The sequence below is a fragment of the Aeromonas sp. CA23 genome (assembly GCF_002587065.1).
Classification (GTDB): domain Bacteria; phylum Pseudomonadota; class Gammaproteobacteria; order Enterobacterales; family Aeromonadaceae; genus Aeromonas; species Aeromonas bestiarum.
The window spans coordinates 2,267,887-2,324,397 of record NZ_CP023818.1 but is presented as its reverse complement, the minus strand read 5'-3'; the positions used below and the strand labels follow the sequence as shown (position 1 = coordinate 2,324,397).

54 protein-coding genes (2 of these 54 cut by a window edge) are annotated in these 56,511 nt (G+C 62.0%); 35 read left to right on the top strand and 19 right to left on the bottom strand.

What is annotated here, in order from left to right; all coding sequences use genetic code 11:
* The 4 genes from oxyR to CK910_RS11020 all read right to left on the bottom strand — a co-directional run.
* Window positions 1-828: the 5' portion of a DNA-binding transcriptional regulator OxyR gene (oxyR, locus tag CK910_RS11035; RefSeq protein ID WP_172955293.1), read on the bottom strand. Its footprint begins 69 nt before the window's first position; 828 of the gene's 897 nt are visible here — the first part of the coding sequence; the start codon lies at window positions 826-828; its stop codon lies off the left edge, out of view.
* A gap of 161 nt (window positions 829-989) precedes the next feature.
* Window positions 990-2,630, bottom strand: coding sequence for a methyl-accepting chemotaxis protein (locus CK910_RS11030; RefSeq protein WP_098982970.1), 1,641 nt, complete (start codon window positions 2,628-2,630; stop codon window positions 990-992).
* Between the two features lie 225 nt (window positions 2,631-2,855).
* A complete protein-coding gene (locus CK910_RS11025) occupies window positions 2,856-3,491 on the bottom strand; it encodes a DsbA family protein (RefSeq protein WP_098982969.1) in 636 nt (211 codons plus the stop codon).
* An 82-nt stretch (window positions 3,492-3,573) separates the two neighbouring features.
* Complete coding sequence (locus tag CK910_RS11020) at window positions 3,574-4,434, bottom strand: Vmh family MBL fold metallo-hydrolase (RefSeq protein WP_043555148.1); 861 nt, start codon at window positions 4,432-4,434, stop codon at window positions 3,574-3,576.
* 127 nt (window positions 4,435-4,561) lie between these two features.
* Between CK910_RS11020 and CK910_RS11015 the strand changes: the two genes are divergently transcribed.
* Window positions 4,562-5,461 (top strand): LysR family transcriptional regulator, encoded by a 900-nt coding sequence (locus CK910_RS11015; RefSeq protein WP_043135682.1) that lies wholly within the window; start codon window positions 4,562-4,564, stop codon window positions 5,459-5,461.
* Window positions 5,462-5,527: 66 nt separating this feature from the next.
* Here the strand turns inward: CK910_RS11015 and CK910_RS11010 are convergent, their stop codons facing one another.
* On the bottom strand, window positions 5,528-6,304 hold the full coding sequence (locus CK910_RS11010; RefSeq protein WP_098982967.1) for a BPSS1780 family membrane protein: 777 nt from the start codon (window positions 6,302-6,304) through the stop codon (window positions 5,528-5,530).
* Between the two features lie 177 nt (window positions 6,305-6,481).
* Here CK910_RS11010 and CK910_RS11005 point away from each other — a divergent pair, with 177 nt between their 5' ends.
* The gene (locus CK910_RS11005) at window positions 6,482-7,327 is read left to right on the top strand and encodes a hypothetical protein (RefSeq protein ID WP_098982966.1); all 846 of its coding nucleotides are present in this window, start codon (window positions 6,482-6,484) and stop codon (window positions 7,325-7,327) included.
* A gap of 47 nt (window positions 7,328-7,374) precedes the next feature.
* Window positions 7,375-8,199 carry a M23 family metallopeptidase gene (locus CK910_RS11000; RefSeq protein ID WP_098982964.1) on the top strand — a complete coding sequence of 275 codons (825 nt, stop codon included), beginning with the start codon at window positions 7,375-7,377 and terminating at the stop codon, window positions 8,197-8,199.
* A gap of 99 nt (window positions 8,200-8,298) precedes the next feature.
* On the opposite strand, the gene CK910_RS10995 is transcribed toward CK910_RS11000, so the two are convergent.
* Entirely contained in the window at window positions 8,299-9,633 is a 1,335-nt protein-coding gene (locus CK910_RS10995; RefSeq protein WP_043555137.1) for an MATE family efflux transporter, read from the bottom strand.
* A 155-nt stretch (window positions 9,634-9,788) separates the two neighbouring features.
* Between CK910_RS10995 and mscM the strand changes: the two genes are divergently transcribed.
* From mscM to frdD, 7 genes are all read left to right on the top strand, one after another.
* Entirely contained in the window at window positions 9,789-13,070 is a 3,282-nt protein-coding gene (gene mscM, locus CK910_RS10990; protein ID WP_098982961.1) for a miniconductance mechanosensitive channel MscM, read from the top strand.
* Window positions 13,071-13,094: 24 nt separating this feature from the next.
* Window positions 13,095-13,781, top strand: a complete 687-nt coding sequence (locus CK910_RS10985) for a glycerophosphodiester phosphodiesterase (RefSeq protein ID WP_098982960.1) — start codon at window positions 13,095-13,097, stop codon at window positions 13,779-13,781.
* A gap of 156 nt (window positions 13,782-13,937) precedes the next feature.
* Complete coding sequence (locus CK910_RS10980; protein WP_098982958.1) at window positions 13,938-15,815, top strand: methyl-accepting chemotaxis protein; 1,878 nt, start codon at window positions 13,938-13,940, stop codon at window positions 15,813-15,815.
* A gap of 517 nt (window positions 15,816-16,332) precedes the next feature.
* Window positions 16,333-18,117: a fumarate reductase (quinol) flavoprotein subunit gene (frdA, locus tag CK910_RS10975; RefSeq protein ID WP_043555131.1), complete on the top strand. Its 1,785-nt coding sequence runs from the start codon at window positions 16,333-16,335 to the stop codon at window positions 18,115-18,117.
* Entirely contained in the window at window positions 18,110-18,844 is a 735-nt protein-coding gene (locus tag CK910_RS10970) for a succinate dehydrogenase/fumarate reductase iron-sulfur subunit (RefSeq protein ID WP_042867664.1), read from the top strand. Before frdA ends, CK910_RS10970 begins: the two co-directional genes overlap by 8 nt.
* A gap of 16 nt (window positions 18,845-18,860) precedes the next feature.
* Entirely contained in the window at window positions 18,861-19,259 is a 399-nt protein-coding gene (locus tag CK910_RS10965) for a fumarate reductase subunit C (protein WP_021138209.1), read from the top strand.
* A gap of 11 nt (window positions 19,260-19,270) precedes the next feature.
* A complete protein-coding gene (frdD, locus tag CK910_RS10960; protein WP_042867662.1) occupies window positions 19,271-19,627 on the top strand; it encodes a fumarate reductase subunit FrdD in 357 nt (118 codons plus the stop codon).
* 53 nt (window positions 19,628-19,680) lie between these two features.
* Here frdD and CK910_RS10955 read toward each other — a convergent pair whose 3' ends face one another.
* The 3 genes from CK910_RS10955 to CK910_RS10945 all read right to left on the bottom strand — a co-directional run bounded on the left by CK910_RS10955 (window position 19,681) and on the right by CK910_RS10945 (window position 22,521).
* A complete protein-coding gene (locus tag CK910_RS10955) occupies window positions 19,681-20,457 on the bottom strand; it encodes a substrate-binding periplasmic protein (RefSeq protein ID WP_098982956.1) in 777 nt (258 codons plus the stop codon).
* Window positions 20,458-20,514: 57 nt separating this feature from the next.
* On the bottom strand, window positions 20,515-21,738 hold the full coding sequence (locus CK910_RS10950) for a winged helix-turn-helix domain-containing protein (protein WP_098982954.1): 1,224 nt from the start codon (window positions 21,736-21,738) through the stop codon (window positions 20,515-20,517).
* A gap of 144 nt (window positions 21,739-21,882) precedes the next feature.
* Entirely contained in the window at window positions 21,883-22,521 is a 639-nt protein-coding gene (locus tag CK910_RS10945) for a class I SAM-dependent methyltransferase (protein WP_098982952.1), read from the bottom strand.
* Window positions 22,522-22,738: 217 nt separating this feature from the next.
* On the opposite strand from CK910_RS10945, the gene CK910_RS10940 reads away from it, so the two are divergent.
* From CK910_RS10940 to CK910_RS10910, 7 genes are all read left to right on the top strand, one after another.
* Window positions 22,739-23,383, top strand: coding sequence for a thermostable hemolysin (locus CK910_RS10940; protein WP_098982950.1), 645 nt, complete (start codon window positions 22,739-22,741; stop codon window positions 23,381-23,383).
* A complete protein-coding gene (locus CK910_RS10935; protein ID WP_098982947.1) occupies window positions 23,380-24,846 on the top strand; it encodes an AMP-dependent synthetase/ligase in 1,467 nt (488 codons plus the stop codon). Before CK910_RS10940 ends, CK910_RS10935 begins: the two co-directional genes overlap by 4 nt.
* Window positions 24,843-25,502 (top strand): TenA family transcriptional regulator, encoded by a 660-nt coding sequence (locus CK910_RS10930; protein ID WP_098982945.1) that lies wholly within the window; start codon window positions 24,843-24,845, stop codon window positions 25,500-25,502. The genes CK910_RS10935 and CK910_RS10930 overlap by 4 nt, the downstream gene beginning before the upstream one ends.
* Window positions 25,499-26,344 carry an SDR family oxidoreductase gene (locus CK910_RS10925; protein WP_098982943.1) on the top strand — a complete coding sequence of 282 codons (846 nt, stop codon included), beginning with the start codon at window positions 25,499-25,501 and terminating at the stop codon, window positions 26,342-26,344. The genes CK910_RS10930 and CK910_RS10925 overlap by 4 nt, the downstream gene beginning before the upstream one ends.
* A 1-nt stretch (window position 26,345) precedes the next feature.
* Window positions 26,346-26,984 (top strand): tetratricopeptide repeat protein, encoded by a 639-nt coding sequence (locus CK910_RS10920; RefSeq protein ID WP_098982940.1) that lies wholly within the window; start codon window positions 26,346-26,348, stop codon window positions 26,982-26,984.
* 83 nt (window positions 26,985-27,067) lie between these two features.
* Window positions 27,068-27,757 (top strand): response regulator, encoded by a 690-nt coding sequence (locus CK910_RS10915; RefSeq protein ID WP_043555117.1) that lies wholly within the window; start codon window positions 27,068-27,070, stop codon window positions 27,755-27,757.
* Window positions 27,754-29,196 (top strand): ATP-binding protein, encoded by a 1,443-nt coding sequence (locus CK910_RS10910; protein ID WP_098982937.1) that lies wholly within the window; start codon window positions 27,754-27,756, stop codon window positions 29,194-29,196. Before CK910_RS10915 ends, CK910_RS10910 begins: the two co-directional genes overlap by 4 nt.
* 78 nt (window positions 29,197-29,274) lie before the next feature.
* On the opposite strand, the gene rloA3 is transcribed toward CK910_RS10910, so the two are convergent.
* Complete coding sequence (rloA3, locus tag CK910_RS10905) at window positions 29,275-29,781, bottom strand: retropepsin-like aspartic peptidase RloA3 (RefSeq protein WP_098982935.1); 507 nt, start codon at window positions 29,779-29,781, stop codon at window positions 29,275-29,277.
* 393 nt (window positions 29,782-30,174) lie between these two features.
* Between rloA3 and CK910_RS10900 the strand changes: the two genes are divergently transcribed.
* The 5 genes from CK910_RS10900 to CK910_RS10880 all read left to right on the top strand — a co-directional run bounded on the left by CK910_RS10900 (window position 30,175) and on the right by CK910_RS10880 (window position 35,166).
* Window positions 30,175-31,218, top strand: a complete 1,044-nt coding sequence (locus tag CK910_RS10900; RefSeq protein WP_042867634.1) for a GMP reductase — start codon at window positions 30,175-30,177, stop codon at window positions 31,216-31,218.
* Between the two features lie 114 nt (window positions 31,219-31,332).
* Window positions 31,333-32,586 carry an elongation factor P maturation arginine rhamnosyltransferase EarP gene (gene earP / locus CK910_RS10895; protein WP_098982932.1) on the top strand — a complete coding sequence of 418 codons (1,254 nt, stop codon included), beginning with the start codon at window positions 31,333-31,335 and terminating at the stop codon, window positions 32,584-32,586.
* A 45-nt stretch (window positions 32,587-32,631) separates the two neighbouring features.
* A complete protein-coding gene (gene efp / locus CK910_RS10890; RefSeq protein ID WP_042867629.1) occupies window positions 32,632-33,198 on the top strand; it encodes an elongation factor P in 567 nt (188 codons plus the stop codon).
* Between the two features lie 119 nt (window positions 33,199-33,317).
* Window positions 33,318-34,082 (top strand): DUF3530 family protein, encoded by a 765-nt coding sequence (locus tag CK910_RS10885; RefSeq protein ID WP_098982930.1) that lies wholly within the window; start codon window positions 33,318-33,320, stop codon window positions 34,080-34,082.
* Window positions 34,083-34,209: 127 nt separating this feature from the next.
* Window positions 34,210-35,166: a D-2-hydroxyacid dehydrogenase gene (locus tag CK910_RS10880; RefSeq protein WP_042867625.1), complete on the top strand. Its 957-nt coding sequence runs from the start codon at window positions 34,210-34,212 to the stop codon at window positions 35,164-35,166.
* Between the two features lie 80 nt (window positions 35,167-35,246).
* On the opposite strand, the gene CK910_RS10875 is transcribed toward CK910_RS10880, so the two are convergent.
* The gene (locus CK910_RS10875; RefSeq protein ID WP_098982927.1) at window positions 35,247-35,717 is read right to left on the bottom strand and encodes a YMGG-like glycine zipper-containing protein; all 471 of its coding nucleotides are present in this window, start codon (window positions 35,715-35,717) and stop codon (window positions 35,247-35,249) included.
* Window positions 35,718-35,965: 248 nt separating this feature from the next.
* Window positions 35,966-37,510: a sensor domain-containing diguanylate cyclase gene (locus CK910_RS10870; protein WP_098982924.1), complete on the bottom strand. Its 1,545-nt coding sequence runs from the start codon at window positions 37,508-37,510 to the stop codon at window positions 35,966-35,968.
* A gap of 288 nt (window positions 37,511-37,798) precedes the next feature.
* On the opposite strand from CK910_RS10870, the gene CK910_RS10865 reads away from it, so the two are divergent.
* Entirely contained in the window at window positions 37,799-38,401 is a 603-nt protein-coding gene (locus CK910_RS10865; protein ID WP_098982922.1) for a nitroreductase family protein, read from the top strand.
* A 63-nt stretch (window positions 38,402-38,464) separates the two neighbouring features.
* Here CK910_RS10865 and CK910_RS10860 read toward each other — a convergent pair whose 3' ends face one another.
* Window positions 38,465-39,118 (bottom strand): HAD-IA family hydrolase, encoded by a 654-nt coding sequence (locus CK910_RS10860; protein ID WP_098982920.1) that lies wholly within the window; start codon window positions 39,116-39,118, stop codon window positions 38,465-38,467.
* The gene (locus CK910_RS10855; protein WP_098982917.1) at window positions 39,115-39,360 is read right to left on the bottom strand and encodes a hypothetical protein; all 246 of its coding nucleotides are present in this window, start codon (window positions 39,358-39,360) and stop codon (window positions 39,115-39,117) included. The genes CK910_RS10860 and CK910_RS10855 overlap by 4 nt, the downstream gene beginning before the upstream one ends.
* 114 nt (window positions 39,361-39,474) lie before the next feature.
* Here CK910_RS10855 and CK910_RS10850 point away from each other — a divergent pair, with 114 nt between their 5' ends.
* Window positions 39,475-40,383, top strand: coding sequence for a LysR family transcriptional regulator (locus CK910_RS10850; RefSeq protein ID WP_098982915.1), 909 nt, complete (start codon window positions 39,475-39,477; stop codon window positions 40,381-40,383).
* Between the two features lie 28 nt (window positions 40,384-40,411).
* On the opposite strand, the gene CK910_RS10845 is transcribed toward CK910_RS10850, so the two are convergent.
* The 4 genes from CK910_RS10845 to CK910_RS10830 all read right to left on the bottom strand — a co-directional run bounded on the left by CK910_RS10845 (window position 40,412) and on the right by CK910_RS10830 (window position 44,116).
* Window positions 40,412-41,368 carry a sensor domain-containing diguanylate cyclase gene (locus CK910_RS10845; RefSeq protein ID WP_098982912.1) on the bottom strand — a complete coding sequence of 319 codons (957 nt, stop codon included), beginning with the start codon at window positions 41,366-41,368 and terminating at the stop codon, window positions 40,412-40,414.
* 214 nt (window positions 41,369-41,582) lie between these two features.
* Window positions 41,583-42,233 carry a cold-shock protein gene (locus CK910_RS10840; protein WP_098985061.1) on the bottom strand — a complete coding sequence of 217 codons (651 nt, stop codon included), beginning with the start codon at window positions 42,231-42,233 and terminating at the stop codon, window positions 41,583-41,585.
* Window positions 42,234-42,352: 119 nt separating this feature from the next.
* Window positions 42,353-42,919 (bottom strand): cysteine hydrolase family protein, encoded by a 567-nt coding sequence (locus tag CK910_RS10835; RefSeq protein WP_098985060.1) that lies wholly within the window; start codon window positions 42,917-42,919, stop codon window positions 42,353-42,355.
* A gap of 33 nt (window positions 42,920-42,952) precedes the next feature.
* Window positions 42,953-44,116 (bottom strand): FAD-dependent monooxygenase, encoded by a 1,164-nt coding sequence (locus CK910_RS10830; RefSeq protein ID WP_098982909.1) that lies wholly within the window; start codon window positions 44,114-44,116, stop codon window positions 42,953-42,955.
* 267 nt (window positions 44,117-44,383) lie between these two features.
* On the opposite strand from CK910_RS10830, the gene miaB reads away from it, so the two are divergent.
* From miaB to lnt, 5 genes are all read left to right on the top strand, one after another.
* Window positions 44,384-45,817 carry a tRNA (N6-isopentenyl adenosine(37)-C2)-methylthiotransferase MiaB gene (gene miaB / locus CK910_RS10825; RefSeq protein ID WP_098982907.1) on the top strand — a complete coding sequence of 478 codons (1,434 nt, stop codon included), beginning with the start codon at window positions 44,384-44,386 and terminating at the stop codon, window positions 45,815-45,817.
* Window positions 45,818-45,873: 56 nt separating this feature from the next.
* Entirely contained in the window at window positions 45,874-46,914 is a 1,041-nt protein-coding gene (locus tag CK910_RS10820; RefSeq protein WP_043555096.1) for a PhoH family protein, read from the top strand.
* On the top strand, window positions 46,911-47,375 hold the full coding sequence (gene ybeY / locus CK910_RS10815) for an rRNA maturation RNase YbeY (RefSeq protein WP_098982904.1): 465 nt from the start codon (window positions 46,911-46,913) through the stop codon (window positions 47,373-47,375). The genes CK910_RS10820 and ybeY overlap by 4 nt, the downstream gene beginning before the upstream one ends.
* 95 nt (window positions 47,376-47,470) lie before the next feature.
* The gene (corC, locus tag CK910_RS10810; protein WP_042034712.1) at window positions 47,471-48,355 is read left to right on the top strand and encodes a CNNM family magnesium/cobalt transport protein CorC; all 885 of its coding nucleotides are present in this window, start codon (window positions 47,471-47,473) and stop codon (window positions 48,353-48,355) included.
* 285 nt (window positions 48,356-48,640) lie between these two features.
* Complete coding sequence (gene lnt, locus CK910_RS10805; RefSeq protein WP_157774610.1) at window positions 48,641-50,137, top strand: apolipoprotein N-acyltransferase; 1,497 nt, start codon at window positions 48,641-48,643, stop codon at window positions 50,135-50,137.
* A gap of 75 nt (window positions 50,138-50,212) precedes the next feature.
* Here lnt and CK910_RS10800 read toward each other — a convergent pair whose 3' ends face one another.
* Complete coding sequence (locus CK910_RS10800; protein WP_043135733.1) at window positions 50,213-50,695, bottom strand: zinc ribbon-containing protein; 483 nt, start codon at window positions 50,693-50,695, stop codon at window positions 50,213-50,215.
* 145 nt (window positions 50,696-50,840) lie between these two features.
* Here CK910_RS10800 and leuS point away from each other — a divergent pair, with 145 nt between their 5' ends.
* From leuS to rlmH, 6 genes are all read left to right on the top strand, one after another.
* A complete protein-coding gene (gene leuS / locus CK910_RS10795) occupies window positions 50,841-53,420 on the top strand; it encodes a leucine--tRNA ligase (protein ID WP_098982901.1) in 2,580 nt (859 codons plus the stop codon).
* A gap of 116 nt (window positions 53,421-53,536) precedes the next feature.
* Window positions 53,537-54,019, top strand: a complete 483-nt coding sequence (locus CK910_RS10790) for an LPS-assembly lipoprotein LptE (RefSeq protein WP_042867584.1) — start codon at window positions 53,537-53,539, stop codon at window positions 54,017-54,019.
* Window positions 54,020-54,032: 13 nt separating this feature from the next.
* Window positions 54,033-55,067, top strand: a complete 1,035-nt coding sequence (holA, locus tag CK910_RS10785) for a DNA polymerase III subunit delta (protein WP_098982898.1) — start codon at window positions 54,033-54,035, stop codon at window positions 55,065-55,067.
* A gap of 76 nt (window positions 55,068-55,143) precedes the next feature.
* Entirely contained in the window at window positions 55,144-55,788 is a 645-nt protein-coding gene (nadD, locus tag CK910_RS10780) for a nicotinate-nucleotide adenylyltransferase (protein ID WP_098982895.1), read from the top strand.
* A 173-nt stretch (window positions 55,789-55,961) separates the two neighbouring features.
* Window positions 55,962-56,303 (top strand): ribosome silencing factor, encoded by a 342-nt coding sequence (gene rsfS, locus CK910_RS10775; RefSeq protein WP_043135742.1) that lies wholly within the window; start codon window positions 55,962-55,964, stop codon window positions 56,301-56,303.
* Between the two features lie 22 nt (window positions 56,304-56,325).
* Window positions 56,326-56,511 carry the beginning of a 23S rRNA (pseudouridine(1915)-N(3))-methyltransferase RlmH gene (rlmH, locus tag CK910_RS10770; protein WP_042034723.1) on the top strand. It continues 282 nt past the right edge of the window, so the window shows 186 of its 468 coding nt (coding positions 1-186); it begins with the start codon at window positions 56,326-56,328; the stop codon falls past the right edge of the window.

The following is a 56,511-nucleotide window of genomic DNA, read 5'->3' as shown; positions in this document are numbered from 1 at the left end:
CGAGTAGTGGCGATAGAGCAACGAGATGGCACGGCCCGGCACCGGGTCGATCACGGGGCGATAACTGACCCCCCCTTCCTCCGCATTGGCAGGCACGGCCAGTTTGGGCACCAGCGTCATGCCGCTGCCCGCGGCGACCATGTTACGCAACGTCTCCAGGCTGGTGCCCTTGAAGCGCTGATCCTCACCAATACCCGCGGCGAAGCAGAACCCCATCGCCTGATCCCGCAGACAGTGGCCATCGGCCAGCATCAGCAGTTTCTTGCCCTTGAGATTGCTGAGCGGTACCGACTTGGCCCTGGCTTCCGGGTGATGCTGCGGTACCGCCAGCCACATGGGCTCCTGATAGAGGGGAATCGAGCCAAACCCTTCCATCCCCTCAAGTTCGGCGAGGATGAGACAATCCAGCTCCCCTTCCTCCAGCCGCTTGAGCAGCACCTGGGTCTGCTCCTCATAGAGATAGAACTCCAGCTTGGGAAAATGCTCGCGCAGATCCTGGATGATGTGGGGCAGCAGATAGGGGCCGACGGTGGGAATGAAACCGATATGGATCTCTCCGGACATGGGTTCGGCGAAGTGCTGGCCTATGCTCTTGAGCTCACGCACCTCTTTTAGCACCTTGCGGGCCTGATGGGCCATGGCGTCACCTGCCGGGGTAAACAGCACCTTGCGGGAGGTGCGCTCGATCAGGATCCCCCCCAGCTCGTCCTCCAGCTTGCGCAGTTGGCCGCTCAGGGTCGGCTGGCTGACGAAGCAGCGCTCCGCCGCCTTGCGAAAGTGCTTCTCCTCTTCCAATGCCACCAAATACTCGAGATCGCGAAGGTTCATACATCCAGAATCCTGCCAACCAATTGGGCCATTAGCATGCCCAAGAAAGACAGGAGGGACAAGGGATGGTGACTGAATGGAAAAAGAGGGGTGGATAGAAAAACAAAACGGGCCCGGATCCAGGATCCGGGCCCGCTCAAGCAGCGAGTGTCAAACCGTCATTACACCCGGAAGCGACGTACCATCTCCTGCAGCTGGGTCGCTAGGTGGTTGAGGTCGTTGCAGGCCTGAGCCATCTGGGTCGCGCCAGCCGCCACCTCTTCCGAGGCATGGCTGATGTTGACCACGTTGCGGTTGAGCTCTTCGCTCACCGCCCCCTGCTCTTCGGTCGCGGTCGCGATCTGTATGTTCATGTGGGAGATGCTCTCCACAGAGCCACTGATCTCGGAAATGGACGCTCCCGCCTCCCGTGCCGTACTCACAGTGGAGTTCATCATGTCCTGGCTCTGCTGCATGGTAGTGCCGGCCTGTTCGGCCCGCTGCTGCAGTTCGGCAATGATGGTGTTGATCTGGGAGGTGGAGTCCTGAGTCCGTTTCGCCAGGGTACGCACCTCATCGGCCACCACGGCGAAACCACGACCCTGTTCACCGGCCCGGGCCGCCTCGATGGCGGCGTTGAGAGCCAGCAGGTTGGTCTGCTCTGCGATCCCGCGGATCACTTCGAGCACCATGCCGATGTTGCGGCTGTCATCGCCGAGCTGGCGGATCACCACGGCCGTGCTCTCGATGGCACCGGCCACCTGCTCGATGCGCTTGATGGAGTCGTTGACGGTGCGAGCCCCCAGCTCGGCCGTGCTGCTGGCGGCACTGGCGGCACTGGCGGCATCACTGGTGTTGCGGGACACCTCCTGTACCGTGGCCTGCATCTCGTTCATGGCGGTCGCCAGCTGGTTCAGCTCATGCTGCTGGCTGTTCATATTGTTGGCAGACTGACGGGCTACTGCGCTGATCTCTTCCGCCGCCGAGCTGAGCTGTACAACTGAGCCGGACACCTCGCTGACCAGGTTGCGCAAGTTTTTCTGCATCTCGCCAAAGCCTTTGGCCAGCTGGCCCAGTTCGTCGTTGTTGAACTGTCTCAAGTCGAGGTGCGTCGCCAGATCGCCGGCAGAGACCTTGCGAGTCTGCTCCAGCAGGGCCATGACGGGATTACGGATCTGGCCGGTCAGCAACCAGGCCACGACGACGACGAACGCCAGCGTCATCACTCCCACCAGGATGCTCATATTGCGCGAGTTGCTGTAAAGCTCGGCGACCGATTTGACCATGCCGTCGGCAATTTCGTTGTTGATCTCGCGCAGACGATAAGATTTGGAACCCACCTCCTCCAGGGCGACACGGGTCTCGTTTTTACGCAAACCCTTTACCCTTTCGAGGTCACCATTGGCGAAAGCCGTCACCAGCTCCTCATGCACGGAGAAGTATTTGGCACCTGCAGCAATCAACTGCTCGTAGGTCTGCCGCTCTTCATCCGTGCTGAATGGCAGCGAGCCATATTTTTGCGCCGCCGCATCAAACTCCTGCTTCGCCTTGTTAAAGGTGGCAGTGCGATCACTGACCTCCTGGGCATCCTTGTTCAGGCCGCCGATGACCTGAGCCAGCTCGGAGCGACGAGCATCGAGAATCGCCACATGCATCTGGCTGGCATAGCGGGTCGATGGCAACAAATTCCCGGAGATGGTTTCAGTATCACCGTAGAGACGTGACAGCTGAGCGATGGAAAACCACGCCAACCCCAGAACCAGCAAGGCCAATACGGCAAAGCCGGCACTCAACTTCTGACCTATAGACATATTTTTGAACATGATTGGTATCCTTGGCGGCTAGACGCAAACCCGTGGAGCCGAACTCCCGAGCCATCACCCATAGAGCATAGCGCGATGATCGCAAGCGGATGATTTTCAAACTATCCGCTAGTCAATATATCGTCATGCCCACGGATAGCATGAGGATCAAGCGGGTAGGAAAAATCTGTCCCTCTCAGCCTGGGTTTGCTCATCATCCCGCCCACCAATCGACAAGACGGGGTTTCAGCGTCCCATCACCGCCTGGATCTGGCGGGCAAAGGCCGCCGGCTCGCCCAGGAAGGAAGAGGCGGACAGCGGCGTCACCTTGTCCCCTTGCACCAATCCCAGGGTCGGGTAGCCCTGCCCACCGAGGCGGCGCATCCAGCCCTGGCTGGCTGCCAGATGGCCGGCCAGATCCACGTTCTGATAAGCATCTGCAAATGCCGCAGCATCGATGCCCTGCTCCGCAGCCAGGCTGCTCAGGTGCTCGAGGGAACCGATCCAGATGCCATCGCGATAGTGGGATTGCTGGATGCGGTGCAGCAGGGTCAGACCATTGCCGCCCAACGTCGACATCGCCAATATGGCGCGGATGGGTTGCTCCGAGTCGAGCAGCAGGCCATCGCGCAGCAGCAAGTCGTTGAAATAACCCTCACCGAAGGGCTGGCCAGTCAGGGCTTGGATCCGCTCGTCATGAGGGCGGACGTAGTCACGCAGGGCCTGACCCATGGGCTGACGACGCTCGCCCAGCCAGAGGCCGCCGGCATGCAGCTCTATGTGAAGACCGGGGATCCCGGCCGCCGCTTGCAGCAAGGGGGCAGCGCCATAGCACCAGCCGCAGAGGGGGTCGTATACATAATGCAGGCTTGTCTCGTTCATGTGATTCATTCTCGATTGTTTGGCTAAAAAAACCGGGCCCAAGGGCCCGGTAAAAAAACACAGGGAAGCAGGCGTCAGGCAATTACCACTTCATTTCACCGGTGTTGACCTTGGCACCTATGGCCAGACCATCATCGACCGGCAGGGACGGGAAGGCTTTCTTCAGGCCTTCAATCAGCTCGCCGGAGTTTTTGGACTTGGCCAGCTCCTGCTCGAAGCGCTGGACATAGTCACGGGTGAAGGTCACGGCTTCGGTACCCTTGGGCGCAGTCCCCAGGAAGTGGCCTGGCACGACACGCTCGGGTTTCATGGCCAGCAGCTCGTTGAGGGTCTTCACCCAGTGAGCGCGGGCTTCCTTGGTCTGGCTGTCCGCCATCCAGACGTGCACGCCGCTGTAGACGGGCACACCACCCAATGCTGTCTTGATGGACGGCGCCCACAGGTAAGCGGTCGGCGTGTTCATCTCCTTGATCTCGATCTTCTCGCCTTCGAGGGTCAGGTAAGAGGCAGTCATCACTTCCGGTACCGTCAGGGCTTTGGGTGCACCTGCGCCCAGGATGGGTCCCCAATAGGTCAGCTTGTCATCCTTGGTCTTGTTGATGTGGTCGACCACATGCTGGTCCGCCAGGACTTTGACTTTCGGAAACGCCTTCATGATGGGCTCCAGACCGAAGTAGAAGTCGGGATCACCCGCGCTGATATAGACGGTGGTCAGCTGCTTGCCGCTTTGCTTGATCATGTCGACCAGTGCCTGGCCATTTTTCACATCAAACTGGGCATCGATAAGAATGGCCTCTTTGTCGCCGGCCACCAGGGAAGAGGAGACAGGGAAGATGGCCTTCTCGCCCGGGTTGTAGACGGTCACTGTCAGGGGGGCTGCCATGGCGGCGCCACTCAGCAGGGTGGTGGCCAGGGTCAGGTTGCGGATCAGGGTGTTGTTCATCGGGTATTCCTCATCAAGTCATCAGGGGTTCATCAGATGGACACAGTTTATTGGATCATTAACGGTACAAATACAGCATAATAAGCACATCACTGTTGCATTAATCGAGCATATAGAGAACCTGCACATGGATCGACTGACCGCATTACGGGTCTTTGTCAGCGTAGTCGAACAGGGCAGCCTGAGCGGCGCCGGGGAGAAGCTGGAGATGTCGCGCGCCATGGTGACGCGCTACCTGGCTGAACTGGAGCAGTGGATGGGGGCCCGTCTGCTGCATCGCACCACCCGGCGTTTGAGCCTGACAGGCCCGGGGGAAGAGGCGTTGAACCGCGCCAGGGCCATGCTGGCACTGGGGGAGGAGATGGAGCAGATCGCCATCCGCGGCGATGAGGCCCCCAAGGGGCAACTGCGCATCACCAGCAGTTACTCCCTCTCAGAGGCCCTGCTGGTGGGAGCCGCCAACGACTATCTGGCCCAGTATGCCGGCACCGCCATCGACATCCTGCTGCTGGACCGCACCGTCAACCTGGTGGAGGAGCGGATCGATCTGGCCATTCGCATCACCAATGATCTGGATCCCAACCTGGTGGCCCGCCGGCTCGGCACCTGCCACTCAGTGGTCTGTGCCAGCCCGGCCTATCTGGCCAGACACCCGACGCCGCACAAGGTGCAGGATCTCGCCCTGCACAACTGCCTGACCTACACCTATTTCGGCAAGAGCCTGTGGGAGTTTCAGGGACCCGCCGGACCTGAATCCGTGCCGGTCAGCGGCAATCTCAGTGCCAACATATCCAACCTGCTGCTGGAGGCGACCCTGGGTGGTGCCGGTATCAGCATGCAGCCCCGCTACTCGGTGCAATCCCAGTTGGAGAGTGGCGCCCTGGTGCCACTGCTCGAGGCATGGCAACCCAAGCGCCTCGGGGTCTACGGTGTCTATGGCACCCGCAAGCAGATGTCGCCCCTGCTGCGCAGCTTCCTCGATTTCCTGGTGGTGCGCATGGCGGCCGATCCCATGTGGCAGGAGTAACGCCACCATGCAAAAGGGGCCCGCAGGCCCCTTCTTGTTCATGACATCCGATTACCCGCATCCGGATCAGGCTTCGAAGCCGGTCAGCGGAGCCTCGGACGGCGCCTCCTGCGACACATCCAGATAGATGTCCCGATACGCCACATAGATGGAGTAATTGAGTGCCGGTATCACCACCAGCAGGCCGATCAACATCAGGGCGGCGCCAAACAGCATCAACCCGGCGGCGATCAGCCCCCACCAGAAGAAGGGCCACATGTTGGTCAGGCAACCTTTGAAGCTGAGCTTGGCGGCCTGCAATATACCGACATCGTGGAAATAGATGAGGGCGGGCGCGAAGGTGATGGCCATCAACACCGGGATCAGCAGTGCCAGCCCCAGCAGCAGGCAGAGCAGCAGCCCCTGCGCCTGCGCCACGCTCACCACCATGGACTCGGGATCCTGGGTCAGCAGGGAGGTCAACCCCCACATGGAGAGAAGCCCGAGGCAGATGAGCCCGATCAGAATGAACAGGGCCAGCACCAGCAGGCCACCCAGCATCAGCGGGGTCAGCTTGTTGCGAAACCCGGCGAAGAAGTCGGCAAACTTGAGCTGATTGCCCTCGTAGCCATGCTGGGCCACCACCACCCAGCCCGCGCCCCACACCATGTAGAGCAGCTGGGAGATGAGGCCGCCCGCCGGCAGGCGTTCCAGCAGCAGGCCGACCGCGAACCAGATAAGGACCATGGCGACACTGACGCCCATGCCCTTGTTGAAAATATCGAAGCCGGATCGCACCCAGACCCAGCCACGCCCGATGGGGTGACGGGCGGGCTCGGCGCGCAGGGGGGACAATCCATTCATAACGTTTCCTCAGATGATGACGGGCTGGCTGCCGATTCTAGAGCCATGGGCCGGCTGACTCAATGGCGGACGATCGCCGGTTGCGGCTTCGCACGTCAGGGCTGCTTGTATCAGGCGTTACGGTTATCATAAGAGACCCCCGCACCAGGGGCATTCACTTATTCAAGAGAATCCAAGATGCGTACACTTCATCTGGCGCCGATCCTGCTGGCCTCCCTGCTGCTCAACCTCTGGCAATGGCAGGATCAACCCGCCCCCCCAGCGCCCCAGCCGCAACCCGACGCCGCTGACGGCCCAGCCCTGGCCCAGTGCGACACAGCTGCCAGCCAGAGTGCCAGTCAGAACCTGATGGCCAAGCTGCCCGGCAAGGGAGCACAGGGGGAGCCCGCCCCCGCGCAGGAGGCCATGGCCCCCAATCCGGAGCTGGAGGCCGCCATCAGCCAGTGGAGCCAGTCCAGCGACGGCTCTGTGCTGATAGAGCGGCTCTACGATGCCGAGCAGGGCAGCCAGCTCACCACAGTGTTCGATCGGCTGGACGTGGTGGAGGACGTGCGCGCTCAGGTACAGGAGCAGCTGCGCGAACTCTATCGCCTCGGCTTCGATCACCCCGATGCCTACGAGCAGGAGAGCCAGCGCATCTGGAGCAACATCAGCAACCTGCTGGGTGACGACACCCGCACCCGGCTGGAACAGGAGCTCTACTCGGGCGACATCAACCGCCTGCTGGAGATCCAGGGCCGACTGGCGGAGCGCGGCGAGCTGCTGGCCCCGACCCAGCGCCAATCCCTGACGCGTCTGCTGAGCGACGCCAACCAGCAACTGGCCCAGCAGGAGAGCGGCGATGCCGGCACCTATCTGGAGAACCAGAAAGCCTATACCCAGCGCGTGCTGGAGAGCAGCCGTGCCTTCCTCAACCCGAGCCAGCTGAAAGTCGTGCAGGACATGCTGGAGCTGGATCTGGTACGCCAGGAGGTATCGGTCCAGATGGAAGCCATCTATCAGCGCTTCCAGCCCGCGTCCTGATGCCCTTGCCCTGGTTCGTTTGACCCAACCCATAACGTGGAACCGTCATGAGAGTCGTTTGTTGTATCTTGTTGCTGCTGGCCAGCCAGTGTGCCCTCGCCGAGGGATTTATCAGCCGTCTGCTCAACCATCCGGTGCCGGGCGGCGTTGCCGTGGTGCCGCTTGGCAATGCAGCGCAGGCCCCCGCCGCCCGTTATCAGGGCAAGCCCGTGCTGGTGGTGCGGGAAGAGGATCGCCGCTGGATCGCCATCGTCGGCATTCCCCTCAAAAGCCAGCAAGGGGCTCATACCCTGACGGTGAATGATGGTCGCAGCCTCGGCTTCACGGTCGGCAACAAGCACTACCGCGAGCAGCACATCAAGCTCAAAAACAGCCGCCAGGTCAACCCGCTGGCCGAAGACATGACCCGCATCAACCGCGAACTAGCGGAGCAGACCCTGGCCTATCAAACCTTCAGCCCTGCCCAGCCCGGCAACCTGCTGTTCGACAAACCGGTGCAGGGCCCGCTCTCCAGCCCGTTCGGCCTGCGCCGCTTCTTCAACGGCGAAGAGCGCAATCCCCACTCAGGCCTCGACTTCGCGGTCGGTGCCGGCACCCCCATCAAGTCACCAGCGGCGGGCAAGGTGATCCTGATCGGCAACTACTTCTTCAATGGCAACACCGTCTTCGTCGACCACGGCCAGGGGCTGATCAGCATGTTCTGCCACATGTCGAAGATCGACGTGACGCTGGGCCAGACCCTGCCCCGCGGCGGCATAGTCGGCCGGGTCGGTGCCACCGGTCGCGCCACAGGTCCCCACATGCACTGGAACGTCAGCCTCAACGATGCCCGGGTCGATCCCGCCATCTTCATCGGCGCCTTCAAGCCCTGACTCGAGACAGCCAATCCCGTCCATCTGCTGTGATGAGCAGGCCGGATAAAACGAAAAAGGCAGCCTGGGCTGCCTTTTTCATGGACGGATGACGGCGTATCAAGCGGCGGCGTGCAGTCCGGCCTCCTTGCGCATCGCCCACCACATCACCAGCACCAGCACAGTGCTGCAAGTCGGCAATGCCAGCCAGACCCCCGCCACCCCCCACAGGGAGGAGAAGCCCCACAGGAAGCCGCCGATCAGCACCAGCTTGCCGCCGGTGAGCAGGGAGGCGATGCGGGCCCGGTTGATAGCCTGGAAGTAGGTGGCCCCCACCAGCAATAGCCCTTCCATCGGCAGCCCCCAGAAGTAGAGCCAGATGCCGAGGCTCGCCACCGGCAAGAGGGCCGCGTTGTCGCCGGCAAACAGGTAGACCACCCCTTCCGGCCACAGATAGAGCGGGATCATGCCGCACAGCGCCACCAGCAGGGTGACGCCCAGCGCCAGGTTGCGCACCCGCAGCACCCGTTGCCAGTTGCCCGCCCCCGCGTTGAAGCTGGCGATAGGCTGTATGCCCATGGCGATCCCCTCGAAGATGAGATAGAAGAAGGCCTCGCTGTAGCTGATGACGCCATAGGCGGCCACGTGCAGCGAGCTACCCACCGCCAGCAGCGCCTTGTTGTGCAGCGCCAGCACCACCGACAGGTAGAGATACATCAGAAAGCTCGAGACCCCGAGCCGCAGCGTCTCCCGCATCAGTCGCCAGTCCGGTACCAGCGTATCCCAGCGAATGCGCAGCTGGCTGCGCGGGGTGAAGAAGTGCCACAGACAGAGGCCGCCGGTCACCGCCTGGGAGAGCATGGTGGCGATGGCCGCCCCCGCCAGGCCCCAGGGGACGACCGCCATCAGCAGGTAATCGAGCAAAACGTTGAGTACGCCGCCGCCCACCAGGATCCAGGTGGCGAGACCGGGTCGCCCGTCATTGCGCAGCAGGGCGGTGAACGCCATGGAGAGCACGGCAAATACTCCGAGCCAGGCGTACCACTGCAGATAGGCGAGCCCGGCGTCGAATATGAGCCCCTCGGCCCCCATCCAGGCCAGCATCTCGTCCCCATAATTGATGCCGATAAAGGCGAGCACGGCCGAAGCGAGCAGCACCATCACCAGCGCATTGCCGACTATGTGGCGCGCCTTCGCCTGCTCCCCCTTGCCGAGGTAGAAGGAGGCGAGCGACGAGGAGCCCATGCCGATCAGCGCCCCCACCGCATAGAGCACGGCGCAGATGGGGTACGCCAGCATCATGCCCGCCAACCCGTCCTGGCCCAGGATATGGCCGACGAAGATGCCGTCTATGGTGACATAGATGCCGGTGACCAGCATGGCGGCCACGGTCGGCGTGACGTAGCGCCAAAACAGGCGGGAAAGGGGGGCCGTGCCCAGATCGACTGCTGACATAAGATGCTCTAAGGAGGGGAAAACGGCCGGAATAATAGCCAAACAAGGTCCGGAGCGCCCGTTATTTATGTTACAAATCATTAATATGGAAAACTTTACCCGCCTCGGTCCCTGCTTTAGGCTAGGGCGACCTCTCATGAACGGAAACGTGCGCCATGTTGCAACGCCTGCTCTCCCTGCTGCTGCTCTCCCTCTGCCTCTCCCCTGCATTCGCTCAGGCCAATGACGCCATCACCCAGGTGGAGGAGCTGCTGCAGAGCGTGCCCAAGACCGACAGCCCGGAAAACCAGAAGTTGCGGGAAAGTTATCAGCAGGCGCTGCAATTTGCCCGGGAAGCCCAGCGCTATCGCGAGCAGGGCAAGGCCTATCAGCAGATCCTCATCGACTACCCCAAGGAGTCGGCCCGCCTCAAGGAGAGCCTGCACAACTATCAGCCCCAGTCTCGCCCGCCACTCTCCTCCCTCAAGGAGGAGCCGCTGCGCCAGGCCATAGGCCTGAGCAGTAACCGCCAGCTCAACCTGCGCAAGGAGCGCCAGGCTGTGATGGACAGCCTCAACCAGCTGGAGAGCACGGGCCAGGAGTATCACCTGCGGGTCGACGAGCTGCGCAAGCAGTTGCAACAGACCCGTACCCTGCTCGATCGGCTCAGCTTCAGCAGCGAATCGGATCGCCAGCAGGAGGCCCAGCAGCTGGTCACCCGCCTCAAGGAGCAGAGCCTGTCCGACCGGATCCAGATGCTGGAGCTGGAGCAGCTATCCGCCCAGCAGCGCAACGATCTCGGCAAGCTGAAGCTGCAGGAGCTCAACCTCGCCATCACGGACGAGGACGAGTGGCAGACCAGCCTGCTCAACCAGCAAAACCAGCTGCGACGGGAGAAAACGGAGCTGGCGCTGGCGGAGAGCGAGCGGCTGCGCAAGCAACTCACCTCCGACATGCCGCTGCTGCTGGAGCAGCAACAGCAGAACCAGGCGCTCTCCATCCAGCTCGGTGCGCTGGAGGATCAGATAGAGCGGGTGCAGGACGATCAAAGGGCCATCGACAAGAACCTCTCGGTCCTGAACGATCTGGTCAACTCGGTGCGGGAGCAATTGGAGTGGCTGCAGATCAGCAACGCCTACGGCGAGAATCTGCGCAGCAAGCTCTCCGATCTGCCGGCCTACTTCCCCCTCGACAAGCTGGAATCCGCCATCGTCAACGCGCGCATGGCCAAGTACCAGTACGAGACCGAGCAGGACGCGCTCAAGGATCCGCGCCAGCTGCGCGAGCAGCTGATGGCCACCGATGAGATGGCCCTCGACCGCTCCCAGCAGGCGGTGCTCGACAACCTGCTCAAGGCCAGGCGGCAACTGCTGACCCGCCTCAACGACGCCTCCGACAGCCTCATTCAGGAGCAGACCCGGCTCAAGCTGCTCTACAGCCGCCAGAACAGCAAGATCGACGAGATCCGCGATCTCAGTGCCAGCCACCTGTTCTGGATGCCGGACGTGCGCCCACTCACCCCGGCCGTACTGCTCGGGGTACCGGCCGCCCTCGGCCTCGCCCTCAACCCGGTCAACTGGTTGCAACTGCCCCATGCCATCGCCGAGAACAACCCCATCACCCTCACCTTCGCCGGCATCGGCATCCTGGTGCTGGCCTGGTGCTGGTTCAAGCTGGCCCGCCATCTGACCCAATACAGCCAGCACATAGCGCCCCGCATCGGCAAGGTGACCCAGGACAAGTTCAGCCTCACCAGCCGGCTGCTGATGCGCTCCCTGCTTGCCTCCCTGCCCCTGCCCGCCATGGTGCTGATGGTGCGCGGCCTGCTCGACGGCGCCTGGCAATATCCGTTCGCGGTGGCGGTGGCCCGCGGTCTCGGCGAGATCTGGTTCCTGCTGCTGGCACTCTTGATGGCCCGTCACCTTACCCTGGAGAAGGGGATCCTGATCCTCCATTTTCGCTGGCAGAAGGAGCGGGTGCAGAAGGTATGGAGCCAGTTTCGTACCCTGCTGCTGGTGATCATCCCCAGTTTCTTCGTGCAGGGGATGGCCAACAGCTATCAGGATCACGCCTTCTACGACTCCCTCGGCCGGATGGCCTTCATCGTCGGCGCCCTCTGGCTGCTGCTGTTCTTCGCCCGTCTCAACCGGGAGCGGCTGCCGCTCACCTGGGGCCAGGCCGACATGACCAAGCCGCATTTGCTGCACCACTTCATCTGGAACAGCCTGATGCTGGCGCCCCTGCTGGCAGTGATCGGCTCCCTGCTCGGCTACTTCTACACCTCGCGCATCCTGCTGCGCCAGCTGGAGCTGAGCCTGCTGATGGGGCTCGGCTGCCTGCTCGTCTACTATCTGGCGCATCGCTGGATGCTGATCCAGCGCCGCCGTCTCGCCTTCGAGCGGGCCAAGAGCAAGCGGGCCGAGATACTGGCCCAGCGCGGCCGGGAGGAGGGGCACGACGAGCTCAGTTCGGAGATCCCGGACGTGGTGGAAGATACCGAGCTGGATCTCGATACCATCAGCGCCCAGTCGCTGGGGCTGGTGCGCACCCTGCTGATGCTGGGCTTCACCATGCTGGTGGTGGTGCAGTGGTCCGAACTCAACTCGGCGTTCAGCTTCCTGCGCAGCATAGAGGTGTGGCAGGTCACCAGCAAGATTGGCGGCATAGAGCAGCTTTCCGCCATCACATTGCAGGATCTGATGCTGACGGCGTTTACCTTCATCCTGACCGTGGTCACAGCCCGCAACCTGCCTGGCCTGATGGAGCTGACCCTGCTCCAGCACCTGAGCCTCTCCCCCGGCACCGGCTTTGCCATCACCACAGTCACCAAATATATAGTGCTGGTGGTGGGGGCGCTGAGCGGTTTCTCCATCCTCGGCATCGACTGGTCCAAGGCGCAGTGGATGGTGGCGGCGCTCTCTCTCGGCCTGGGTTTCGGTCTGCAGGAGATCTTCGCCAACTTCGTCTCGGGTCTCATCATTTTGTTCGAGAAACCGATCCGGCTCGGCGACACAGTCACCATCCGCGAGCTGACCGGCACAGTCACCAAGATCAAGACCCGCGCCACCACCATAGTGGATTGGGACAGGAAGGAGATCATAGTCCCCAACAAGGCCTTCATCACAGAGCAGTTCATCAACTGGTCCCTGTCCGATGCCATCACCCGGGTACGGCTGCGCATCCGCATCGGCCTGACCCAGGAACCCAGGCGGGTACAGACCATTCTGGAAGAGTCGATCCGGGCCTCCACCCTGGTGCTGGAGACCCCCTCCCCCGAGGTATTCCTGATCGAATTCACCGACTCGGCGCTGATCTACGAGATCCGGCTCTATGTGAACAGCATGGATCACCGCATGCCCATCACTCACGAGGTGCACTCGCTGGTACTGGAGAAGCTGCAACAACAGGGGCTGGGGCTGCCGCACCAGCAGATCGACATTCGACTGAGCCGCGCCTGATCGTGGCGCAACAGGAGCCATATCATGCAGATCATCGCCCATCGCGGCGCCAGCGGGCTGGCGCCGGAAAATACCCTCAAGGCCATCCGGCTGGCGCTGACACTGGGCGCCCAGGCCATAGAGATAGATGTACAGCGGGCCGACGGCGAGCTGTGGGTCTTCCACGACCGGCGACTGGAGCGTTGCACGAACGGCGGCGGCGTGCTGACGGCACAATCCCGTGCCTATCTGGCGGGACTTGATGCGGGGGAAGGAGAGCCCATCCCGACCCTGTGGCAGGTGATGGAGGCCATCGCCGGCAAGGCCGAGCTGCATATCGAGCTGAAAGGGGCACAAACAGCCGACGAGGTGGCCCGACTGACCCGGCGCGCCGAGGCGGAGCTCGGTTTCACGCCAGCGCACTGGGTCGTCTCCTCCTTCCACCATCCTGAGCTGGCCCGCTTTGCCGCCTTGCGGCCCGAGATCCGGCTGGGAGCCTTGACCGCCACCATACCGCTCACCCTGGCGGCGTTTGCGGCCGAGCTCGGAGCCTGGTCGCTCAACTGCGACCTGGACTTTGTCGACACAGCGCTGGTCATGGATGCCCATCGACGGGGATTGAAGGTGCTGGTCTATACGGTCGATCAGCCTGCCGACCTGGCGGCACTGGCCGCCATGGGGGTGGACGGGATATTTACCAACCGGCCGGACCGCTTCCTTACTGCGGCCTGATCGGACTCATTATTTCGGCAGGAGATCGATAAACGCTGATTTAGGCTATAAATTTAAGTGCGCACCGGGATACAAAAAGTTCGACTTTGGCCGATAACAGTTGGCTCATAACAATAAAACGACACATCGCAGACTGACGCTCACAAGGATGTAAATATGAACTTATCCATCAAGAACAAGCTTGTCCTCGCCATCGGGGTCATTATCCTGGTCATCACAGGCCTGCAGGTCTGGTACAACACCTCCCAACTGAGAAGCGAAACCCAACGCCTGATCTGGAGTTTCATCGACGACAGCTCGGCTGCCAATGTGAAAGGCATCTCCCGCTGGCTGGATGCCCGTATCAGCATGGTCACCTCCACCAAGGAGGCCTTCACCAAGGAAGACGAACCCATCAGCCATCTGGCCCAATCCATGAATGCCGGCAACTTCGATCTGGTCTATGCGGGCACGAAAGATGGCAAGATGATCCAGAGCAAGCCGACCAATCTGCCGGCCGGCTATGACCCCCGTCAGCGCCCCTGGTACAAGGACGCCATGGCTGCCGGCAAGCTCGCCATCACGGCGCCCTACGCCGACATCACCACGGGTCAACTCATCATCACCATCGCCGAGCCCTTCACCCGCGGCAATACCCAAGGGGTGATTGCCGGTGACGTCTCCATCGATGCGCTGGTACGCGATGTGCTGGCCATCAACTCGGAGGGCACCTACGCCATCCTGGTGGACAGCAATGGCACCATCATAGCCCACCCGGACAAGGAGCTGGCCCTCAAACAGGCCACCTCCATCTCCCCGGATCTGACCGCCGCCAAGGTCAACGAGCTGGCCCATGACAACACCATCTCCGAGATGGAGATCAGCGGCAAACCCAGCGTGTTCGACCTGACAGAGATCCCCAACACCAACTGGTATTTCGGCATAGTGGTGGATGAGGCGGTTGCCTATCAGTCCGTGTCGCGCATGGTCACCTCCGCCCTGCTGCAAGGCCTGCTCACCATTCTCATCGTGGCCGGCTTCTCCTATGTGGCCATCAACGGCTCCCTGGCCCCGCTGAAAACCCTGGGGGAGGCCATCGCCGACCTCTCTCGCGGCAACGGTGACCTGACTCGCCGCGTCAAGATAGAGCGTGAAGACGAAGTGGGGGTCGTGGCCAAGCACGTCAACACCTTCATCGATCGCATCCACGTGATGGTGCAGGATATCTCCAACTCCTCCGGCCAACTGAACCAGCAGGCCAAGTCCTCCCACAACATGGCGGAGAAATCCAGCCAGGGTCTGGCACGTCAACAGAACGAGATCTCCCAGATCGCAACTGCGGTGCACGAGATGTCCGCCACCGCGGTGGAAGTGGCCAGCAACGCCGAACAGACCGCAGATGCGGCCCGCAGCTCCTCCAGCAGCTGTGATCACGGCAAGCAGGTTATCGCCCGCAACCAGCGCTCCATCACGGATCTCGCCACCCAGGTCAAACAGGCCTCCGGCATCATTCAGGAACTGGAGAAGAACGCGCAGGAGATCAACACCATACTCTCCACCATCCAGGGCATAGCCGAGCAGACCAACCTGCTGGCACTGAACGCCGCCATCGAGGCTGCGCGGGCCGGTGAACAGGGTCGTGGTTTCGCCGTGGTGGCCGACGAGGTGCGGGTGCTGTCACAGCGTACCCACAGCTCCACCGTCGAGATCCGCAGCATGATAGAGACGCTGCAACGCAACACCCAGGGCGCCGTCAGTACCATGCACGAAGGCCAGCTGCTGGCCCAGAACAGCGTGGAAGATGCGAACGATGCCACGCAGGCGCTGGAGCAGATCACCGCCTCCATCAACCAGATCTCCGACATGGCCACCCAGATCTCCAGCGCCGCCGAGGAGCAGCGCGCCGTGACCGACGAGGTCAGCCGCAACATCCAGGCGGTCAAGGATGTGTCGGACGAACTGGCGGTCGACGCCGACAGTTCTCGCCATCTGTCTGAACAACTTAAAAATATTTCAGGTGAACTGAGCAATCAGGTCGGCATGTTCCGCATCTGATCGGCGTAAATCAAAGGGGCCACACAGGCCCCTTTTTTTATGAAAAAATGCTTTTGTTTCAATAGTTATTACCACATCAACGATCGGGGCTATGGGGATGAAAATTCTCATACGAAGCGGTATCTCGTCATAAAACAACGCATCACGATCGACATTCGGATTAGTTTTTTGAACCCATCCGCGCCATTAGCCAATCCGTGAATAATTCTTATTAAATATTTTTGATAAAAAACTTAAAAACTTTATGGGTAATACCTAAAAAGAGAGGTGTTTCTCATTTTTTTGAAAGAAAACTACGTATAATCCTGAGCTTAAAATAACCATAGCAATGACAGCGGCTGATACCGATAACTGAAGGATGGCGATAATTACGGCGTTTTCATCCATGGAATGGGGTGATTTTGATAAAAGTCACCATTGCCAAGCACTAAAACAAACCAGTTTGACTTGCATCAAGCCTGAATTTTTTTCATAGAGCAAAATCGTGCCCAGCAAATCTATCCCTAAGGAGGCAGATGTGGATATTATCAAGACCGATGTCGCCATCATCGGTGCCGGTGGTGGTGGCCTGCGTGCCGCAATCGCCATAGCAGAAGCACACCCGGATCTGGACATCGCCCTGATCTCCAAGGTCTACCCGATGCGCAGCCACACAGTGGCCGCAGAAGGCGGTGCCGCCGGTGTTGTCCGTGATGATGACTCCCTCGAAAACCACTTCAACGACACCGTATCCGGTGGCGACTGGTTGTGTGAGCAGGACGTGGTCGACTACTTCGTCAACAACGCCACCAACGAGATGATCCAGCTGGAGCACTGGGGTTGCCCCTGGAGCCGCAAGCCGGACGGCAAGGCCAACGTGCGTCGTTTCGGCGGGATGAAGATCCCGCGGACCTGGTTCGCGGCAGACAAATCCGGTTTCCACATTCTGCACACCCTGTTCCAGACCTCCATCAAGTACCCGAGCATCAAGCGCTTCGATGAGCACTTCTGTATGGACTTGATCGTGGACGACGGTCGCGTGCAAGGCGTGCTGACCTTCGATATCCAGAACGGCGTCTCCCGCTTCATCCAGGCCAAGTCCGTCATTCTGGCCACAGGTGGCGCCGGTCGCGTTTACCGCTACAACACCAACGGCGGCATAGTCACAGGTGACGGCATGGCGCTGGCCTACCGCCACGGCGTGCCGCTGCGCGACATGGAATTCGTTCAGTATCACCCGACCGGTCTGCCGGGCACCGGCATACTGATGACCGAAGGTTGTCGTGGTGAAGGCGGCATCCTGGTCAACAAGGATGGTTACCGCTACCTGCAAGACTACGGCCTGGGCCCGGAAACTCCGGTCGGCCAGCCGAAGAACAAGCACATGGAGCTGGGTCCGCGCGATCGTCTCTCCCAGGCATTCTGGCAAGAGCAGCAGAAAGGCCGCGTGATCCAGGGCCCGATGGGCGACGTGGTTCACCTCGACTTGCGCCACCTCGGCGAGAAGTACCTGAAAGAGCGTCTGCCCTTCATCTGCGAACTGGCCAAGGCCTACGTGGGTGTGGATCCGGTCAAGGAACCTATCCCGGTACGTCCGACCGCCCACTACACCATGGGTGGTATCGAGACCAACGGTCAGTGCGCCACCCGTATGCCGGGCCTCTACGCCCTGGGCGAGTGTGCCTCCGTCGGTCTGCACGGCGCCAACCGTCTGGGCTCCAACTCCCTGTCCGAGATAGTGGTATTCGGCAAGGTAGCGGGCGAGCACGCCGGTGAATTCGCCAAGACCCAGGCGCACGGCGACACCCAGGCGCTGGCCGCCAAGGCCGAGCAGTTGATCAAGCAACACCTCTCGCTGATGGACATAGACGGCACCGAAAACCCGGCCGATATCCGCAACGAGTTGGGCATGTCCATGGAAGCCGGTGTCGGTATCTACCGTACCGAAGAGCTGATGCAGGGCACCATCGACAAGATCAACGAGCTGAAGGCCCGTTACAAGAAGGTCAAGATCAACGACAAGTCCTCTGTCTTCAACACGGATCTGCTGTACGCCATCGAACTGGGCTACATGCTGGACGTGGCCGAAGCCATGGCACATTCCGCCATCAACCGGAAAGAGTCCCGCGGTTCCCACCAGCGTCTGGACGGTTATGAAGAGCGGGATGACGTGAACTACCTCAAGCACTCCCTCTCCTTCTACAACCAGGAAGGCGCCCCGACCATCGATTACTCCGATGTGAAGATCACTAAATCCCAACCGGCAAAACGCGTATACGGTTCCGAGGGTGAGAAACAAGACGAGGCTAAGAAGAATGGCTGAGATGATCGAAATTGAAATCCTGCGTTATCGCCCTGAGCAGGACAACGAGCCCTGGATGCAGACCTTCCAGGTGCCTTATCTGAAAGAGATGTCCCTGCTGGATGCGCTGCAATACATCAAGGATCAGCTCGACTCCACCCTGAGCTTCCGCTGGTCCTGCCGCATGGCGATCTGCGGCTCCTGCGGCATGATGGTCAACGGTATTCCGAAGCTGGGTTGCAAGACCTTCCTGCGTGACTATCTGCCGGGCAAGATGAAAATCGAGCCGCTCAACAACTTCCCGATCGAGCGCGATCTGGTGGTCGACATGTCCGATTTCATCGAGAAGCTGGAGAGCATCAAGCCCTACATCATCCCGAGCGAACCGCGCAGCCTGTGCGAGGGCGAGTACACCCAGACCCCGGCCGACATGGCGAAGTATCACCAGTTCTCCATGTGCATCAACTGTGGTCTGTGCTACGCCGCCTGCCCGCAGTATGGCATCAACAAGAAGTTCACCGGTCCGGCGGCACTGGCACTGGCCTATCGCTACAACGCCGACAACCGCGACAGCGCGTCCAAAGAGCGGATGAAGATCATCAGCCAGGACGAGGGCGTCTGGGGTTGTACCTTCGTGGGTTATTGCTCCGATGTCTGCCCCAAGGGTGTGGATCCGGCCGCAGCCATCCAGCTTGGCAAGGTCGAGAGCGCCAAGGACTACATGATCGCCATGTTCAAGCCAGATTGAGATCAGGAATGAGACCATGAACAACACCAATAGCAAACGTAAGCCTTACGTCCGCGAAATGAAGAAAGACTGGTGGCTGAAGAATGCCTTCTACACCGGTTACATGATCCGCGAAGGCACCAGCATCTTCGTCTCCATCTATGCCGTCGTGCTGATGTGGGGTCTGCTGCGTCTGGTTCAGGGTCAGGAAGCGTTCAACGGCTGGCTGGAATCCCTGCAAAGCCCGATCGCCATCCTGTTCCACGTCATCGCGCTGGCAGCCTGCCTGTTCCACGCCAAGACCTGGTTCGCCCTGGCGCCCAAGGCCATGCGCATCTTCCGTGGTGAAGACCTGGTGCCGGAGAAGCCGATCGTCATCGCCCAGTATGTGGCGCTGGCAGTGGTATCCCTGCTGATCCTGATCATCGTGGCTTGAGGAGATTAATGATGAGACGTTCTGACGAACCCATTTACTGGGGACTGTTTGGTGCCGGTGGCATGGTGGTTGCCATGTTGCTGCCAGTGATTGTCCTCATTACCGGTCTGCTGGTGCCCATGGGCATCATGGACGTGGAGACCATGAGCTACGAACGCGCACTCGAGTTCGCCAGCTCCTGGTGGGGTGCCTGCATCCTGCTGGTGATCATAGCCCTGCCCATCTGGCACGGCATGCACCGCATCTACCACGGTCTGCATGATCTGGGGATCCACACCACCAAGCTGCACCACTATGTGTTCTATGGCTTCGCCTTCCTGGTGTCTGCCATTACCGTCGGTCTGCTGATGGTGCTGGTCTTCCAGTAAGCGCATCCTGACGCAATGACAAACCGGGCCAAGTGCCCGGTTTTTTATGGCCATCACTCCACCGGCGGCAAAAAGCGGCGCATCACCTCGTCGCTGTAGCCGCTGTCCTGAAAGTCGATGAGCACCTGATTGATACGGGTCACCAGCTCATAGGCCCGTGGCGAGCCCTTGCTCACCAGCAGATAGAAGCCCTTGCGACTGGGCAGGGCGAGGTTGAGCAGACCGCTCTCGCTCCGATAGATGCCAAGGCCGATCCCGCTCATCAGCGGCTCGATTTCACTTGGCAAGAAGTCGCAGCGATCCCGCCCCAGCATGTCCAGCGCCTGCTGCAGCTGCTTGACCCGGCGCGGCTCCAGCACCAACCCATAGGGGGCATAGTTGTAGCCGATCACACCGCACACCCGGGAGCGGTTGACCGTCTGCAGATCGGGCACCTCGGGGAAGCGGCGCTTGAGATAGAAAAATCCGAGGTGGGTGTAGTAGAGCGGCACGCTGTAGAAGGCGAACTCGGCCCGCTCGGGTTTGTAACTGGCATCCCAGGTCAGCTCGCACAGTCCGTTCTGGCGATAATCCGCAAGTTCCTGCTGCACCCGCGCCCAGGGCAGGTAGCGGATCTGGTGTGACAGTCCCAGTTTTTTCAGGGCATCGAGCACCAGTGTGGTGGCCGAGCCGGTGAGGCGGCGGGTATCGGGCACGCCATCCTTGCGCTCCCAGTAGGTGAAGGGGGCCCACTCATTGCCCTCCCCCAGGCAGATCTGCACCTCGGGCTTGGCCGCCTCCACCAGCCCGGCCAAGCCCCATCCCAGCAGCAACAACATGGATCGCGTCATCGTCTCCCCCCTTAGCTTCCCTTGCAGCTTAGTTCAGAGGGCTGAGCCGCTCATCCATCATGCGCCGCCGAGATCGCGCCACAGGGCCAGCAGGGGCGCGGGAATGGCGCCGTACTGCAGGCTCGGGGTCTGATGCCACTGCGCCAGCTTCTGCAGCGCCCTGGCCAGATCCTGCGCCAGGGTGCGGGTCACCCTGACGCCTGCCTCCAGATAGAGGCTCTTTATCTCGAGGATCCCCTGCTGGCGATGGGCCTTGGCATCCATGCGCCCCACCAGCTTGCCGCGGTGCAGCAGCGGCAGCACGAAGTAGCCGTACTGGCGTTTGGGCGCCGGGGTATAGCACTCGATGCGATAGTCAAAGTTGAACAGTTCACTTGCTCGCTTGCGATCCCAGACGAGCGGATCAAACGGCGACAGCGCCGTGGTATGAGTCGCCTTGAGGGTGCCGGCCTGGGCCCTCGCCAGCTCATCGGCAAGGGTGGCGTGCACGAAGGCGCCGTGCTGCCACCCCTCCACCCGCACCGGCAACAGCTCCCCCCCGTCCGCCAGCTGGTGGAGCAGGGCGTCGTATTTGCCGCGCCGCAACCGATAGTAGTCGGCCACCCAGCCGGTCTTGACCAGCCCCAGCGCCCGGCAGCTGGCCCGCACCATGTCCCTTTGCGCTTGTTCCAGGCTCGGCAGATCCCGCTCGTCACGCCAGTCGGGCATGACCCGTTCGGCCAGATCGTAGACCCGCTGGAAGTTGCGCCGCTCGCGCACCATCAGCTGGCCCGCGGTAAACAGCACCTCCAGATGGCGCTTCTCCGGCTTCCAGTCCCACCAGCCGTTGCCCTTCTCCCCCTTGCGCTCGAAATCGGCCGCCCGCACCGGGCCGTGCTGGCGGATCCGCTCGATGATTTGGCCTATCTCCTGCTGATGGGTGGCGAGCCAGTTGGCCGAAAACTTCCAGCCCATGGCGGCGGGATCCAGCATGCGATGGCGCAGCAGGCGGTAATCCTCGCGGGGCACGAAACAGGCCTCGTGAGCCCAATATTCGAAGAGCTCGCCGTCGGCCAGCAGTTGCTCCAGCCAGCGCGGCTCGTACTGGCCGAGCCGGCTGAACAGCACCAGATAGGGGCTGCGCGCCACCACAGAGATGGTGTCTATCTGCAGCAGCGCCATGCGGCGAATGGTGGCCAGCAGATCGGCCGGGGTCGCTTTGCTGCGACGGGGGGCAAGCAGGCCCTGGGCCGCCAGTTGCAGATGACGGGCGTCCTGCAGCGAGAGATGGGGGATCGACATGAAAAACCACTCCTTGGTTTCAGGGTGCCGCGCTTGCCGCCTCATCGCGGCTCGCAGCCCCAGTCCGACGATAAACGGGGAAGGTAACGCCCTGCGGTCAGGTCATCAGCATGCCCAACTCGGCGGCAAATGAAAACGCCCTGCTCAGGGTTTGGTGATGACGGCCACATCGGCGTGGGGAAACTCGACCTGCGCCTGCCAGCGGGCCGCCAGGGCGCGAAACGAGGCCTCGGCGAAGAAGACGATGTGGGTCGGATCGTGGCGGTAGCGCCAGCTCTTGAAACGCTCGTCACCCAGCACCCGCTGGGTCTGCAACACCAGGATGCCGCCGGGCTTGAGGCAGGCCCAGAGCCCATCCAGCACGGTGCGCGGGGTGGCGATGTGTTCGATCACCTCGGTGCTGGTGATGAAGTCATACTGCCGCGTCAGCAGCTCGGGGAAGTCGGCATAGAACTTGTCGTAGCCTGCCATCTGGTAGCCCGCCTCCCGCCCCATGGCGATCAGCGCCGGGCCCGGGCCGCAACCGAAGTCGAGGCCGCTGGCCGGCGGCGGCAGCCGGCTCAGCACCTCGCCGAAGGCCCGCATCAGAAAGCTGCGATAGCGGGGATCATCCACCTGGTTGTCGTGGCCGTCATAGACCGCCTTCTCGCGCTCGGGATCCAGGTGCTCGGCCGCATCCAGCCAGACCAGCTCGCAGGCCCGGCAGCGATGATACAGCTTGCCGGCCACCGGCAGACCATAGGCATCGGTGGCACAGCAGAGCGGGCAGGATAAGGGGGTCATGGCATCTTCTCTCGAAAGCGGGGCGGTCTGAAATGGCCGCAGCTTGCCTGCCTGTCTGCTGGCTGACAAGGTTTTTGTCCTGCCGACCGGATGGCTCGTCACAGCTTCGCTTCATTTTTCAGGACGTTGCATCGCCCTGATACAAATTTTTTACCTCTTAAGGGTTTCTTAAGTTTGCCCCTTTAGTCTGACAACAACAGATCAGAAGGAGCCATCCATGACCACAGACATTCAAGCCCCCTACCGTTTGGTACTGGCCGATACCCCGCAACAGGTCATGGCATTGCAGGCCTACATACAAGCGGCCTACAGCCAGGAGTTCAACGCCCGCATTCCCCATTTTCTGCCCTGCCTGCTCGGTCTCTACCGGGCAGACGGCATCTTGGTTGGCGCCTGCGGCCTCAAGTTGGCAAGTGATGAACGCCTCTATCTGGAACAGTATCTGGACCACCCCATAGAGGTCGCCATCGAGGCAAGGCTGGGTGCCCCCGCCCGGCGAAATCGCATCGTCGAGGTGGGCAATCTCGCCTGTAGCGAACCGGGCAACGCCCGTCTGATGTTTGCTGCGCTCTGCCGCCTGCTGTGCGACAACGACCTCGATTATGTTGTGTTCACCGGCACAGCCCGGCTTCGCAACAGCTTCCATCGCCTCCACCTCACCCCGGTGGAGCTGGCCCCCGCCCAGGCCGACAAGGTGGGTGACGATGCCAGCGCCTGGGGCGCCTATTACCACTGCCAGCCCAAGGTGATGGTCGGGGATCTCGGCCAGGGACGGCAGGCACTGGCCCAGGGCAGCCTGCTGCTCTCCCTGCTGGCCCCCATGCCCTCCCTGTTCAACTGCCCGCACCGGAACGCCCTATGATGCTGTTTGACCAGATAGCCCATTTCGCCCGCCATGCACCCCACAGCCCGGCCCTGAGTGGCGGCGAGCATAGGATCAGCTACCAACAGTTGTGGCTGCAGGTGTCCGCCCTGGCCGACCGTCTGCAGCAGGCCGGCATAGCCCGACTGGCACTGCAACTGGACAACGGCCTGCCCTGGGCATTGATCGACTTGGCCTGCGCCAAGGCCGGCATAGTGGTGATCCCGGTCCCCCACTTCTTCAGCCCGGAGCAGCAGGCGTGGCTGCTGGAGAGCAGCGGCGCCGACGCCCTGATCGGCCCCCACCATCCCGGCTGGCAGGCGAGCGAGCCGCTGCAACTGGCGGTCGGCGAGCTGCCGCTGTGGCGCCGCACGCCTGCCAGTCTGCCGCCCCTGCCGGCCGGCACCGCCAAGATCACCTATACCTCCGGCAGCACGGGGCAGCCCAAAGGGGTCTGCCTCTCCCTTGACCAGATGATGGCGGTCTGCGCCTCGCTGGCCGAGCGGGTCGCCCCGGCCAACGTCGAGAAACACCTGACCCTGCTGCCGCTTACCACACTGCTGGAAAACCTGACCGGCCTCTACGTGCCGCTGCTCACCGGCGCCAGCAGCCGCATTCCCTCGCTGGGAGAGCTCGGCTTTGTCGGCTCCAGCAAGCTGGACCCGGCCACCCTGGCCCAGGCCCTGCTGCGCTGGCCCACCCACAGCCTGGTGCTGGTGCCCGAGCTGCTGCGCCTGCTGCTGGCCCTGTGCAGTGCCAACCCAGCGCTGGCCGAGCAGCTGGCCGGCCTGCGCTTCGTCGCTGTGGGCGGCGGCAAGGTCTCCCCCGAGCTCATCAGCCGCGCTCGCAAGCTGGGGCTGCCTGTCTATGAAGGTTATGGCCTGTCGGAGTGCGGCTCAGTGGTGGCGCTCAACGGTCCGGATGGACACAGCCTGGGCAGCGTCGGCCAGCCACTGCCCCACTGCCGGGTATCGATCGCCGCCGACGGCGAGATCCTGGTAGAGGGGGCTGCCATGCTCGGCTATCTGGGCAGCGACGAACCGGCGCCAGAACTGGTCGCCACCGGCGATCTGGGCCACCTGGATGATGAGGGCTACCTGCACATCACGGGGCGCAAGAAGAACGTCCAGATCACCGCCTTTGGCCGCAACTTCTCCCCCGAGTGGATCGAGGCGGAAGCCCAGCTCTGTCCCGCCATCGCCCGCATCGTGATCTTCGGTGACGGCCAACCGGCCAACGTCGCCCTGATCCAGCCACTGCCCGGCGCCGACGCCCAGCTGGCTCAGCAGATCGAGCAGCTCAATCACCGCCTGCCCGACTATGCCCGTATCCATCACTGGCTGCCGGTGGCGCTGGATCAGCATCCGGAACTGCTGACCGCCAACGGTCGCCCCCGCCGCGAGCGGATTTATCACCACTTTTCCCGGCAGATCAGCCAATGCCTTACAGGAGAGACCTCATGAGCTTCTATCAAGTGCTGCAACAAGCCACAGCCCAGGCCCGGGAGCATCTGTTCAAAGCCCCCATCATAGAGGCGTGCCGCAAGGGGGAGATCTCCCGCGACATCTACCTGCGCTTCCTCGCCCAGGCCTTCTATCACGTGCGCCACACGGTACCGCTCTTGATGGCCACCGGCGGCAAGCTGGGCCAGGAGTATGAATGGGTGCGCGGCGCCATTGCCGAGTACATCGACGAGGAGTACGGCCATCAGGAGTGGATCCTGAGCGACATCCGCGCCTGTGGTGGCGATGCCGAGGCTGTGCGCCACGGCCAGCCCGAGCTGCCCATCGAACTGATGGTGGCCTTTCTCTATGACCAGGTGCAGCGCGGCAACCCCATGGGCTTCTTCGGCATGGTGCAGGTGCTGGAAGGCACCAGCGTCGCCATCGCCCTGACCGTAGCCGATCAGCTGAAAACGGGTCTCGGCCTGCCCCCCCAGGCCATGAGCTACCTGAGCTCCCACGGCGCGCTGGATCAGGAGCACCTCAAGTTCTTCGAATCCCTGATGAACCGGGTGGAAGACCCGGCGGATCAGGCAGCCATCATTCACGCGGCCAGGGTGGTCTACCGCCTCTACGCCGACATGCTCTATCAACTGACGGAAAACCAGACATCATGAAGCTTGAAGGAAAACTCGTGCTGCTCACGGGCGCCAGCGGCGGGATCGGCGAAGCGCTGGCCCAGGAGCTGGCGGCCCAGGGGGCACACCTGTTGCTGCATGGACGCAGGGCCAGTGCGCTGGAGCGCCTCTGCAAGGAGCTGCCGCACCCGGAGCGCCACCAGACGGTGATCGCCGATCTGGACTCGCCCCAGGAGCGGGCCAAACTGCTGCAGCACCCGGCGCTGGACGAGGGGCTGGACGTGCTGATCAACAACGCCGGCTGCAACCAGTTTGCCTGGCTGGAGGATCAGAGCAGCGAGCAGGTCGAGCGCCAGCTGCTGCTCAACGTCGAGGCGCCGATCCAGCTCACCCGCATGCTGCTGCCCCGGCTGCGCAAGCCGGCGGTGATCATGAACATAGGCTCCAGCTTCGGCGCCATCGGCTACGCCGGCTACAGCGTCTACTGTGCCAGCAAGTTCGCCCTGCGCGGCTTCAGCGAGGCGCTCGGCCGCGAGCTGGAGGGAACCGGCATCCAGGTGCTGCACTTCGCCCCCCGCGCCACCCGTACCCGCCTCAACTCAGAGGCGGCCTACGAGATGAATGCCGAGCTCGGCACCCACACCGACAGCCCGCAGGACGTGGCCGAGGAGGCCGTCATCGCCCTGTGCAACGAGACCCGCCGCAGCTGGCTCGGCTGGCCGGAGAAGCTGTTCGTGCGGCTCAACGCCCTGCTGCCCGGCCTGGTCGACCGGGCGCTGGCCAAGCAAAAACCCATCATAGAGCGCTATGCCCGCCACGCGGCGCCCGGTGCCGGCAATCCGGGGCACTCCACTTCCGTCATGACAGAGAAGGAACGTTAAGATGAAGCACGCCACTTTCCGCCCCCGTTTCACCCACGGCACCCTCCTGCTGCTCATGCTGGGTTCAGGTCTGGCCCAGGCCGCCGACGCCCTGCCCGTCATCCAGCAGCAGTGGGCCGTCTGTCAGTATCAGCAGACCGGCAAGGCCAAGGAGAACTGCCTCGAGCAGTTGAGCAGTCAGGCCGATCAGGCCAGCGCCAAGGAGGCCTTTCGCACCGACCTGCTGATCTGGTCTGCCATCGTCAAGAGCACCTGGGCCGGCGCCAAGGGCGGGCTGGGAGCGCTGGGCCTGGTCAAGGAGGCCAAGGCCAAGCTGGAGATAGCCCTCAAGCAGGATCCCAAGGCGCTGGAAGGCTCCGCCTACACCAGCCTGGGCTCGCTCTACTATCAGGTGCCGGGCTGGCCGGTAGGCTTTGGCGATGACGAGAAGGCCGAGCAGCTGCTCAAGCAGGCGCTGCTCATCAACCCGACCGGCATAGATCCCAACTTCTTCTACGGCGACTTCCTGCTCGATCAGGGCCGCAAGGATGAAGCCAAAACCTATCTGGACAAGGCACTGGCGGCGCCGGACCGCCCCGGCCGCGAGCTGGCGGATCAGGGCCGTCGCATCGAGATCCGGGATCGCCTCGCCAAGCTATAAAAACAAGCCGGATCAAACAGCTATTTAAACTCTGCCCGCCCGCTTGCATACTGGTGGGCAGCGTCGTTTAAGGGGGAGTGACTATGCGGATCCTGTTGGTCGAAGATGATGTGATGCTGGGCGATGGCATGGTGGATGCCCTGCGCAGCAGTGGCTACACGGTGGATTGGCTGCAGCAGGGGCTGCCCGCCCTGTCGGTGCTCAAGAGCGAGGAGTTTGCGGCCCTTATTCTGGATCTCAACCTGCCGGATATCGACGGCATCAGCCTGCTACGCAAGCTGCGCCGGGAAGGCCAGACACTGCCCGTGCTGATCCTCACCGCCCGCGACGCCCTGGACGACCGTGTGCTGGGGCTGGATGCGGGCTCCGACGACTACATGGTCAAGCCCTTCGCCCTGCAGGAACTCAACGCCCGTCTGCGCGCCCTGGTGCGGCGCAGCAAGGGCCAGGCCCAGGCGATGCTGGAATATGGCGAGCTGCAGCTCTATCCCGAGTCTCAGCAGGTCATCTATCGGGGCGAGCCGGTCAAGCTGACCCCCCACGAATACAAGCTGTTGCAGGAACTCATCACCCAGAGCGGCCGGGTACTGAGCAAGGATCAGCTGCAACAGAGCCTCTACGGCTGGGATGAGGGCGCCGAAAGCAATGCTGTGGAGGTCCATATCCACCACCTGCGCAAAAAGTTCTACAGCGACCTCATCCGCAACATTCGCGGGGTCGGCTACATCATTCCCCAGCTTGAGCAGGCCCAACGCCGGGACGGCCGGGCATGACGAGTCCCCGCTCCATCCGCCGTTTTCTGCTCTCCGGCATACTGGCGCTGGTCAGTGCCAGCCTGGCCATCAGCGCCCTCATCGGCTATCTCGAGGCCAGCCATGAGATGGAGGAGCTGTTCGATGCCCGCCTCGCCCAGTCTTCCCGCATCACCAATCAGCTGCTCAGCCGCTATCTGGAGCAAAATGGCGAGCTGCCCGCCAACGGCACCGTCTACGAAGATTGGGAGCAACACAACCCGGATCAGTGGCAGAAGGACACCAGCCTCAATCTGAGCGGCGAAGACAGGGAGCTGACCCCCTTCGGCCACGAGTTCGAACGCAACCTCTACTTCCAGCTGCTGAACGAACAGGGCAGCATACTGCTGCGCTCCCCCAGCGCCCCCAGCCAGCCACTGGTCGAACTGGCGCCCGGCTTCAACACGGTCGAGAAAGACCAGCATCAGTGGCGCACCTTCACCCTCTACAACCGGGGCGAACATACCTGGCTGGTGGTGGCGGAGCGGGACGACGAGCGCAGCGAACTGGCCAGCAAGATGGCCACCCTGACCATGCTGCCGCTGCTCATCACCTTGCCCTTCCTGCTCGGCCTGCTGTGGTGGCTCATCTCCCGCGGCCTGGCACCGTTGCGACTGCTGGCCCAGGCCATAGGCGAACGCCACCCCGCCAACCTGAGCCCGCTCAACCTGAAGATCCGCGCCCAGGAGCTGACCCCGCTCACCAACGAGATCAACCGCCTGATGCACGCCCTGGCCGACACCATAGAGCGGGAGAAACAGTTCACCAACGAGGCGGCCCACGAGCTGCGCACCCCGCTGGCCGTGCTTCGCATCCACAGCGAAAACGCGCTGGCAGCCGAGGATGACACCAGCCGCGAGCAGTCGTTGCAAAAGATGCTGCTGGCGCTCGATCGCAGCGATCGCCTGCTGCGCCAGCTGCTGACCCAGGCCCGCATCGACAACCAGCAGGGGCTGGAGCTGACCGAGCTCAATCTGAACCTGCTGCTGCAAGGCACCCTGGCCACCCTGGCCCCCATAGCCCTGAAAAAGGATCAGCAGCTGTCGCTGGAGGGGGCGGAGCAGCTCACCGTGATGGGGCAGGCCACCCTGCTGGACCTGCTGTTCAGCAACCTCATCGACAATGCGCTGCGCTACACCCCGGCCCGGGGCGAGATAGCGGTCGAGGTGCGGCACGAAGGCAACAGAGTCAGGGTCGATATCCGCGACAACGGCCCCGGCATCCCCACCGCCGCCCTGTCACGCCTGTGCGAGCGCTTCTTTCGGGTCAATCCCCAGCAAGGAGACGGGGTCGGCCTCGGCATGGCCATCGTCTCGCGCATCGCCCAGCTGCACGGCGCGGATCTGGACATCCACAACCGGCAAGAGGGAGGACTGGAGGTGAGTGTGCTGCTGCCCGTGCCGCCGCAGCCTTCTTCATGATACCGCTTCGGCGTGCATGGAAAACGGGGGCCTGAGCCCCCGTTTCTGTTGTCTGCAGCGCCTCTGGTGCGACACCACTCAGCGGCAGCCGGGCTGCACAGTGAAGGTACGGCTCGAATCCACGGCCCCCAGATCCGCCAGCAGACGGCGACCGAGCAGCACCGGATAGATCATCTTGCTGCGATCCCGCAGGGTGAACCACTCCTCATACACCTTGTCACCCAGGCAGATGGCCATGGTGACCGTAGGCCTCTGCTCCATGCCGCCGGCGCCGCGCACCGTCACCATGTGCTCCACCGGCCGCTCCAGGGTCTGGCGCACCTGCTGGTCGGTGTTGGCATCCGTCACCTGCAGGGTAAAGCGCACCCAGGATTTGCCATCGCGCTTGAAGTGGTGCAGATCCCGTGCATCCATCGAGGAGGTGAGCGCCCCGGTATCCAGCTTCATCTTCACCGCCACGCCGCTTGGCATGATGAGCCCCTTCTCGATCCAGCCATACACGGCGGGAGCCGAGGCGGCACTGGCCGCCCCCGGCAGGGAGAGGCAGGCCAGCAGCAACAGCGGCATCATTCGCGATCCAAACATGTCAGTTCCTCGTCCAGACAGGGCCCAGGCTGGCCCGAGAGGCCCAGAATGGGGATGCAAACGGCGGCTGTCAACTGGCGAAGCGCGGCGGCAGACGGACTTGTTCCGCCCGCGTCGGAGGCGCGACATGGGCTGGTAAAAAGGCATGATTGAGGAGTGTGTTCGCGGGGAGGTTCAGGCCGAAAAGCGGTGTTGGATGACACCCGAGGCTGCGCTCAGGTTGTGACGCCAAAGGCTAACACAATGATGAGTGAATTATCAGTCTTGTTCTGGCGGGATTTTTGCCTACACTGTTGTAAACCGGAGGCCATGAAAACCGCCGGTTTTTTTGCGCCTGCCGAAAATTGACCACTGCAAAAGTGACTTTCAACAAGGCTCAATAAGGAATTCGTCATGCGTATCGAAGAAGACTTGAAGCTCGGTTTCAAGGATGTTCTGTTCCGCCCCAAGCGCTCCACTCTCAAGAGCCGTTCCCAAGTCAGCCTGACCCGTCAGTTCACCTTCAAGCACACCCAGACTCAATGGCAGGGCGTTCCCGTCATCGCCGCCAACATGGATACCGTCGGCAGCTTCGCCATGGCCAGAACCCTGGCCGGCTTCGAGATGATGACCGCAGTCCACAAGCACTACAGCCTTGCGCAGTGGCAAGCCTTCGTGAACGAGACAGACCCGGCGCTGCTGGGCCATGTGATGGTATCGACCGGCACCTCCGAAGAGGACTTCATCAAGACCCGCCAGATCCTGGCCATGTCGGCGGCCCTGCGCTTCATCTGCGTGGACGTGGCCAACGGCTACTCCCAGCACTTCGTCGAGTTCCTGCGCAAAATACGTGAAGCCTGCCCGAACCACGTCATCCTGGCCGGCAACGTGGTCACCGGCGAGATGGTGGAAGAGCTGATCCTCTCCGGCGCCGATATCGTCAAGGTTGGCATAGGTCCGGGCTCTGTCTGCACCACAAGGGTCAAGACAGGCGTCGGCTACCCCCAGCTCTCCGCCATCATAGAGTGCGCCGATGCGGCGCACGGCCTTGGTGGCCAGATCGTCGGTGACGGCGGCTGCACCTGCCCGGGTGACGTGGCCAAAGCCTTCGGCGGCGGCGCCGACTTCGTGATGCTGGGCGGCATGCTGGCAGCCCACGAGGAGTGCGGCGGCGAAGTGGTGGACGTAGATGGCACCCCCTTCATGAAGTTCTACGGCATGAGCTCATCGAGTGCCATGGACAAGCACGCCGGCGGCGTCGCCGACTATCGCGCCTCAGAAGGCAAAACCGTGCTGCTGCCCTACCGCGGCCCGGTCGAGAACACGGTGCGCGACATCCTGGGCGGCGTGCGCTCCACCTGCACCTACGTCGGTGCCAGCCAGCTCAAAGAGCTGACCAAACGCACCACCTTCATCCGGGTGCGCGAGCAAGAAAACAACGTCTACGGCAAGGAGTAAACCTGCCCCTGCCAGGGGGTGAGGGGGTCATGCCCTGCCCCTTAGAAGCCAATCCACCGGTGTGCTACCCTGCACACCGGTTTTTTTGTATCTCTTTTCCATCGGACCCCTGACATGACAACCTCTTCACCACGTAATCTGCCGCCATTCGACTGGGATATCTTCTGCTGCGTCGTGGACAACTTCGGTGACATCGGCGTCACCTGGCGGCTCGCTCGCCAGCTGGAGCAAGAGGGGCATGTCCCGACCCAGGCTAGTGGAGCAGAAGAGGGACAAGGGCTGGCCCACGGCAGTGAAGCAAGAGTCAGGCTCTGGGTGGACGATCTGGCGAGCTTCGCCCGCATCTGCCCGGGACTCGACCCCGCACAAGATGGCCAGTGGGTCGCGGGCATCTATATCCAGCACTGGCACGACGCGCTGCCGGCGGATGTGATCCCGGCAAAGGTGGTCATAGAAGCGTTCGCCTGCGAACTGCCCGCTCCCTTTATCGAGCGCATGGCCAGCCAACCCAAGCCCCCCTGCTGGATCAATCTGGAATACCTCTCGGCCGAACCCTGGGTCGAGGATTGCCACGGTCTCGCCTCGCCGCAACGTCTCGTTAACCAGAGCCTCGGCGACCTGAGCCTCAACAAATACTTCTTCTTCCCGGGCTTCACCCCCAGAACCGGCGGCCTCTTGTGCGAGCAGGGGCTCATGGCCGCGCGTGAGCAGTGGCAACAGGATGAAGCTGGCCTTGCCGCCTACTGGGCCAGCCTGGGATTGCCGCCCAAAGGGAACAATGAGCTGAGAGTCAGCCTCTTTACCTACGAGAGCGAAGCGCTTGTGAGCCTGATTGAGGGCTGGTGTCAGAGCCCAACCCCCGTCACTTTGCTATTGCCGCTGGGGCGCTCGCTCAATGACGTGCTGCGCGGCGCCGGCCTTGAGAGCGCCATCGCCAGGGCCGGGGATCTGCTGCGCGCGGGCAGTCTCACCATCAAGCTGCTGCCGATGACGGATCAGGCAGGCTACGACCGGCTGTTGTGGAGCTGCGACCTCAATCTGGTGCGCGGCGAGGACTCCTTCGTGCGGGCCCAGTGGGCCGCCCGCCCCTTCCTGTGGCACATCTACCCGCAGGATGAGCAGGCCCACATGGTCAAGCTGGACGGTTTTCTCGATCACTATCTGGCGGACTTTCCCCCGGAGGCAGCCCAATGGTTGCGGGCTTTCAACCACGCCCTCAACCAGGGGCAAGATACCAGCAAACTTTGGGCCCAATGGCCCCGATATAGCGCCATTTGGCAGCAAGATGCGCGAAGCTGGTCACAGAAGCTGCTCGAGGACGGGGATCTCGTCACGCGGTTGGTGAAATTTTTAGAAAGCCGTATATAATCTGGCAGTTTTTATCCGTCCGTTTCACGAACAGGAATTTTTTACATGAAAACCGCACAGGAAATCCGCGCTGGTAACGTAGTCATGATCGGCACCGAGCCGATGGTGGTCCAGAAGGCTGAGTTCAACAAATCCGGCCGTAACTCCGCCGTGGTCAAGATGAAACTGAAGGGTCTGCTCAACGGTAGCGCGACCGAGACCGTATTCAAGGCCGACGACAAGCTGGACGTGGTTCAGCTGGAGCGTAAAGAGTGCACCTACTCTTACTTCTCCGACCCTCTGTATGTCTTCATGGACACCGAGTACAACCAGCACGACGTCGAGAAAGACAACCTGGGTGACGTGCTGAACTACCTGGTAGACGGCATGGAAGACATCTGCGAAGTGACTTTCTACAACGAGAAAGCCATCTCCGTAGAACTGCCGACCACCATAGTGCGCGAAGTCGAGTACACAGAGCCGGCCGCCCGTGGCGACACCTCCGGCAAAGTGACCAAGCCTGCCCGTCTGAAGGGCACCACCTACGAGCTGGCCGTTGCCGCCTTCGTAGAGATCGGTGACAAGATCGAAATCGACAGCCGTACCGGCGAATTCAAGCGTCGTATCTCCTGATCGACCCCTTGAGTTGAATGCAAAAAAGCGAGCCAATGGCTCGCTTTTTTATTGATCCCCTGGCCGCACTTCAGAAAACCGGCCCCGTGCCGCTAACCCAGTTAACCGGGGAGCGCACTATGGCCAGATTATCCTTATCACTGCTGTTACTGACCCTGCTGGCAAGCGGTGCTTCGCAGGCCAGCGATGTCGCGCCCCCCGTCGCCGAGCCACAGCCCCTCGACTACTGGCAAAACAGCGACTGGCAGGGGCTGCCCAACAGCACCCAGATAGACAAGCAGACTGTGCTGTTTGCCAAGCACGACAGCGACAGCTATGTCGGGCTGGCGATCCTGCTGCCGGACTGGCAGCGCAGCGGTCAGCTGTGGCAACTGACCCGGGCCCTCGGCCAACTCGGCTTCGATACCCTGCTGCTGCTCCCCTCTCCCCAACAGGCGGAGCTGGACCCCGCCGCCGAGAAGAAACAGCAGACCATCGATGACTTTCGCAAGCAGTTTGCCGCCCGCATCATCAAGCTGGGGGATGCCAAGCTGCAAGAAGGGGGCTTCAAGCTGATACTGGCGCAGGGCACCAGCGCCGCCTGGGCCACCAACCTCATCGCCAGCGAGCAAGTGCCCGCCCCCGATGCCCTGGTGCTGCTGGATGGCTTCTTTCCCAATCAGCAGAGCAATCAGACCCTGGCCAAGCAGGTGGCCCAGGCGACCATGCCGACCCTGGATCTCTATCAGGAAGAGGGTGGCCGCTGGCCACTGCTGGCCGCTGAAGCTCGTCGCAGCGAGAGCCGCCGCAGCCACAAGCTCAACTACCGTCCCTACGCCTTGATGGAATTGGATGAAACACCTACCCGCATTCAGGGTTGGCTCACCCACCTCGGCTGGCTCTGACCTCGACCTGCCCCCAAAATGCCGCCAGCGTCACAGACAGCGCCATTGATTCACCACTGATAGCGTTCGGGCTGGCTCCCGGACGCCCATATTTGGCATCATGACGGCTCCAATGGCAGGAGGCGTCATGCAGCAGATAGTTTTTCTCGATAGCGATACCCTGGATGCGGGCATCACACTGCACCGGCCCGACTTTCCCCATCACTGGCAGAGCCATCCAAGCACGACCCCCGAGCAGGTGGTGGAGCGGCTCAGGAATGCCAGTATCGCCATCATCAACAAGGTACGCATCGGCGCCACCGAGCTGGCACAACTGCCGGATCTCAAGCTGATCGCCCTGGCGGCCACCGGCAGCGACAACGTGGATCTGGAGGCGTGCAGGGCAGCCAATGTCGGGGTATGCAATATCCGCAACTACTCGGGCCCCTCGGTGCCGGAGCACGCCATGGCGCTGATGCTTGCCCTGTCGCGCAATTTGTTCGCTTGGCGCCAATCCCTGCTGGAGGGGCGCTGGCAGCAGAGCGGCCAGTTCTGCTTCTTCGATCACCCCATCATGGATCTGCACGGCAAGCAGCTCGGCATCATAGGCAAAGGTACCCTGGGTCAGGCGCTCGGCGAACGGGCGCAGGGGATGGGCATGGCGGTGCGCTACGCCCAAAGCCAGGTGGGTGCCAGTCATGATGAGGATCGGCTGCCGCTGGACGCGCTGCTGCAAAGCTCGGATGTGGTCAGCCTGCACTGCCCGCTCACCCCCTACACCCGCCACCTGATCGGCGAACGAGAGCTGGCCCTGATGAAACCGGGCGCCCTGCTGATCAACGTGGGCCGTGGCGGCCTAGTGGATGAAGCGGCACTGCTCAAGGCGCTGGCCAACGGCCGGCTCGGTGGCGCCGGCTTCGATGTGGCGAGCGTCGAGCCGCCGCCCCCCGATCACCCGCTGATGCAGGCCCTGCAATACCCTAACTTCATCCTGACCCCGCACGTGGCCTGGGCCAGCGAGGAGTCGATGCAACGCCTCGCCGATCAGCTGATCGACAACATCAACGCCTTCGCCGAAGGACGGCGCCAGCACCGGCTGGTCTGAGTCACACCATGCAAAAAGGGGCCTGTTGGCCCCTTTTGTCTATGCTCGCCACCATGGCGCGCCAGCCAGCACGGCTGACATCAGTCATCATCATGCCATCTGTGTTTCTTGTGCTTCTTGTGTTTCTTGTGGTGCCTGTGCTCATCGTCGTCGTAGCGATCATTGTTGCTCTTGTGACCGTCTCCCGTCTTGGCACCAATGGCCGAGCCACTGGCACCGCCGATGCCGGCACCGATCAGCTGGCCCGTGCTGCCTCCCACGCTCTTGCCGATGGCCGCGCCACCCAGAGCACCGACGGCCCCCCCCAGAGCGGCTTCATTCTTGTTGCCCTTGTTGGCGGTGGCGGCGCCACCGGCCGCACCACCGACTGCCGCTCCCACCAGGGCACCGGTATCGCCCCCCAGCTCCTTGCCTATCATGGTGCCCGCCACGCCACCGGCACCGCCGCCGAGTATGGTGTTGAGGGTTTCCGAGGCCTGCACTGCGCAGCTCGCCAGCAACAGGGAGCCCAACAGGGCCAGGGCGCTCATGCCGTGTTTGTTCATCTCCATGGGGTACTCCTGTCAAACCTGATTAATTTCCCCTGCACTATACAAACAGCCGTTCACTCCGCCAGTGGCCCCCGTGGCCTGACACCTCATTCAAAAGAATCCGAGCCAGGCGCAGGTGCTCGAGATGAAAGATTAACGATTTGAAAATAAAGATAAAAATATGTAGATCAGCACAAGGTGAGCGGTACATCCCCCCGGCCCGGATTGTCGCAGCCCGCCAGGATCACGCAGGGATCAGACAGATATTGTCACCGAAGGGAGCCTGGCTCACTGCCAGTCTCCGGGGACGAAGAGAGATGCCAGCGATCCCGCCCCAGCCGCTTGCTCTGGTAGAGGCAGTCGTCGGCCCGATCGAACAGAAAGAGGGCGTCATCCGGATAGTGAGCTCCGCCCGCGCTCAGGGTGACCTCTGCCTTGAATTCCCGCCACTGCTGATTGCGTACCCGCGCCAGCAGATGGTTCAGTCGCGGCTCCAGCTCATGGCGCGCCCACGGCAGCAGGGCCGCAAACTCGTCTCCCCCGATCCGGTAGGCGCTGCCGCTGCCAAGCTCGGCCACCATCAGTTCAGCCACCCGGCAGAGCACGCCATCCCCCACGCTGTGGCCCCAGCTGTCGTTGATACATTTGAAATTGTCCACATCGAACAGCACCAGCCAGTGGGGCGTCTGATTTTCTTCCAGCTCGCTCCGGCGCTGGATAAAGGCGCGCCGATTCATGATACCGGTGAGGGGATCGTGCAGCAGCGCATCCTGCCCTTGCAGGAAGCTGGTGCGGACCTGCTCTATCTCGCTGAGGCTGTTGCGCACAAACCAGGTCTTCAGGTGACTCGAAGGCTTGGGGCAACAGGGTGCTTGCACAATGCCGGTCAGCGAACCCGAGACCAGCGCCTGCTCCTGACGGAACACCCGCACCAGAAAATTGATGCTGCAAAACCAGATGATGAAGAGGGAAAGCAGCGGCAGCACCACCATCAGCAGGGCCTCGTAAAGACTGTCACGAAACAGGGCGGGGGGCAGATAGATATTAAGGTCCCAGTCGACGTCCTCCAGCTCACGCCTCAGGTGGCTGCCATGCCAGATAACATCCAGCCCCAGCAGATGGGGCTCTGCCGTCGCGTTAGCCTTGTCATAGAGCGCCATCTTGCTGCCCACCAGCAGCCGGTCACTGCCCCGCTGGCTAAGGTAGATGGCGGCCTGGTTGCTACCCATGGCCCGCTGCAGCGCCTGCTGGATGGCGTTGAAGGACATATCCACCATCAAGAGGCCGAGCAGCTTGCCATCATCATCTTTCACCCGTTTGATCAGAGTCAGGATGCGCTCGTGGGAACTGTACTCCTGATAGGGGCCAAACCAGACCAGCTCGTCCCCTTCCATCGACAACACCTGGTACCAGGGGCGCAGGGCAGCCCTGTACTCGGCTGGCTGTACCCAGAGGGGATAACTGCTGATCCGATCGAAGCGGGAGTTGTAGAAGTAGATGTAGTGATCGTCACGCTTGATCTGATGGGCGATGGCCCAGATCGGGTTGTCGGCGGGCTCGCCACGGGCGATGGCCGCCTTGTCCAGCGATGCCTCCAGCACGGCCAGCTGACGCTGGTTGGCCAGCACAAGCTCGTGAATGAGCGCGGCCTCGATGGAGGAGATCATGTGGCCGTAACCGGCCATCGTCTTGTCTATGCTGCGCAGGTAACTGACTGCAGCCAGGGTCAGGGTGGCGACCAGCACCAGAGCGCCCAGCAGGAAGGAGCACGAGGTCAACACATAGTAGCGCCGGTTGAGCACCCACTGGATCATCAAAGCTCCCTGAAAACAGCCGATGTGCGAGGATCTTATGGTGAAAAGACCGGATTGATCATTGATTGAAATCAGCTGAATGAGGGCTAATTGACAATAAACACAAAAATGTGAGGCGGCTCATCCAGACTGCGCATATGAATATCCACAAAAAGTAAAAACAGTGACCACTGTGCGTTGACGGTTAAGCGGGAAGGCGGTGTTATAGTCTATAGCTTGAACAATCGGAGCCGGATGGCCTTCTCACTGGCCGCCGAATGCGATTATCCGTCAAACCAAGGAGATGTTATGAGCAGTCCGTTTATCGAACAGATCAAAGTACGTCGTACCATCTATGCCCTGGGCGACCAGGTCTCCCACACGCCGGAGCAGCTGACGACCCTGATCCAGGATGCCGTCAAGCACAGCCCCTCCTCTTTCAACTCCCAGAGCTCCCGCGCCGTCATACTGTTTGGCGCCCAACACCACAAGCTGTGGGACATAGTTAAAGCTGAATTGAAAAAGATAGTACCGCCAGAGGCTTACGCCCAGAGCGAAGCCAAGGTGGATGGCAGCTTCCGTGCCGGTTTCGGTACCGTGCTCTTCTTCGAAGACACGGATGTGATCAAGGATCTGCAACAGAAGTTTGCGCTGTATGCCGACAACTTCCCCATCTGGTCCGAACATGCCACCGGTATCGCCCAATTTGCGGTCTGGACCAGCCTGGCACAGGAAGGGATTGGAGCCTCCCTGCAGCACTACAACCCGTTGATCGACGAAGCGGTGCGCAAGGAGTGGAACCTGCCAGCGAGCTGGCTGCTGCGCGCCCAGATGCCCTTTGGCAGCATCAAGCAGCCAGCCGGAGAGAAGACTTTTATCGACGACACCACCCGTTTCCGCGTTTTCAAATAACCAGGCAGTCTCGTCATACCATGCCCCCGCTCGCCGGGGGCTTTTTTGTTGTCTGCTCTCCCATCAGGTCAGCAGCGTCACCTGCAACGCGCCCTCCGCCCCATCACCCACGCTCACCTGACGCCAATCCTGGATCACGGCTATGACGGCCGGATCCAGCAACCGCTTGCCACCGACCTGCACCACGGTGCAACCGGCCCGCAGGGCACTCTCTATGCCAGCCGGCGCATCCTCGAACACCAGACAGTCGGCGGGGGCAACCCCGAGCCGTGTCGCGGCCAGCAGATAGGGCTCGGGATCCGGCTTGCCCCGCATCACGTCTTCCGCCCCCACCAGCAGATCCGGCAGTGGCAGACCTGCGCTCGCCAGCCGATGGCGGGCGACCCTCTGACTGGCGGAAGTCACCAGAGCCCAACGTCCGGCGGGCACGCTGGCCAGCACGGCCCGGCATCCCATGATGGCCTCGCCGCGCCCCGTGTGATGGATCTCAAGCTCATCGAGCAGGGCCACCTCCTGCGCCATGTCGAGCTGCGGTGCCAGGGCCCGGATCACCTCCCGCGAGCGCAGGCCGTGACACATGGCCAGCACGGGCTCGGGCGCCAGCTGATGACGTCGGCACCATAGCCGCCACACGGTTTCCACCTCGCCGGTGGAGTGAACCAGGGTGCCATCCATGTCCAGCAGCAGGGCGGCAGCCCGCAGGGTGAGCCGGGTCATGACGGGGCTCCAGCCAGCACGGGCTCAACCCCAGCCAGCACACTGGCGAGGGCCAACTGCTGGGCTGCCTGCTCATAACAGGCCAGCGCCTGCTCGGCATTGCCCGCCCAGACCTGCTGGGGGGCCACCACAAATCCCTGTTGCAGCAGGCTCGCCAACAACTCCCCCGTCTCCGGCGCCGCCAGTGGCTGGGCCATCACCAGGGTTCCCTTGATCAAAAACAGATAGCGTTCGCTAGACATGACATGGCTCCTCGTTGTGCGTCAGGCGGGCAGATGGCCCGTTACGAGACCATTAGAACAAGGCGGTTAGATAATTTATAATCAATAAATCGCCACATTGGATAACCAAACGGAATGAAATTCGACTTGAGGCAACTGCAGGCGTTCGTGATGCTGGCCGAGACCGCCAACTACCGGGAGGCCGCCAGCCGGCTGTTCATCACCCAGCCGGCACTGACCAAGCAGATCCAGGGGCTGGAGCTGGCGCTCGGCAGCACGCTGTTCAACCGGGGGCGCCACGGCGCCGAACTGACCGCCATGGGGGCACAGCTGCTCACTCAGGCCAGCGCACTGGTCGAACACGGCAAGGGGTTTGAGCGCCACGCCCTGGCGCTGGCGAGCGGCATAGCCGGGCGGCTCAAGATTGGCTTCGGGCTGTCGAGTTTCGCGCTGGCCCCCTCGCTGGTCGCCCGTTTCAAGCAGCAGGTACCCGATGTGATGGTGCATCTGCAGGACATGACCTCCGCCATCCAGCACGAGCGCTTGCTGTCGGGTCAGTTGCAGCTGGGATTCATGCGTCGGCCGCACGCGCCGCAACTGCGGGAGCACAGGCTGCTGACCGACCGGTTGGTGCTGGCCGTGCCCAGCCAGATGACGGGGCAGGATCCGGCTGCGTTCGACGTGGAGTGGGCGCTGGCCCATCAACCACTGTTGCAGATGGTCGGCCACCGCTGCCCGGGCCTCAGCCAGCAGATCGCCAGCTTCCTCGGCGCCAACCGGCTGACCGGCATGGTGCAGGAGGCGGAAGATATCCAGACCCTGGTCGCCCTGGTGGCCGCCGGCATAGGCAACGCCATATTGCCCCGCAGCGTCAGCTTCATTGCGGGCCAGGATGTTACCCTCTACCCCTTGTCCGGCCCCTGGTCAGAATGGGAAATCAGCCTGGTCTGGAATCCGGCATTTGCCGATCCCATCCGCGATCGTTTCCTGCAACTGGTCATGGCGGCGCATCCCACGCCATGCTCGGCCGTGCCCGAGCGCTGAGGCGGCTTATGCGCAAAAAAAAGCCCCATCAAGGGGCGGGTAATGACGGACAGCCGACGCTGTGGCAGCGATTCTTGCCCCCCTTTTTGGCCATGTAGAGCGCCATGTCGGCCGCCGCCAGCAGCTCGTTCTCCGAGCCCGGCAGCTGCTCAGGGATCTGGGTGGCAATGCCGATGCTGGCGCTGAGTCGTGCATCCCCCGCCTCCCGGATACTCAAGGCATGGATCCCGAGGCGGATCGCCTCCCCCATCCGCAAGGCAGCCTCCTTGCCGGTATTGCCGAGAACCAGCGCAAATTCATCGCCCCCGAACCGGCTTGGCAGATCCGCTGGCCGCTGGCACAAGGCGTTGAGCAGGTGGCCCACCTGCAGCAGGAAATCATCCCCGACCTGATGGCCGAAGCGATCGTTGCACGCCTTGAAGTTGTCCAGATCCAGCATGATGAAGGAGATGGGCGTGCGCTCCCGCATGCTGCGGCGCCACTCGTTATGCAGGAAGCTGTTGAACAGACGCCGGTTGGCCAGACCGGTCAGGGGATCGTGCTGGGAGAGGTGGGTCACGTCCAGCTCCTGCAACTTGCGCTCCGTGATGTTGATGTGGGCTATGGTGTAAAACTCGACATCCACCCCCAGCACAGGAGAGACCCGCATCATGAACCAGCGCTGGATATCCGGGCTGTGGCAGGGATATTCCAGAGAGAAGTGCTCCTGCTCACCGCACAGCACGCGGCGGATCCCCTCTGCCGCCATCAGAACCAGGGGATCGACCAGGCTGTCGAACACCCTCAGATAGTTGACCCCCAGCCAGTTGTACCCTGGCGGCATGCCGTTTTGCTCGGCAAACCGGTTCCAGGCGAGATTGGTATAGTGGATCACCCCATCCCGATCAATCACGGATATCTGGTCTTCCAGCGAGTTCAGCAAGGCCGCCAGATACTGCGCCCGATCGGAAAAGTGAAACAGAGAGCCCCGAAAATCATCCACCATGACCGTCATCCTGAAATGAAAACGCCAAGCAAAAATTAGAGACAAATGAGTCATCACCAGAAGTAAAGCAGCCCTGACTCACTTCGCCAAATGCCGTCACCGACCACAGAGGAACAAGGGGATGGCCCCTTCTCCCCGACCGTGATGACCCTTCAGGATAAAGAGCCCTTGATTATCAACCTGTTAGTCGCGGCAACAATTGAGCAGTCCGGGCTCAGTGACCACACCACTGACTTTCACAAGGAATGCCATTGCCTCTCCCTCTGCCATCCATCTTGGTATTGGGGCAATTTTGCAAAAACCAGGTCGCCTCCTCGCAGGAGGTCATCTGGGAGCAGTACTGCCGACCGTCGCACTGACGGACGAAGGTGGGGCTGTATGAGCTGCCGGCCTCCTCCTGACTGAAAGAGGAGGCCGGCGGAGGTGAGACCGACTCGGCCGAGAAGCGGGAGTAGACAGAAAACAGACCCGCCAGCACCAGCAGGGGGATCAACTTGCCGCACCAGTTGCTCTTGCGGCGATAGGAGGGGCCAGGGCGGGGCCTGGACGAAACGGGTGGCTGTGCTCCCCTGGCCACCGGTCGGCGGACCGCATCCTTGCCGGGCAAGGGGGGCGCTGAGGTATCAGTCAGCGACAGCGGCCGGTCGGGAAAGAACACCTGCACGGCCCTGGGCTTGTCGTCTTTGCCCCTGCCTATCAGGTAGGAGACCCGCTCCCCCGCCTCGGGCAGCCGGCCATCGGATTGCAGCGCCGAGATGTGCACGAACAGCTCGCGCCCTTGCTGCTCGCCCCCCTGCTGCTCCGGCGTGATAAAGCCGAAGCCTCGCGCCTCGTTCCAGCTCGCGATCCGTCCCTGATAACGCATGCCCTCATCCTTGTGGCCATCCATGCTGACTCCATGTTGCCCTAAAACGGCGCCGGCTCAACAGGGGACTGGCGACAAAATGTCAAAATAGTGAGCGAAAACAGCCTTGACCGGCGGGATCACGCCAGCTGGACCACCTTGATGATCTCGGCGATGCGGCCGAGCATCCGCAGCGAGCCCTGGTGCTCGCTGGTGTCGGCGGCGGCGCAGGCATCCTCCAGTATGGTGATGGCGTAGTCCCGATCGTGGCCGTCCCGGGCCGCAGCCTGAATGGCCCAGCTGGTGCTGACCCCGCACAGATAGAGGTGACCGATGCGATTGGCCCGCAGCGCCGGCTCCAGCGCGGTGCCATAGAAGGGGCTGACCCTGGGCTTGGTCAGCACCAGATCGCCGGGTTGCACGTCGAGGTCGGGGTGAAAGTCGGTGCCACTGTCCGCCAGAGAGAGCGCACCAAACTGATTGGCCCGACCAAACATGGGAGACCCCTTGGGTTGCAGCAGGTAGCCGCCGTCAAAGCCGACCTTGATCAGGATCACCAGCCAGCCGTGGGCACGGGCATGGGCCAGCGCCTGATTCGCGTGGGTGATGGCATCCTGCTCCAACACATGGGCCGCCGAGGCGGCGATGCGCCCATCCGGATGAGCTATGTCGTTGATAAAATCGATCGCCAGCAGTGCCTTGTTCATCATCTCTGCTCCCTCGTGATGGCGCCCGGCGCCTTATACCAGCCCCAATGCGTAGCGCAGCGCCATCTCCTTGAGCGGGCCTGCCTTGTCCGCCAGATTGAGGGCCAGATTGCGGGCCAGCTTGAGCGGCCCTATCTCGTTGCTGAACACACCATAGAAGAGATCCATCCCCGACTGCATCAACAGGTTGTCAGGGCGACGGCGACGCTCGTAACGCGCCGCCAGGGCCGGCTGATGCCAGTCGGCGCCCGCCTTTTCCAGCAACCCGGCCCAGCAGGCCACATCCTTGAAGCCGAGGTTGACCCCCTGCCCCGCCAGCGGGTTGATGGTGTGGGCGGCATCGCCCAGCAGCAGCACCCGACCGGCGTGATAGTCGTTGGCGTGGCGCCGCACCAGCGGGAAACTCCCCTTGGCCGTGACGGTGAAGCCGCCGAGCCGGGCCGGAAAGTGGCGGCGCACCTCCTCCCCCAGCTTCTCGTTGCTCATGGCCGACAGGATGCGGATGCGGGCCGGGCTGTCATACCACACCAGGGAGCCGTGCCGGCCGGGCAGCGGCAGGAAGGCGCGCGGGCCGCTCGGGGTGAACTGCTGCCAGGTGATGTCTTCCTGTTCGAAGTCGGTATCGATATTGATCAGCATGCAGTGCTGACGATACTCGAAGCGCGACACGCCTATGCCCGCCAGCCGGCGCATCTGGGATTCGGCGCCATCGCAGGCCAGCACCCAGCGGGCGGCGAGTTCGGTGCCATCGTCCAGGGTCAGCACCGCCTCGTCGGCGCCCTGGCGCAGACTCGTCACCGCCGCCGGTGTGTGGGTCTGGATGGTGGGGAAATCCTCCATCCTCTTGAGCAGGGCCAGCTGCACCAGCCGGTTCTCTATGATGTAACCGAGCTGGGGCAGGCCGAGATCGGCCGCGTCGAAGCGGGTGGCAAAGCCGTCCAGCTCCCAGGTCTCCAGCCGGCGGTAGGGACAGAGCCGCATCTGCTGCAGGTGCGACCAGGCACCGGCCTGCTCCAGCAGCGCCACCGAGGCCTGGCTGATGGCGGAAACCCGCAGATCCAGCGGCTGCTGTGGGGCGAATTGCTCGGGCAATTGGGTCTCTATGACCCGAATGGAGAGGCCCTGCGCCGCCAGCAGACAGGCGGTGGCGGCGCCGACCATGCCGGCGCCGACGATGGCGATATCACACTGTTCCATAACTTGATTCCTGAAAGGAGACGCCCCGGACAAGGGTAGGCGGGGTAAAACCGAATGGGGACATGATACCGCAAGGGACCGGCAGAAACAGTGAGACAAATTGCGAATTGCCGCGCCAAATCAAGGAGAAAGGCCGAGCAAATAGCGACTGTCCAGGAGGGAGAGAGACCCATGACGGGCTGGATATTAGCTAGGCAGTATCCAGATTGCGGAGTAAAATGCCCGGTCCTTTGACCATGCCGATTTCAAAACAAGTCAAGAGAAGCAATGAGCAAGAAACTTCACATTAAAACCTGGGGTTGCCAGATGAACGAGTACGACTCGTCCAAGATGGCCGACCTGTTGGATGCCAGCAATGGCTATGAACTGACCGAGGAGCCCGAAGAGGCAGATGTCTTGCTGCTCAATACCTGCTCCATCCGCGAAAAAGCACAGGAGAAGGTGTTCCACCAGCTGGGACGCTGGAAAAAACTCAAGGCCAACAAGCCCGGTCTGGTGATCGGCGTGGGTGGCTGTGTCGCCTCTCAGGAGGGGGACAACATTCGCACTCGCGCCCCCTATGTGGATATCGTCTTCGGTCCACAGACACTGCATCGCCTGCCCGCCATGATCAAGCAGGTGCAGGAGGGGCGCGGTGCCCAGGTGGACATCGCCTTCCCCGAGATCGAAAAGTTCGACAGCATGCCGGAACCCCGTGCCGAAGGCGCCACCGCCTTCGTCTCCATCATGGAAGGCTGCTCCAAATACTGCTCCTTCTGCGTGGTGCCCTACACCCGTGGCGAGGAGGTGAGCCGGCCGATGGACGACGTGCTCTACGAGATCGCCCAGCTCGCCGAACAGGGCGTGCGCGAGGTGAACCTGCTGGGCCAGAACGTCAACGCCTACCGGGGCCCGACCTTTGATGGCAGCATCTGCTCCTTCGCCGAGCTGCTGCGACTGGTGGCCACCATCGATGGCATAGACCGCATTCGCTACACCACCAGCCATCCGATCGAGTTCACCGACGACATCATAGAGGTCTACAAGGACACGCCGGAAGTGGTCAGCTTCCTGCACCTGCCGGTGCAGAGCGGCTCCGACCGTATCCTGACCATGATGAAGCGCCCGCATACAGTGCTGGAGTACAAGTCCAAGATCCGTCGCCTGCGTGCCGCCCGTCCCGACATCACCATGAGTTCCGACTTCATCGTCGGCTTCCCGAACGAGACGGACGAGGATTTCGAGGCCACCATGAAGCTGATCGAAGAGATCAACTTCGACATGAGCTTCAGCTTCATCTACAGCCCACGCCCCGGCACACCGGCCGCAGACATGCCAGACGACGTCGACATGGAAGTGAAAAAGGCCCGCCTGGCCCGCCTGCAGCATGTCATCAACAACCAGTCGATGCAGATTGGCCGCGCCATGCTGGGCTCCACCCAGCGCATCCTGGTGGAAGGGCCCTCCCGGCTCGACCCCATGCAGCTGTGTGGCCGCACCGAGAACAACCGGGTGGTCAACTTCGAGGGGCAGCACACCCTGATAGGCGGCTTTGCCGACGTGGAGATCACCGAGGTGCGTCCCAACTCCCTGCGCGGTCGTTTTATCCGCGGTGAGGATGAGATGAATCTGCGCATCGCCACCGCGCCGCGCGAGATCCTGGCTCGTCGTCCCGACAATGTGCCCGATGCCCTCGGCGTTGCCGCCTTCACTCCCCACTAATCTCTTCGTGCCCATCCGGCCTGGCCTGATGGGCACTGCGTCAAGACGAGGATATTTTGAGCCGACACATCTCGACCCTGAACCTGCATCTGGAGCCCGCCGACAATCGGCGCCTCGCCAGCCTGTGCGGTCCCTTCGATGACAACATCAAGCAGCTGGAACGCCGCCTCGGCGTCGAGATCAGCTACCGTGACAACCACTTCCAGCTGGTTGGCAAACAGGCCCAGCTGGATGCCGCGGCCGTCATCCTCAAGCACCTCTATGTGGAAACCCAGCCCCTCAAGGGCGGCAAGGTGACCGACATAGTGCCCGACATGGTGCACCTGGCCATTCAGGAGTCGCGAGTGCTGGAGCAGGACGACGAACCGGCCGCCGGCATCCCTTATGGCAAGGAGGTAACGGTCAAGACCAAGCGCGGCCTCATCAAGCCGCGCAGCCCCAATCAGGCGCAGTACATCGCCAACATAGTCCAGCACGACATCAGCTTCGGCATAGGCCCGGCCGGTACCGGCAAGACCTATCTGGCGGTGGCCGCCGCCGTGGATGCGCTGGAGCGTCAGGAAATACGCCGCATCCTGCTGACCCGCCCGGCGGTGGAAGCGGGCGAGAAGCTCGGTTTTCTGCCCGGAGATCTCTCCCAGAAGGTCGATCCCTATCTGCGCCCGCTCTACGACGCCCTGTTCGAGATGCTGGGGTTCGAGCGGGTCGAGAAGCTGATGGAGCGCAACATCATCGAGGTGGCGCCGCTCGCCTATATGCGCGGTCGCACCCTCAATGACGCCTTCATCATCCTGGATGAGGCCCAGAACACCACCACGGAGCAGATGAAGATGTTCCTGACCCGCATCGGCTTCAACTCCAAGGCGGTGGTCACCGGCGACATCACCCAGGTGGATCTGCCGCGCAGCACCAAGTCCGGCCTGCGCCATGCGCTGGAAGTGCTGCAAGGGGTCGACGGCCTGTCGTTCAACTTCTTTGAATCCAAAGACGTGGTACGCCATCCTGTGGTGGCCCGCATCGTGCAGGCCTATGAGGCGTTCGACGCCAGACAGGCCGAGTCCATCCCTGCCAAAGCCAATAAAGAGAGTGCCCAATGAGTGTGACCCTGGATCTGCAACTGGCCTGCGCTCCGGCGGAAGATCTGCCGAGCGAAGCCAAGCTGCAAGGCTGGCTCGACGGCACCATACTCGGTTTCCAGACCGAGGCCGAAGTGACGGTGCGCATCGTCGACGAGGCGGAGAGCCGCGAGCTCAACCTCACCTATCGCGGCAAGGACAAGCCCACCAACGTGCTCTCCTTCCCGTTCGAGGCTCCACCCGGCATGGAACTGCCGCTGCTCGGCGATCTCGTCATCTGCCGCCAGGTGGTGGAACAGGAGGCCGTCGAGCAGAACAAACCGCTGGAGGCCCACTGGGCCCACATGGTTGTGCACGGCAGTCTGCATCTGCTAGGTTATGACCATATCGAGGATGAGGAAGCCGAAGAGATGGAGCAGCTGGAGCGCGACATCATGCAGGAACTCGGTTTTGCCGATCCTTATCTGAACGACGAAGAGTAAAGGACGGGAGAGTCATCGTCTTGAAACAGCTGATGGCCATCCTTATATCACCAAGACAATTTCAAATGTGTTCAAGCGAGTAACCAAGAGAAAAAATGACCGACGATCACCCTAGTACCGGCTCGCCGAAGAAAACCTGGCTCGACAAACTCAGCCAACTCTTCCAGGGCGAGCCAAAAGACCGCAACGATTTGGTGGATGTGATAGCCGATGCCGAGGAGCGCGATCTTATCGATCAGGACACCAAGGACATGATTGAAGGCGTGCTCGAAATTGCCGAGCTGCGCGTTCGCGACATCATGATCCCCCGCTCCCAGATGGTCACCATAGAGAAGTCCCAGCCGGTGGACGACATCTTGCCCGTGATCATCGAATCCGGTCACTCCCGCTTTCCGGTGATCAACGAAGACAAGGATCATGTGGAGGGCATCTTGCTCGCCAAGGATCTGCTGCCGTTCGGTTTCGGCGGCCACCATGCCAGCGAGCCGCTGCAGCTCGAGAAAATCTTGCGCCCTACGGTGATCGTGCCCGAGAGCAAGCGGGTCGACCGTCTGCTCAAGGAGTTTCGTGAAGAGCGCTACCACATGGCCATAGTGGTCGACGAGTTTGGTGGCGTCTCGGGTCTGGTGACCATTGAAGACATACTGGAGCTCATCGTCGGCGAGATCGACGACGAGTTTGACGACATCGAAGATGAGCCGGACGAGATCCGCCGCATCAGCAAGCGGGTCTTCTCGGTCAGCGCCCTCACCGAGATCGAGGATTTCAACGACTTCTTCGGCACCCAGTTCAGCGATGAAGAGGTGGATACCGTGGGCGGTCTGGTGATGCACGCCTTCAGCCACCTGCCGAAAAAGGGCGAGGAGATAGAGCTGGACGGCTACCTGTTCAAGGTGATGCACGCCGACCGGCGCCGCCTGCAGCAGCTGCAGGTGAAGATCCCCGACAACCATGTCGCGGCCCAGTCTGAAGCCCAGTAAATCCAGCGCGGCCCCCGGCCAGTCGTGAAGCATCAGCGCCCCGCTCGTCGGGGCGCTTGCCATTTGGCCACGGGGCAAGGCAACCAATCCTTTGACCCCGCACGTCATCCCCTGCCCGGCAGACCGCCCTTTATTTCCCGATCCCAGCCCGGTTGCGCCCGCCACAGCCGGGAGGCTCGCCGTTGACCACATTTACAGGTTAAGATACCGGCCAATCAACCTGTTGCAGTCCAATCCGAGCCTCTATTGCCCGTGAAATCGAAACTCCTGACAAGCCTCTGTGCCATGGCATCCGGCGCGCTCGCCGTGCTGGCCTTCTCCCCCTTCAACTACTGGCCGCTGGTGATCCCGTCCCTGCTCGGCCTCTATGCTCTGCTGGACAAGGCCAGCCCCAAACAGGCGGCCTGGCGCGGCTTTGGCTATGCCATGGGGCTGTTCCTGCCGGGGCTCTGGTGGATCCACGTCAGCATGACCATGTTTGGCGGCATACCGCTGCCGGTCGCCTTCGTGCTGCTGGCCGGCCTGTCGGCCTATCTGGCGCTCTACCCGACCCTGGCCTGCTGGGCCTTCGCCCGCTTCTTCAGCGGTCGCCACTGGAGCCGCTGGCTGCTCGCCTTCCCGGCGCTCTGGCTGGTGGCAGACTGGCTGCGCGGCTGGGTGATGACAGGCTTCCCCTGGCTCTGGTTTGGTTACAGCCAGATCGACGGGCCGCTCAAGGGGCTGGCCCCCATCCTGGGGGTGCAGGGCATCACGCTGGCGCTGCTGCTGTCGGCCTCCGCCCTCTGGCTGGTGTGGCAGAGCCGCAAGCCGGTCTGGCTGCTGCTGCCCGTCGCGCTGATCGGTGCCGCTCAGGGGCTGATGCAGCTCAACTGGGTGACCCGAGGCGAGCCGGTCAAGGTCGCCCTGGTGCAGGGCAACATAGCGCAGTCCCTCAAATGGGATCCCGAGGCGCTGGTGCCGACGGTGCACACCTATCAGGATTTGAGCCGCGAGAACCAGGATGCCGACATCATCATCTGGCCGGAATCGGCGATCCCGGCCATCGAGAAGGAGATGGGCAACTACCTGGAGAGCCTGGACAAGGCGATGAAGGTGAATGACACCGGCCTGCTGGCGGGCATCATTCATTACGATTTCGAGCAGCAGCGTTTCTTCAATACCGTGCTGGGCATGGGGGTACAGGACGCGGACGGCAAGGAGTCGTATCACTACGAGCACCCGAACCGCTACTACAAGTACCACCTGCTGCCCATCGGTGAGTTCGTGCCGTTTGAAGATCTGCTGCGCCCCATAGCGCCCTTCTTCAACCTGCCCATGTCCTCCTTCAGCCGCGGGAATGAGCAGCAACCGAACCTGATCGCCAAGGGGCTCAAGTTCGCCGCCGCCATCTGCTACGAGATCATCTTCCCGGACGAGGTGCGCCGCAACGTGCAGCCGGATACCGACTTCCTGCTGACCGTCTCCAACGATGCCTGGTTCGGCACCAGCATAGGTCCATGGCAGCATATGGAGATAGCCCGCATGCGCGCGCTGGAGCTGGCTCGCCCGCTGCTGCGCGACACCAACACCGGCATCACAATCGTCACCGAGATCGACGGCAGCATCATAGCCCAGCTCCCCCAGTTCGAGGCCGGGGTGCTGAGAGCCGAGGTGCGTCCCGCCCACGGTTCGACCCCCTACCTGCGCTTTGGCAGCTGGCCGCTGTACGGGTTGACCGCCCTGCTGCTCGGTCTGGCGCTGGCGCTGCGCCCCCGTGCCCACCCCTGGGCCCGCGAGCTCTGAACCGGCGCTCCGGTTCGTCGCTGAATGAAAGAGGCGCCCCCTGGGCGCCTCTTTTCATCTGGTTGTCTGACGGGATCAGGGCGAGAGCGGCTCGCGGTGATACTCGTGGCCGCCGCACTCGGGGCAGGTATCGAGCGGCTGCGGGTGCAGCACTGTATGGCGCCAGCCGCACTGCTCGCACACCATGACGCCGAGGCCCACCCAGTCACCCGCCTCATAGACGCCCTTGTGCTCCAGCTCGTCCGCCAGCTCACGCCACTCCACCTGAGCGCGGTCGGTCACGTCCGCCAGCCAGGACCAGGCAGTGTCCTTGAGCGCCAGCATGAAGGCGGACTCCTCCACCTCGGCGCGCCCCTCGTCATAGTTGCCCAGATCCCGCTTCACATACTCGGCGATCAGCGCCAGCTCATCCTGGGTCAGGTCGCCGGCCGCCTCCAGATAGGCCTGCACCTTGGCGATCATCCGGTTGAGGCGCTCCCCCTGGAACTCTTCAGTCTCTTGCCACTGCTTCTGCAGCTCTGCAATGAAGGCTTCGTACCCTTTTTGACGTTTGTCCATGGTCGTTACTCCTCTACTGAACCCTGATCATGCCCGGCATAAGGCCTGACGGATGCTGGCGGTTGTTGCCGCCGCTGGATATGGGTATTCTATTGCGATTTCCCAGCTGATTTATCTATTCATTTCACAGATCCGGATGTCACCAATGCAAGAGCAATACGTTCCCCAATCCATAGAACCAGCAGTGCAAAAGCACTGGGATGCCAAGAAAACCTTCAAGGCGGTGGAGAAAGTAGACAAGGAAAAGTTCTACTGCCTCTCCATGTTCCCCTATCCGTCTGGTCGTCTACACATGGGGCACGTTCGCAACTACACCATAGGTGATGTGATCTCCCGTTATCAACGCCTCAATGGCAAGAACGTGCTGCAACCCATAGGTTGGGACGCATTTGGCCTGCCGGCGGAGAACGCCGCGGTCAAAAACAACACGGCACCGGCGCCCTGGACCTACGAAAACATCGAATACATGAAGAACCAGCTGAAGATGCTGGGTCTGGGCTATGACTGGGATCGCGAGCTGGCGACCTGCAAACCGGATTACTACCGCTGGGAGCAGTGGTTCTTCACCAAGCTGTACGAGAAGGGTCTGGTCTACAAGAAGACCTCCTCCGTCAACTGGTGCCCGAACGACATGACGGTACTGGCCAACGAGCAGGTGATCGACAACTGCTGCTGGCGCTGTGACACCCCGGTGGAGCAGAAAGAGATCCCCCAGTGGTTCATCAAGATCACCGACTATGCCGAAGAGCTGTTGAACGACATCGACAATCTGGAAGGCTGGCCGGAGATGGTCAAGACCATGCAGCGCAACTGGATTGGCCGCTCCGAAGGGGTCAACATCCACTTCCAGGTCGCCGATCAGGATGGCGACCTCGAGGTCTACACCACCCGTCCCGATACCCTGATGGGTGTCACCTATGTGGGCATAGCCGCCGGTCACCCGCTGGCGCTGCAGGCTGCCGCCGGTAACCCCGAGCTTGCCGCCTTTATCGACGAGTGCAAGAACACCAAGGTGGCCGAAGCCGAACTGGCCACCATGGAGAAGAAGGGCATGGCCACCGGCCTCTATGCCATTCACCCGCTGGATGGCCGCAAGGTGCCGGTCTGGGTCGCCAACTTCGTGCTGATGAACTATGGCACAGGCGCCGTGATGGCCGTCCCGGCCCACGACCAGCGCGACCATGAGTTCGCCACCAAGTACGGTCTCGAGATCAAGCCTGTCATCAAGCAAGCTGACGGTGAAGCGCCGAACGTAATCGAGGCCGCCTACACCGACAAGGGCGTGCTGTTCGCCTCCGGCGAGTTCGACGGTCTCGAGTTCCAGGCCGCCTTCGATGCCATCGCCAGCAAGCTGGAAGCGATCGGCAAGGGCAAGCGCACAGTCAACTTCCGTCTGCGCGACTGGGGTGTCTCCCGTCAGCGTTACTGGGGTGCCCCCATCCCCATGCTGACACTGGCTGACGGCACCGTAGTGCCGACCCCGGAAGATCAGCTGCCGGTACTGCTGCCGGAAGACGTGGTGATGGACGGTATCCAGAGCCCGATCAAGGCCGATGCCGAGTGGGCCAAGACCACTTACAACGGCCAGGAAGCGTTCCGGGAAACTGATACCTTCGACACCTTCATGGAGTCCTCCTGGTACTACGCCCGCTACTGCTCCCCGGACTATGACAAGGGCATGCTGGATCCGGCTGCCGCCAACCACTGGCTGCCGGTGGATCAGTACATAGGTGGCATCGAGCACGCCTGTATGCACCTGCTCTACGCCCGCTTCTTCCACAAGCTGCTGCGTGACGCAGGGCTGGTGAACAGCGATGAGCCGTTCAAGCGCCTGCTCTGCCAGGGCATGGTGCTGGCCGACGCCTTCTACTACAAAGACGAGAAGGGCGGCAACGTCTGGGTCAGCCCGGTTGACGTCAAGGTCGAGCGTGACGACAAGGGTCGCATCACCAAGGCCATCGACAATGAAGGCCGTGAAGTCATCCACTCCGGCATGACCAAGATGTCCAAGTCCAAGAACAACGGCATCGATCCCCAGCTGATGGTTGAGCGTTACGGCGCCGATACCGTCCGTCTGTTCATGATGTTCGCCTCGCCGGCCGAGATGACCCTGGAGTGGTCCGACTCCGGCGTTGAGGGGGCCCAGCGCTTCCTGCGTCGCCTGTGGCGCATCACCTTCGAACACGTCAGTGGCGGTGCCGCCCCGGCGCTGGATGTGGCTGCCCTCAGTGCCGACCAGAAAGCCGTTCGCCGCGAACTGCACAAGACCATCGCCAAGGTGAGCGATGACGTGGGTCGTCGTCAGACCTTCAACACCGCCATCGCCGCCATCATGGAGCTGATGAACAACCTGGCCAAGCTCGGCACCGACGAGCAGGATCGCGCCCTGATGCAGGAAGCGCTGGAAGCCGTGGTGGTCATGCTCTCTCCCATCACCCCGCACATCGGCTTCGAGCTGTGGAAGATGCTGGGCAAGGGCGACGACCTGGACCACGCCGCCTGGCCGGTGGCCAACGAGGCCGCCATGGTCGAGACCGAGAAGCTGGTGGTGGTGCAGATCAACGGCAAGATGCGCGGCAAGCTGACAGTGCCGGCCGAGATAAGCCAGGCCGACGTCGAGAAACTGGCCATGGCCGATGCCTCTGTGCAGAAGTTCACCGATGGCCTGACGGTTCGCAAGGTGGTCTATGTGCCGGGCAAACTGCTCAACATAGTGGCCAACTGATGCCATATCGCGTGGCAACGCAAGCTGACTGCCTGGTTGCCAAGCGGTAACGACAAACGGATGATAACGGCGGGCCCTGCGCCCGCCGCTTTCCCCTAATGCAAAGAGGATTTCATATGGGCACCCCCCTCATTCGCTGGATGGCCATAGTGCTGATGGGCCTGCTGCTGCAGGCTTGCGGTTTTCAGATGCGAGGCACGGCCATCCCGCCCGAGTTGATGACCATGAAGGTGGTCGGTGACAACAAGAGCGACTTCTACCGACTGGTCACCACCCGCCTCAAGGCGGCTGGCGTCAAGCTCGCCGACAAGGAGGGCATACCTGTGCTGACCCTGTCCGGCGTCGGCAGCACCAGTCAGGTTGCCTCGGTTGACTCCATAGGCCAGGCCCGTGAGTACGTGCTGGGCTACAACACCCAGTTCACCGTCTCCATGCCGGGCAAACCGACCCAGGTCTTCCCCATCACCTTCAACCGCAGCTTCCTGAACAAGCCGGATGCGGCGCTGGCCTCCTCCCGCGAGCAGGAGCAGCTTGGCAAGGAGATGCAGGAGCAGGCCGCCAGCCTGGTGATCCGCCAACTGAGCCAGGTCAAGTTCTGATGCGAGTATCTTGATGAGAGTCTATCCCGAGCAGTTTGCGGATCATCTCAAGGCAGGGCTCAAGCCCTGCTATCTCGTTTTTGGTGACGAGCCTCTGCTCAAGCTGGAGGCCATCGACGCCATCCGTCAGACCGCCCGCAAGCAGGGGTTCGATGAGCGCCATACTTTCGTGGTGGAGCAGGGACTGGACTGGAATCAGGTCTACGACGCCTGTCAGGCCATGAGCCTCTTCTCCGCCCGCCAGATCATAGAGCTGGAGCTGCCGGCCAAGGTCGACAAGGATCTGGCCGCCCGCATCACTGAAATTGGCAAGCAACTGCATCCGGATCTGCTGCTGGTACTCAGCGGCGCTCGCCTCAACCAGACCCAGATGAAGGCAGCCTGGTTCGACAAGCTCAGCCAGAACGGCACCTATGTGCCGGTCAATCACCCCGAGCCCCGCTTCTTTCCGCGCTGGATGAGCGCCCGCTTCCAGCGTTTCGGCCTCAAGGCGCTGCCGGATGCCATCAACTTCATGTGCCACTCCTACGAGGGCAACCTGCTGGCCGCCAGCCAGGAGATAGAGAAGCTGACCCTGCTGGCCCCGCCCCAGCCCATCAGCGTCGCCTATCTACAAGAGACCATCATACGCCACGCCCATTTCACGCCGTTCCAGCTCATCGATACCCTGCTGGAGGGCAAGGTGAACCGGGCCCAGCGCATCCTGCTGGCCCTGCGCGCCGAGGGCACAGAGCCCGGCATGCTGGCCTGGGCCCTGTGCCGCGAGCTGGAGCAGCTCACCGAGCTGGCCCTGGCCGCCAGAGCCGGCCAGCCGCTGGTGGAGCACTTCTCCCGCCTGCGCATCTGGCAGAGCCGCCAGCAGCTGATCCAGCAGGCCCTGACCCGGCTGCCCTTCACCAAGTTGCAGCAGCTGTGGCAACTGATGGCCCGGCTTGACGACGCCCAGCGTCGCTTCGACACCGAGCAGGCCTGGCTGATGTTGCAGACCCTAGCCCTGGGTTTTCGCGATGGTACGCCGTTGCCCCTGCTGGAACCCGCCTCATGCTGAAGGCCCCCATCGACCTGCTGGCCCGAGCCACCTTAGACCCCATCCACATAGGTTCCCTTACTGCTGAGGACTGCTCATGCTGAAGCCACCCATCGGGCTGCTGGGCGGGACCTTCGACCCCATCCATATCGGCCACCTGCGCCCGGCCATAGAGGCGCGGGACGCCATAGGGCTGGCCGAAATCCGGCTGATCCCGAACCATATACCGCCCCATCGCGCCAACCCCTTCTGTTCGAGCGAGCAGCGCCTCGCCATGGTCAAGCTGGCGGCGGCGGAGAATGCGGGATTCGTGGTGGATGAGCGGGAACTGAAGCGGGACACCCCCTCCTGGACCATAGACACCCTCATCGAATTGCGGCAAGCGCTGCCGGGCACCCCGCTCTGCTTTCTGATGGGGATGGATTCCCTGCTTGGCCTGCCGAGCTGGCACCGCTGGCAAGAGCTGCTCGACTATGCCCACCTGGTGGTGAGCGTGCGGCCGGGCTGGCAACCTGACTACCCGGGGGAGGTGGCCGAGCTGCTGGCTCGCCATCACACCACGGATGCCACCGCGCTGCACCGGCGCCTTGCCGGCCATATCTGGCTGGCGAACAACCAGCCCATCAAGCTGTCGGCCACCCGGCTCAGAGCCCTGCTGGCGGCCGGGGAGGATCCCCGCTACCTGCTGCCGCCGTCGGTGGCCGATTACATTCGCCAGCAAGGCCTCTACCAGCCAAGCTGACCACAACCGGCGCCGACTATTGTCCCGGCCGGTTGCGCACTATATTGATCAACAGGGGCCTGGTTTGCCACACGGGCACAGCCCCCGTTCCACTCCCCTTCACCGGACTGGGAAACGGGAGTGACCATGATATAATCCGCCGCCCTCAGGCGTCGGAACACAGGAGAAGATCATTGCAAGGCCAAGAACTGCATGCCTTTATCGTCGACAAGATCGATGACATGAAAGGCCGCGACATCATCACCCTCGATGTGCGCGGTAAATCCAGCATCACAGACACCATGATCGTCTGTTCCGGCAACTCCAGTCGCCACGTCAGCGCCATCGCCCATCACCTGGCCAGCGAAGCTCGCCATGCCGGGCTCGATCTGCTGAGCGTGGAAGGCCAGCTCACGGGGGAATGGGTACTGGTGGACTTGGGGCAAGTCATAGTGCACGTGATGCAGGACGAATATCGCGACTTCTACCAACTGGAAAAACTCTGGGGCGCTACCGCTCAAGTGAATGCGCAATAACAGAGCACAAGTGTAACAAACGATGAAGATCCAGTTGATTGCAGTGGGCACCAAGATGCCTGCCTGGGTAGAGCGTGGCTTCGAAGAGTACCGTCGCCGTTTCCCCAAAGACATGCCGTTCGAGCTGGTCGAGATCGGCGCCGGAAAGCGCGGTAAAAATGCCGATATTCCCCGCATCCTGCAAAAGGAGGGGGAAGCCATGCTGGCC

Excerpts from the sequence above, each read along its gene's own strand:
- CK910_RS11030 (WP_098982970.1), bottom strand. The coding sequence starts at position 2,630 with ATGTTCAAAAATATGTCTATAGGTCAGAAGTTGAGTGCCGGCTTTGCC.
- CK910_RS11025 (WP_098982969.1), bottom strand. The coding sequence starts at position 3,491 with ATGAACGAGACAAGCCTGCATTATGTATACGACCCCCTCTGCGGCTGG.
- CK910_RS11020 (WP_043555148.1), bottom strand. The coding sequence starts at position 4,434 with ATGAACAACACCCTGATCCGCAACCTGACCCTGGCCACCACCCTGCTG.
- CK910_RS11015 (WP_043135682.1), top strand. The coding sequence starts at position 4,562 with ATGGATCGACTGACCGCATTACGGGTCTTTGTCAGCGTAGTCGAACAG.
- CK910_RS11010 (WP_098982967.1), bottom strand. The coding sequence starts at position 6,304 with ATGAATGGATTGTCCCCCCTGCGCGCCGAGCCCGCCCGTCACCCCATC.
- CK910_RS11005 (WP_098982966.1), top strand. The coding sequence starts at position 6,482 with ATGCGTACACTTCATCTGGCGCCGATCCTGCTGGCCTCCCTGCTGCTC.
- CK910_RS11000 (WP_098982964.1), top strand. The coding sequence starts at position 7,375 with ATGAGAGTCGTTTGTTGTATCTTGTTGCTGCTGGCCAGCCAGTGTGCC.
- CK910_RS10995 (WP_043555137.1), bottom strand. The coding sequence starts at position 9,633 with ATGTCAGCAGTCGATCTGGGCACGGCCCCCCTTTCCCGCCTGTTTTGG.
- mscM (WP_098982961.1), top strand. The coding sequence starts at position 9,789 with ATGTTGCAACGCCTGCTCTCCCTGCTGCTGCTCTCCCTCTGCCTCTCC.
- CK910_RS10985 (WP_098982960.1), top strand. The coding sequence starts at position 13,095 with ATGCAGATCATCGCCCATCGCGGCGCCAGCGGGCTGGCGCCGGAAAAT.
- CK910_RS10980 (WP_098982958.1), top strand. The coding sequence starts at position 13,938 with ATGAACTTATCCATCAAGAACAAGCTTGTCCTCGCCATCGGGGTCATT.
- CK910_RS10970 (WP_042867664.1), top strand. The coding sequence starts at position 18,110 with ATGGCTGAGATGATCGAAATTGAAATCCTGCGTTATCGCCCTGAGCAG.
- CK910_RS10965 (WP_021138209.1), top strand. The coding sequence starts at position 18,861 with ATGAACAACACCAATAGCAAACGTAAGCCTTACGTCCGCGAAATGAAG.
- frdD (WP_042867662.1), top strand. The coding sequence starts at position 19,271 with ATGAGACGTTCTGACGAACCCATTTACTGGGGACTGTTTGGTGCCGGT.
- CK910_RS10955 (WP_098982956.1), bottom strand. The coding sequence starts at position 20,457 with ATGACGCGATCCATGTTGTTGCTGCTGGGATGGGGCTTGGCCGGGCTG.
- CK910_RS10950 (WP_098982954.1), bottom strand. The coding sequence starts at position 21,738 with ATGTCGATCCCCCATCTCTCGCTGCAGGACGCCCGTCATCTGCAACTG.
- CK910_RS10945 (WP_098982952.1), bottom strand. The coding sequence starts at position 22,521 with ATGACCCCCTTATCCTGCCCGCTCTGCTGTGCCACCGATGCCTATGGT.
- CK910_RS10940 (WP_098982950.1), top strand. The coding sequence starts at position 22,739 with ATGACCACAGACATTCAAGCCCCCTACCGTTTGGTACTGGCCGATACC.
- CK910_RS10935 (WP_098982947.1), top strand. The coding sequence starts at position 23,380 with ATGATGCTGTTTGACCAGATAGCCCATTTCGCCCGCCATGCACCCCAC.
- CK910_RS10930 (WP_098982945.1), top strand. The coding sequence starts at position 24,843 with ATGAGCTTCTATCAAGTGCTGCAACAAGCCACAGCCCAGGCCCGGGAG.
- CK910_RS10925 (WP_098982943.1), top strand. The coding sequence starts at position 25,499 with ATGAAGCTTGAAGGAAAACTCGTGCTGCTCACGGGCGCCAGCGGCGGG.
- CK910_RS10920 (WP_098982940.1), top strand. The coding sequence starts at position 26,346 with ATGAAGCACGCCACTTTCCGCCCCCGTTTCACCCACGGCACCCTCCTG.
- CK910_RS10915 (WP_043555117.1), top strand. The coding sequence starts at position 27,068 with ATGCGGATCCTGTTGGTCGAAGATGATGTGATGCTGGGCGATGGCATG.
- CK910_RS10910 (WP_098982937.1), top strand. The coding sequence starts at position 27,754 with ATGACGAGTCCCCGCTCCATCCGCCGTTTTCTGCTCTCCGGCATACTG.
- rloA3 (WP_098982935.1), bottom strand. The coding sequence starts at position 29,781 with ATGTTTGGATCGCGAATGATGCCGCTGTTGCTGCTGGCCTGCCTCTCC.
- CK910_RS10900 (WP_042867634.1), top strand. The coding sequence starts at position 30,175 with ATGCGTATCGAAGAAGACTTGAAGCTCGGTTTCAAGGATGTTCTGTTC.
- earP (WP_098982932.1), top strand. The coding sequence starts at position 31,333 with ATGACAACCTCTTCACCACGTAATCTGCCGCCATTCGACTGGGATATC.
- efp (WP_042867629.1), top strand. The coding sequence starts at position 32,632 with ATGAAAACCGCACAGGAAATCCGCGCTGGTAACGTAGTCATGATCGGC.
- CK910_RS10885 (WP_098982930.1), top strand. The coding sequence starts at position 33,318 with ATGGCCAGATTATCCTTATCACTGCTGTTACTGACCCTGCTGGCAAGC.
- CK910_RS10880 (WP_042867625.1), top strand. The coding sequence starts at position 34,210 with ATGCAGCAGATAGTTTTTCTCGATAGCGATACCCTGGATGCGGGCATC.
- CK910_RS10875 (WP_098982927.1), bottom strand. The coding sequence starts at position 35,717 with ATGGAGATGAACAAACACGGCATGAGCGCCCTGGCCCTGTTGGGCTCC.
- CK910_RS10870 (WP_098982924.1), bottom strand. The coding sequence starts at position 37,510 with ATGATCCAGTGGGTGCTCAACCGGCGCTACTATGTGTTGACCTCGTGC.
- CK910_RS10865 (WP_098982922.1), top strand. The coding sequence starts at position 37,799 with ATGAGCAGTCCGTTTATCGAACAGATCAAAGTACGTCGTACCATCTAT.
- CK910_RS10860 (WP_098982920.1), bottom strand. The coding sequence starts at position 39,118 with ATGACCCGGCTCACCCTGCGGGCTGCCGCCCTGCTGCTGGACATGGAT.
- CK910_RS10855 (WP_098982917.1), bottom strand. The coding sequence starts at position 39,360 with ATGTCTAGCGAACGCTATCTGTTTTTGATCAAGGGAACCCTGGTGATG.
- CK910_RS10850 (WP_098982915.1), top strand. The coding sequence starts at position 39,475 with ATGAAATTCGACTTGAGGCAACTGCAGGCGTTCGTGATGCTGGCCGAG.
- CK910_RS10845 (WP_098982912.1), bottom strand. The coding sequence starts at position 41,368 with ATGGTGGATGATTTTCGGGGCTCTCTGTTTCACTTTTCCGATCGGGCG.
- CK910_RS10840 (WP_098985061.1), bottom strand. The coding sequence starts at position 42,233 with ATGCGTTATCAGGGACGGATCGCGAGCTGGAACGAGGCGCGAGGCTTC.
- CK910_RS10835 (WP_098985060.1), bottom strand. The coding sequence starts at position 42,919 with ATGAACAAGGCACTGCTGGCGATCGATTTTATCAACGACATAGCTCAT.
- CK910_RS10830 (WP_098982909.1), bottom strand. The coding sequence starts at position 44,116 with ATGGAACAGTGTGATATCGCCATCGTCGGCGCCGGCATGGTCGGCGCC.
- miaB (WP_098982907.1), top strand. The coding sequence starts at position 44,384 with ATGAGCAAGAAACTTCACATTAAAACCTGGGGTTGCCAGATGAACGAG.
- ybeY (WP_098982904.1), top strand. The coding sequence starts at position 46,911 with ATGAGTGTGACCCTGGATCTGCAACTGGCCTGCGCTCCGGCGGAAGAT.
- corC (WP_042034712.1), top strand. The coding sequence starts at position 47,471 with ATGACCGACGATCACCCTAGTACCGGCTCGCCGAAGAAAACCTGGCTC.
- lnt (WP_157774610.1), top strand. The coding sequence starts at position 48,641 with ATGGCATCCGGCGCGCTCGCCGTGCTGGCCTTCTCCCCCTTCAACTAC.
- CK910_RS10800 (WP_043135733.1), bottom strand. The coding sequence starts at position 50,695 with ATGGACAAACGTCAAAAAGGGTACGAAGCCTTCATTGCAGAGCTGCAG.
- leuS (WP_098982901.1), top strand. The coding sequence starts at position 50,841 with ATGCAAGAGCAATACGTTCCCCAATCCATAGAACCAGCAGTGCAAAAG.
- CK910_RS10790 (WP_042867584.1), top strand. The coding sequence starts at position 53,537 with ATGGGCACCCCCCTCATTCGCTGGATGGCCATAGTGCTGATGGGCCTG.
- holA (WP_098982898.1), top strand. The coding sequence starts at position 54,033 with ATGAGAGTCTATCCCGAGCAGTTTGCGGATCATCTCAAGGCAGGGCTC.
- nadD (WP_098982895.1), top strand. The coding sequence starts at position 55,144 with ATGCTGAAGCCACCCATCGGGCTGCTGGGCGGGACCTTCGACCCCATC.